The sequence below is a fragment of the Nonomuraea sp. GTA35 genome (genome assembly GCF_041950525.1).
Classification (GTDB): Bacteria; Actinomycetota; Actinomycetes; order Streptosporangiales; family Streptosporangiaceae; genus Nonomuraea.
Genome location: NZ_JBGNUV010000001.1, coordinates 1 through 55,347, shown reverse-complemented (window position 1 = coordinate 55,347; position 55,347 = coordinate 1). Strand labels below are relative to the sequence as shown.

Genomic DNA, 55,347 nt, shown 5'->3' with positions numbered 1-55,347 from the left:
TGGCCTGCGCGTACCTGCCCATGCGGGAGAGCACACGGGCCGCCGCCGCCGACCGGCTCGGGGAGCTGGCGTACAAGGTGAGCGGCTCCACCCCCGCCGACGACGCGCTGCGGGCGGCCCGCGAGCACGCCGTGGCGGCGGGCGCCTCGGAGGTGCTGCTGGCGGCCGAGCAGGGGGAGGCGGTGGACGTGCTCGTGTCGCTGGCGTCCCGGCACGGGGCCGATCTGCTCGTGGTGGGCAACCGGGGGCTCAACAGCCTGGCGGGGCGGCTGCTCGGATCGGTGCCGTCGGGGGTGACGCACCGGGCCTCGTGCGACGTCCTCGTCGTCCACACGACGGCCGGGGGCCGCTGAGCACACCCGCACCCCAGGACGGCGGCACTCCGGACTGCCGCGCGGGGCAGGCGTCGCGGCGCACACGCGGCGGGCGACGCCGCGGGCCGGTCGCGCAGCGCGCCGCCGAGTTCGCGGCTCGCGAACGCCCGCCGGCTCCGGAGCCCGGCGGCGGAGCGGACGGGGGCCGGTGCGGCGGTCGTCAGGCGCGCCCGCGCGGGGACGCGCGGGCCGGGCGAGCCCGTGCCGGGCGGGCCGTCCACCAGCCGTTACGCGGCGTTCGAGCCCGTACGCCGCCGCCGGCCCCGCCGCCGCGCGCCGCCGAGCCGCCCGCCTCCCCCACCAGCCCGCACGCCCCAAGGGCGGGCGCAGGGCCGCGTTCGGGGGGAGATCGGTGACGGCGATGCCTCCTTACCGCATAGGCTAAGCGGGACGATGGAGAGAGGAGGCGACACGTGATAGAGCTCGAAGGGCTCCCCGAGCTCGTCGACCCGGTGCTCATTGCCGCGTTCGAAGGGTGGAACGACGCGGGCGAGGCTTCCAGCGGTGTGATCGCCCACCTCGAGTCGGCGTGGAAGGCCGAGCCGCTCATCGCGCTCGACCCCGACGACTACTACGACTTCCAGGTCACCCGGCCCGTGGTCGAGATGAGCGACGGCCTGACCCAGTCGATCGTGTGGCCGACCACGCGGCTGCTGCGCGCCCGTCCTGCGGGCGTGGAGCGCGACGTCGTGCTGCTGCGCGGCATCGAGCCCAACATGCGCTGGCGCTCGTTCTGCGACGACATCATCTACATCTGCCGCGAGCTGGGCGTCGAGCTGGCCGTCATGCTCGGCGCGCTGCTCAACGACTCGCCCCACACCCGGCCCGTGCCGATCCTGGGCGGGGCGACCAACGCGGGCCTGGCCCGCTCGACGAACCTGGAGCTGAGCCGCTACGAGGGCCCGACGGGCATCGTGGGGGTGCTGCAGCACTCCTTCGGCAAGGCCGGGCTGGACGCGATCTCGCTGTGGGCGTCGGTGCCGCACTACGTGGCCCAGCCGCCCAACCCGAAGGCCACGCTCGCGCTGCTGCGCCGGCTGGAGGACGTGCTGGAGATCCCGATGCCGCTGGGCGACCTCGACGAGGAGGCCCGGGCCTGGGAGCGCGGCGTGGACGAGCTGGCCGCGCAGGACAGCGAGGTGGCCGAGTACGTCAAGGAGCTGGAGGAGCGCAAGGACGCGGCCGAGCTGCCCGAGGCCAGCGGCGATGCGATCGCGGCCGAGTTCGAGCGCTACCTGCGACGTAGAGATCGCGACACTGACAGCTAACCTTCAGGTATTAAGTTCCACATCTTTTCCCGCTTTCGGGTAATAATCGGGACCCGTATAAGTTTGCACCAAGTTGGGACCCTAGATTTAAGCGCCCCCTAAATCCCGGGACCGTCCGGGACCTCGGCTTCGCACGTGATGCCTGCTCAACTGACCGCGCACGTTAGGCATGCCATGGCGACACCTCACGCAGACCCGCACCACAGGAGCCAGGACACCAGGCAGCGGGTCCTCCAGATGGCCGTCTCGCTCAGGGAGGACCGCACCGGCGGCTCGGTGGACTACTTCCTCGCCCTGCTGCAGGATCGGCTCCCCTTCTGGCTGAGCATTCTTCACGATCTCTCCCACCGCATCGGAAAAGGGTCTGTATCGGACAACCTTCTACCGATTGCTCGTGCGGGGATTGACTACTACATAGATGTACAAAGCGCGGCGTTGCCCGCCTTCACCTCCCCGAACGTGACGGTCCGCTTCCGCCAGGCCATCCGCGACAACGGGCTCGGGCCGCGTACGGAGACGGCGCCGCTGGCCGCGTACCTGGCGGCCGAGCAGCGGCTGGGGCGGGTGCGGCCCGACGTGGACCCGGAGGCGAGCGCGCGGCTGCTGGTCGCGGGCTGCTTCCATCGGGCCTACATCGAGATGTTCGTCGGCGCGGACGCCGGGCCCGCGCGCGAGGTCAGCGCCCGCGAGATCGTACGGGAACTGCGGCTGGAGCCCGTCCCCCAGCCCGCGTGACGGCCGGGGCGGATCGCCGCCCGGCGAGCGCCCCACCCGTGCCCGTCCAGAGGCCGGGAGGCCCGGCGGGTGGCCGGGCCGGGGTCAGGCGCGGCGCAAGGGCTGCGGCTCCGCGGTGGTGCGGTGGCGGCGGTGCAGGGCCTGGTCGTAGCGGTGCCAGATGAGGGCCGCCACGTCCGGGTCCGCGCCCAGGGGCTCGCTGACCAGGCCGGCGCCGGCCGAGGCGAGGCGGTCGTGGAAGAAGCCGGGCGCCAGCACGTACGAGGCGATGGCCACGCGGGCGGCCGGGGTCGAGGCGAGCCGTTCCATGGCCTCCTCCAGCGACGGCGTGCCCGCCGAGGCGAAGGCGGCCGTGACCGGGCGCGCCAGGCGTACGGCGAGCCGGTGGGCGGCGGCGCGCACGTCGGCCAGCGCCGAGGGGTCGGAGGAGCCGGCCGCGCCGAGCAGGACGGCGTCCGTGGAGCGCAGGCCCGCCCGCGCCAGCTTGCGTGCCAGCGCCGAGGTCAGGAGCCGGTGCGGGCCGAGCCAGCCGGCCACCACCGCGTCCGGGCGGTGCTCGGCGATGACCTCGGGCAGGTCGATGTGCACGTGGTAGCCGCCCGCCAGCAGCAGCGGCACCACGACCACCGGGCCGCGGACCTCGGGCAGGACCTCCGCCAGGAGGGGCGAGCTGATCTCCAGGTAGCTCAGCTCCACGCGTTGCCCCGGGCGGGCCCTGCGGACCGCTTCCGCCAGCTCCGAGAGGGTCCGCTCCCCCTCGGCGCTGCGCGTTCCGTGTGCGGCCAGGACGAGTGCGGGCGTCACCGGCTTCCTCCGGCGCGCCTGCCGCGGCCGGAGAACGGGGTGGCGCAGGGCATGGTGCTCTCCTCGTGGTGGTGGTGGTGGTGATGACGACGGTGCTGGAGGAACCGCGCGGCCGTGGAGGTCAAAGGCCCGCCTCGTACAGGCAGGCGAGCCGGTAGCCGCGCTTGACCACCGTCTCGACGATGCCGCTGGGCCCGAGGGCGCGGCGCAGCCGGGTGATGGCCATCTCGACGGCGTGCTCGGCCGAGTCGCGCGCCACGCTGCCCGGCAGCACCGTACGCAGCTCGGCCCGCGACACCACGTGCCCCGGCTTGTCGGCCAGGCGCTTGAGCACCGCCATCGGGGCGGGCGGCAGGGGGCGCAGCTCGCCGTCCACGACCACGGCGTGGCCGCGGATCTCGAGCCGGTGGTCGCCGGCCGTGAGGCGGGTGACGCCGTGCTCCGGCAGGTGGCGGGCCAGGGCACGGGCCAGCGCGCCGAGGCGGGAGCGGTCCGGCTGGAGGGTGGGGACGCCGCGCGAGGTGAGCGGCTCGGCGGTGACGGGCCCGACGCAGGCCGCCACAACCGATCCGCTGAACGCGGCCAGCAGCGCCTCCTCCAGCCCCTCCGACCTGGCGGCGCCGAGCATGGCGTGCACGGCGGGCGCGCTGGTGAAGGCGACCGCGTCCACGGAGCCGGTGATGGTCTGGCTGATCAGGCGGCGCAGCGGCGAGATGTCGCGGTACGGCAGCCACCGGTAGACCGGGATCTCGATCACCTCGGCCCCGGCCTCGCGCAGCGCGGCCACGAAGTCGGTGAGCGGCTCGCCGTGCTGCTGCACCGCGATGCGCCGCCCGTGCAGGTCCTGGGCCAGGAGGTAATCCTTGACCTCGTTGCACGACTCGGTCGAGGGGGTCCAGTGGTCGTTGAGACCGGCGGCGCGCACCGCTCCCCTGGCCTTAGGGCCGCGGGTGAGCAGGCGGGCCTTGGACAGGTGCTCGCCCAGGTCGGCGGACAGGCCCCAGCCCTCGGCCGCGGCCATCCAGCCGCGGAAGCCGACGCCGGTGGTGACCACGACGTCGTCGAGCGGCCCTTCCAGGCTCTGCCGGGTGGCGGCGAGCAGGTCGGCGTCCTCGGCCAGCGGGACGAGCCGGATGGCGGGGGCGCTGACCACGCGCGCGCCGCGGCGCTCCAGGAGCGCCCCGAACTCCTCGCGCCGTCGCGTCGCGGTGACGCCGACGGTGAAGCCCGCCAGGGCGTCCGGCGCCGTCTCCGGGGAAGAGCCGCCCTCTTGGGGAAGCGCGCTCATGCCTGCACCTCCAGGTAGTCGATGATGCCTGGCCGGGCCCCGAGCACCCGGCCAGGCATCACAGGCGCGTGTGACGCAAGTGAGATCACCCTCCGATACTCGTTCCGGGTGGTTTCGCCGCTGGGTCTCTTCTGTTACCGCTGTGCTACAAGGCACGACCTTCGCGATTGGCGGGGCGCACTCCAGGGAAGCGTTCATCGTGACGATCGCGGCCTATCGGGGAGTTGCGGGTGACGGTCCGGCCTATTCGCATGTTCGATGATCCGGTGCTCCGCTCGGTCACGGCGCCGATCCAGGATTTCGATCGGGAGCTGAGACGGCTGGTCAAGTCGCTGACCGCGACCATGCGGGCGGCGTCGGGGCGGGCCGGGCTGGCGGCTCCGCAGATCGGGGAGCCGGTGCGGGTGGTGGTCTACTCCTACGACGGCAAGTCGGGCCACCTGGTCAACCCCCGGCTGGAGCTGTCGGAGCGCAAGGTCACCGCGGACGAGGCGTGCCTGTCGGCGCCCGGCGTGTGGTGGCCACTGGAACGCTCCTACATGGTCACGGCGCGTGGCCGCGACATGTTCGGCAAGCCGGTCACGGTGCGCGCGCTCGGGGTGCTGGCCAGGGTGCTGCAGCACGAGGTCGACCACCTCGACGGGGTGCTGTTCAGCGACCACCTCGAAGCGGCCGAGCGCGAACGGTTCCTCGCCGAGGCCCTGCCCACCGGCCGCTGAGCCGGCCGGGAGAGCGAGCCGCTGAGCCGGCGGGGGGGCACGCCGGGCGAGCAGCCGGGTAGGCTGCTCGGGGTCAGCGGCAGGTCTCGCGATAGGCCAGTTCGGGGATGTGCTGCCGCCACTCGGCCGGGGTCAGGCCGCCGTCCCGCCGGCAGATCGCGGCGATGGCGGCGCCGGGTTCGACGGTGATCTGCCGCAGGGCCCCGTCGCCGGACGAGACGAGCAGAGCGGTCCGGCTGAACGCCACGGCCGGCACGGAGACGGTGTAGTAGCTGATCGGGATGGCGATCCGCTGATCCGCCCGCCAGTCCCAGAGCTGGATGCCGAACTCGCCTTCACCGCCGACGGCGGCGAGCAGCTCGCCCCGCGGGGAGGGGACGAGCGCGGCGATCGCGGCCGTGTGCAAGGTTTGCGGCGGGGCCAGGGGCCTGCGCAGCCGCCTGTCCCAGAACGTCAGGCGCCCCTCCCGATCGCCGACCGCGGCCTTGTCCCCCACGAAGACGATCCGCCCCTTGGCACGGGCGTCGGACGGATGCCGGTGCAGCTCTCCCGTGACCGTGTCGACCAGGATGCGTCCCTTGGTGGATCCGTCCACGAGCAACCGGCGCCCGTCCGGTTCGAAGACCAGAGCCCGCGAGCCCGCGTCGGGGACGGTGCGGATCCAGCTCCTGGCGCGGGCGTCCCACAGCTCCAGGTCGCCGATGTACGGCCCGCCCGGCGCCGCCGCGTCGCCGGGTTCCGCGCTGAGGAGAGCGACCGCGAGGGTCCTGCCGTCGGGTGAGAAGGCCGCGGACAGCACTCCGACGGCTCCCTGCCCGCGCACGCGGAACTCGCCGGCGCCGCGGCCGCTCGCGGCGTCCCACAGGGTCACCACGGGGGAGGCGGGGTGGGTGAGCGCGAGCGTGCGCCCGTCGGGGCTGAACACCGGGAAGTAGGCCGTCTCCCCCGGGAGGTCGCCGACGGGCAGCGGGCCGCCCACGGGGGCGCGCGCGGCGACGTCCCACACGCGCACCTCCGGCCTGCCGTCGTGGTGACGCGACGTCACCAGGTAGCGGCCGTCCGGGCTGAACAGCCGCTCGCCGCCTCCCGGAGCGAGCACCTCGGGGCGGGTGTACGGGGAGATGTCCAGGACGTTCACCGTGCCGTACTGGCCGGGCACCCGGAGAAGCCGGGCATCCGGCGAGAACCGGGGCTCCGCTCCGGCGACGTCCGAGTGGACCGTGGAGCTCAGCAGCAGCGTCCCGTCCTCCACCCGCCACAGGATCACCCATCCGCCGCGCCGCGTCCCGGCCAGGAACCGGCCGTCGGAGCTGAACTCCAGCCGTTCCGCGGGCGGGAGCAGCGGGCCCGGCACCTCCTCACCCGAGGAGAGGTCCCACAGCCGGACACCGTCGGGCGTCGAGATGGCCAGGTGCTTCCCGTCCGGGCTGAACACGCCGTCCGTGGCGGTCTCCGGCAGCGAGGGCGCCCGCAGCGGCTCGCGCTCGCCGATGTCCCAGAGCCGCGCTGGGGGCCCGGGGCCCGCCCCGCTGCCGGAGGCCGGCCGGATGACCAGGGCCAGCCGGCCGTCCGGGCTGATGGCGCTGACGGGCAGGCCGAGCACGCTGGTCCGGTCCGCGATGCTCACGGCCTCGGGCGTCCCGTCGCGGACCCCGATGAGATGGCGGCCGTCCGGGCTGAACCTCGTGGGGTCGAGGCGGGGGAAGGCCACCCCGAGGTCCGTCAGGCCGCCGGCGCCGGCGGCCCACACCTGCGCGCTGGTCCCGTCGTGCACCGCCAGCGTGCGGCCGTCAGGGCTCCACACCACCTCCGAGACGTGCGGCCCGTTCCACCTCGCGCTCGCGACCTCCTTGTTCGCGGCCAGGTCGAGCACGCGCAGCGCGCCCGGCTCCAGCGCCGTGCCCGGGGTGTAGACGGCCAGCCTGGCGCCGTCCGCGCTGAGCCCGTGCACCAGGTCCGCCGGGCCGTACGGGGCGGTGACGACGTCCACCAGGGGCAGCGCCATCGAGTCGATCAGCTCGCTCCTGGCCTCGGGGACCGGGGCGATGCGCCAGGCCGCGGCGCTCAGCCGGCGGGCCAGCTTCGGGTCGCTCGTCCGCAGGGCGGCCGCGCGCCTGGCGGCCAGCCGGGCCGTCGCCTCCGCCAGCCGGTCGTCGGCCAGGCCGGCCTGACGGACGGCGGCTCCCGCCGCGGCCATGGCGACCACCAGCAGGACCGCCAGGACGGCGGCGACGGCGACCCGCGTCCGGGAGGTGCGCCGGGCCAGTGCCGCGCTCGCGCCGGCGAAGTCCCGTTCCAGGGGAGTCAGGTCGCCCGGCTCGGCGAGCAGCTTCTCCAGGGCGGCCAGGCGGGCGCCCCGGTAGAGGAGCCCGGCGTCGCGGCCGTGCGCCTCCCAGGCCCTGGCCGCGTCGGTGAGCTGCCGGTGCGCGCGCAGCCGGTCGCGCCCGTCGTCCACCCAGCCACGCAGCCGCGGCCACGACTCGATCAACGCCTCGTGCGCGAGCTCGACGGTGTCCTGGTGGAGGGTCAGCAGCCTGGCCCCGGCCAGCAGCTCGATGACCAGCGCGGTGTCCGCCTCCCCGTGCGGGTCCAGCTCGGCGCGGGCGGCGGGCCGGCGGGTCGCCTGGGCCTGCTCGCCCGGATGGATCAGCCTGAGCAGGATCCGCCGGGCGGTCGCCGCCTGCGCGGGCGACAGCCCGGCGTGGAGCTCCTCGGCGGTGTGGCTGATCGCGCCGTGGACCCTGCCCACGCTCTCGTAGGCGTCGAGGGTCAGCATCTTTCCCGTACGGCGGCGCCAGACCTCCCGCAGCGCGTGCGACATCAGCGGAAGCGCCCCCGGCTCGCCGGTGACGTCGGCGATGACGCGGGCCGTCAGCGCCCGCTCCACGGTCAGGCCCTCGGCCGTGGCCGGCCGGACGATCGCCTCCCTGAGCTCGTCCTGGTCCATCGGGCCGACGAGCAGGCCGCTCTCGCGCAGGGCCGCGGTGAGCGCGCGGTGCTCGGCGCATCGCCCGTAGAAGTCGGCGCGGACCGCGATGACCACGGCCGTCTCGTCCGGCGCCCGCCGCGCGTCGAGCAGCAGGTCGATGAACCGTTCCCGCTCGCGCTGGTCCTGGCAGAGCGTGAACACCTCCTCGAACTGGTCGACCACGATCAGGGCCCCGGCCGGGAGCCGGTCGGCGTGCCGCATCGGATGTTCTCCCGGGGTGAGCATCAGGCACTCCCGCGGGGCATCCGCGGCCATGGCGGGCACGAGCCCGGCGCGTAACAGGGACGACTTGCCGCTGCCTGAGGAGCCGAACACCGCGGCGAAGCGATGGCGCCGGAGCAGCTCGCGCAGCTCCCCGACGAGCCGGTCGCGGCCGAAGAAGCGCCCGGCGTCGTGGGTGCCGTAGGAGGCCAGGCCCGGGTACGGCCCGGCCGCGCCGTCGTCGTCCGCTCTCTCGCGGGCCAGCTCGCGAGCGGTATCCCGCCAGGCGCGCTCCCACGCGCCGGCGTCCCCGCCGCACGCCTCGACGAAGGCGAGGACGACGGGCAGTGACGCCAGCCGCTCCCCCGCAGCCGCCTGCGACAGCGTGGTGACCGAGTAGCCGGCGCGCCCGGCCATGGCCCGGTAGGTGAGGCCGCCCGCTTCCTGGCGCAGCTTGCGCAGCTCGAAGGCGAAGCGCTGCACCGGCCCCGCCGCCGGGTCCACCGGGCTCTCACGACGGCCCGCCACCGCTACGGGGCTCCCGGAGCCGAGCTGAGCATTGTTTGCCTGCCTGAAGAGGGGTGCCGAACAATCATGCCGCCACGATCCTGGTGCCGGCGGGGTCTCGTCGGCAAGTGACCGGTCCCGCGATCCCCCGGTCGATCAGGAAGGACATCCATGCCCACGAACGCCCCGCAGACCGCCTTCGCGTCCTGACCGTGACGAGAGACGAGGGCGAGGAGGGCAGGCGGGCACGATGGCTCATGGAGCGGGTGCATCTCGGGGAGTGGGAGCACGCGGCAGCGGCCCTGGGCGCCGAGCGCGAGGCCATCGCCGCCTACCGGCGGCTGGCCGCCTCCTCCCCTGGCCGCTACCTGCCTGAGCTGGCCGACGCCCTGATCAACCTCGGCGTCACCCTCTCGGAGCTCGGCCGGCCCGGCGAGGCGCTGGACGCCGAGCGGGAGGCGGTCTCCGTCTACCGGCGGCTGGCCGCGGCCTCCCCCGGCCGCTACCTGGCCGACCTCGCCGAGGTGCTCGTCGACCTCGGCACGACCCTGACGGGGCGCGGCCTTGCTGTCGAGGCGCTGCCGCTGGCGGTGGAGGCGGTCACCATCCGCCGCGAGCTCGCCGCGGCCTCACCCGAGCGGCATCGCGCCGGCCTCGCCCAGGCCCAGGACTGCCTCTCCGCCGTCCTGGCGGCGATCGGCCGCCCTGCCGGTAGCCGTCCAGCCGGCGGACGTCAGGGCGACGGGCATCCGGGCCCCTAGTGTCGCGCGGCGGCCTCGGCTCGCAGGCCGAGCTCGCGCCGCTGGCCGGGATCGGTGCCGCCCCAGACGCCGTACGCCTGCCTGGTGCTCAGCGCGTACTCCAGGCACGGCTCGCGCACGGGGCAGCCGTCACATACGTGTTTGGCCCGCTCGACCTGCGACTGGCTCGGACCTTCCATGGAGATCGGGAAGAACAATTCCGGGTCCAGGTCGAGGCAGGCGGCCCTGCGGGTCCAGTCGAGCATCATCATCATGCTCTTCGCGCCTACCCATCGCCCCGGGCCTCATACCTCGCTGAGCAGCGCATCCCAGTCGGCGAGGAACCTGTCGAGCCCGTATCGCGCCAGCGCGGCGGCTCTGGCGGCCTTGCCGGCCTGGCTCGCGCTTTCCGGATCCTGGGCGAAGGCGTGCAGCGCGTCGGCCAGCACGTTCACCTTCGTGGACAGCACGCCGGCCTCCGGCGGCACCGCCTCGATCGCCTCGGTGGCCGCGAGCGCGACCACGGGCATGCCGATCGTCATGGCCTCGATGAGGGCCAGGCCCAGCGAGGTCCACCGGTAGGGGTGCAGGTAGACGCGCCTGCGGGCCAGCTCTGCGTGCATGACGTGCTGCGGCAGGTCCTCGTGGGTGCCGTACGGCAGCTCGCGCACCTTCATCCCGAACACGTCGAGCGGCACCCGCTCGGCGAAGCGGGGCAGCAGGTCGGTCCCGGCGACCCTGGTGCGGCGCACGGGCTCGTTGACCACGACGCCGGCCCTGGGCAGCTCGCCCGTGTAGAGGTGGCCGGGGTCGGGGATGCCGTGCTCGACGACGCGGGTGGGGGCGCGGCCGTTGTCCCAGTACAGCTCGTTGAAGTGGGTGACGTGCACGAGCGTGATGTCGCTCTGGCCGGCGAGCGGGTGGCGGGTGCGGGGCACGTCGCCCGCGGGCGTGTTGTGCTCGACGTACAGGCCGGGCACGTCGCGGCCGAGCCACTCGCGGGCCAGGTCGAGCTCGTGCGGGCGCTGGTAGACGACGACGTCCACGGGCTCGTCGCGCAGCCGGTCCCAGGGCACCTCGCGGGCGCGTTCCGGCCAGTCGAAGGTGGCCGCCCGCCCCCGGCCATCGGGACCACGGCCGGGAACGAGCGGCAGCAGGTACTCGTGGGACCCTCGGATGAACGCGCTGGTCCACGAGCCGTGCACGTGCCAGATGAGGATCCTCACCAGCGGCTCCAGCCCATGGCGCGGGCCCAGGGCGCCGCCGCGGCCGGCACGGGGCTCTCGGCGTCGCTCAGCACGCGGTCCACGACGTCGATCAGGTCGTCGGCGACCTCGGCGGCCTGCCGGATCTCCTCCCGCAGCGTCTCCTGGGTCGGGACGAGGATGCCCCTGGCGCCGGCGGCCCTGGCGGCCTCCATGTCGCGGCCGATGTCGCCCACGACCACGCAGTCGCGGGGGCTGACGTCGAGCACGGCGGCGGCTCTGATCACGAGCCCGGGCGCGGGTTTGCGGCAGGTGCAGCCGTCGGCGTCGTCGTGCACGCAGATCGCCCACGCGTCGAACGGGCCGAGCAGCTCCTCCACCTTGGCGTTCACCTGGTCCATCTCGTCAGGGGACAGCAGGCCCTTGGCGACGCCCGACTGGTTGGTGACCACGGCCACCGGGACGTCGGCGCGTCTGAGCCTGCCCAGCGCCTCGATCGCGCCCGGCATGGGCTCCACGAGGTCCGGATCGCCGTTGTATGGCACGTCCCTGATCAAGGTCCCGTCCCGGTCGAAGAGCACGGCGCCGGGACGTCGCTTTTCGAACACCTTTCACCTCCGTCGCGTGTCCGGCAGCTACCCGGCGCCTGTCCCGGCAAACAACTACTTAAAGTGACCAAGCCCAGGAGCCAGCGCCTGTTTTCGCATCTCGCGGCGTCGCTCCATGTTTGAGAACCGCTTCTCTCGGTAGCGGTTCTCGACATCCTTAGGGGGAGGAAGCATGAAGTTTCTCGGCATCAACGCGATCTTCCACGACCCGGCCGCCGCGCTGGTGGTCGACGGGAAGATCGTGGCAGCGGCGGAGGAAGAGCGCTTCAGCCGCCGCAAGCACGGCAAGAGGCCGCTGGCGTTCTCCGCGTGGGAGCTGCCCGAGCAGGCCGCCGCGTGGTGCCTGCACGAGGCGGGGCTGTCCCCCGAGGACATCGACGCGGTGGCCTACTCCTACGACCCGTCGCTGGTGGTGCAGAAGCCGGAGGGCGACTGGGAGGACCTGCGGACCAGGTACGCGGTGCGCGCCCCGGCCTTCCTCGCCACGGCCCTGCCCGGCCTGGACCCCGGTCAGGTGAGCTACGTGCCGCACCACGTGGCGCACGCCGCCTCGGCGGGCCTGGCCGCGCCGTGGCGCGACTGCGCGGTGCTGGTGGCCGACGGGCGCGGCGAGAACGTCTCCCACCTGGCGGGCCGCTACCGGGGCGGCGAGCTGGAGGTGCTGGCGGCCCAGGAGCTGCCGCACTCCCTCGGCCTCATGTACGAGGACGTCACCGAGCACCTGGGCTTCCTGCGCTCCAGCGACGAGTACAAGGTGATGGCGATGGCCTCCTACGGCCGGCCCCGCCACCTGGAGGCGCTGCGCGAGGTGATCTACACGACCGGCGACGGCGGGTTCCGCGTCGAGCCGGTCGACTGGAGCGTCTACGCCAAGGCGCTGAAGAAGGGCGCCCCGTGGACCTCCGACCACGCCGACCTGGCCGCCAGCGTGCAGGCCCGGCTGGAGGAGGTGCTGCTGGAGCTGGTGCGCTGGCTGCACGAGCGGACCGGCGAGCGGCGGCTGGCGCTGGCCGGCGGCGTCGCGCTGAACTGCGTGGCCAACACGAAACTGCTGGACGAGGGCCCGTTCGACGAGATCTGGGTCCAGCCCGCGGCGGGCGACTCGGGCACCGCGCTCGGCGGGGCGCTGCACCTGGCGCAGTCGTACGGCGAGCCGGCCGCGCCCATGCCGGACGCGGCGCTCGGGCGCGGCTTCACCGACGAGGAGCTCGGGGCGTGGCTGGACGTGGCCCGCGTGCCGTACACCCGCCCCGCCGACCTGGCCGCCGCCGTGGCCGCCGAGCTGGCGGCCGACCGGATCGTGGCCTGGTTCCAGGGACGGGCCGAGTACGGGCCGCGGGCGCTGGGGCAGCGGTCGCTGCTGGCGCATCCGGGGCACGCCCGCAACACCGAGCGGCTGAACGACGTCAAGGGGCGCGAGCAGTTCCGGCCCATCGCGCCGATGGTGCTGGAGTCGCGGGCCCGGGAGATCTTCGGGCGGGGGCCGGTGCCGTCGCCGTACATGCTGTTCGTCCACGACGTGCACCCGGACTGGGCGGGGCGGATCCCCGCGGTCGTGCACGTGGACGGGACGGCCAGGATCCAGACGATCTCGCCGCGGGAGCAGCCGCTGATGGCGCGGGTGCTGAGCGAGTTCGAGGCGCGTACGGGGCTGCCGGTGGTGGTCAACACGAGCCTCAACACCGCCGGGCGGCCCATGGTGGACGATCCGCGTGACGCGCTGGAGTGCTTCGGGTCCTCGCCGGTGGACGTGCTGGTGCTGGGGCCGTACGTGGTGCGGCGGGGGGAGGTGTTCGCCTCGTGATCACCGTGGTGATCCCCACCATCGGGCGGCCCATCCTGCGCGACACGCTCGCGGCCGTGGGGCCGGGCGTGCCGGTGATCGTGGTGGACGACAGGGCCGGCGCCGCGCGGAAGGGCGGCGCCCGGGGCAAGGAGCCGCCCGCCGTGTCTGAGCCGCTGCCGCCTGAGCCGCCGCTTCCCGGGCCGCTGCTTCCCGGGCCGCTGCCGGGGAACGTGCGGGTCGTCCGCTCGGGCGGCCGCGGGCCCGCGGCGGCGCGCAACGCCGGGTGGCGGGCCGCGGACACGCCGTGGGTCGTCTTCCTCGACGACGACGTGATCCCCGCGCCGGGATGGGCCGAGGCGGTCTGGAAGGACCTGGTGGACCTGCCCGACGACGTGGCCGGCAGCCAGGGGCGCATCGTGGTGCCGCTGCCCGCGGGGCGCCGGCCCACCGACGGCGAGCGGCACACCGCCGGGCTCACCGACGCGCTGTGGGTGACGGCCGACATGGCCTACCGGAGGGCGGTCCTGGAGGCCGTGGGCGGGTTCGAGGAGCGGTTCCCGCGGGCGTACCGGGAGGACGCCGATCTGGCGCTGCGGGTGACGCGGGCCGGGCACCGGCTGGTCAGGGGCGAGCGCGTGACGGAGCATCCGGTCCGGGCCGACGGGTTCTGGGCGAGCGTGCGCTTCCAGCGGGGCAACGCGGACGACGCGCTCATGCGCCGCCTGCACGGGCCCTCGTGGCGCGCCGACATCGGCGGCGGTCCGGGACGGCTGCGCCTGCACGCGCTGACGACCGCCACGGGCCTCGCGGCGGTGCTCCTCGGCGCCGCGGCAGCCGCGACCCGCACCCGCCCGGGCACCCGGGTGGCGGCGTGGGGGGCGGCGGCGGCGTGGGCGGCGCTGACCGCGGACTTCGCGTGGCGGCGGATCGCGCCGGGCCCGCGTACCCCGCGGGAGGTGCTGCGGATGGCCGTCACGAGCGTGCTGATCCCGCCGGTCGCCTGCGCGCACCGGCTTCGGGGGGAATGGAGGGTGCGGCGATGAGCAAGGGCCGGCAGGAACGTTCCAGCAAGGACCGGATCGCAGGAGACAGAGGGCGCGTGCTCGTGGCGCGGCTGGACGACGCCGGTGACGTGCTGCTGGCCGGGCCTGCCGTGCGCGCGGTACGTACGAGGGCCCGCGAGGTGGTCTTCCTGGCCGGCCCGAACGGCAGGGCGGCGGCCGAGCTGCTGCCCGGCGTGGACCGCGTGATCGTGTGGCGTGCCCCGTGGATCGACCACACCCCGCCGCCCGTCACCGGGGCGGGGGTCGAGGAGCTGGTCGAGCAGGCCGCCGGGATCGACGAGGCGGTGCTGCTGACGTCGTTCCACCAGTCGGCGCTGCCGCTGGCGTTGTTGCTGCGGCTGGCCGGGGTGAAGCGGATCACCGCGATCAGCAACGACTATCCGGGCTCCCTGCTCGACGTGCGGCACGTGGTGGACGAGAGCGTCGACGTGCCGGAGGCGGAGCGCATGCTGGCCGTGGCGGAGGCGGCCGGGTTCGGGCTGCCGGAGGGCGATGAGGGGAAACTCGCTGTTCAGCGACCGTTGCCGGATATTGGGAAATTTACGGGGCACTGTGTAGGCGTCGGCGGCGTTGCCGACAAAGGCGCGTATGTCGTGGTGCACCCAGGGACATCGGCCCCCGCCCGTACGTGGCCTGCCGAAAGGCACCGGCAGACAGTGCGGGAGCTGGCCGACGACGGGCACCAGGTCGTCGTGACCGGCACAGAACGGGACCTCACCGCCTACGTGGCCAGCGATGTCGCGGTCGACCTGGGCGGCGTGACCACATTCGCAGAACTGGCTGCCGTGATCGAGCGGGCCGGTGTGCTCGTGGCGGGCAACACCGGCCCCGCGCACCTCGCCGCGGCTGTCGGAACGCCGGTCGTGAGCCTGTTCGCCCCTGTTGTCCCTGCGGTGCGGTGGGCCCCGTACGGCGTGCCCGCGGTGCTGCTGGGCGATCAGCAGGCGCCCTGCCGTGGCAGCAGGGCGCGCGTCTGCCCGGTGCCCGGGCACCCGTGCCTGTCCCAGGTGACAAGTGAGCAGGTGGTCAAGGCAGTGAGGGAGCTGACGCAGTGAAGGTCGATCTCATCTCGGAGCACGCGGACCCGCTGGCGGCAGTCGGCGGCGTCGACTCCGGCGGCCAGAACGTCCACGTCGCCGCGCTGGCAGTGGCCCTGGCAGAGCGGGGGCACACGGTCGTCGTCCACACCCGTCGCTCCTGCGAGTCGCAACCGGAGTCGGTGAGCCTGGCGCCCGGCGTCACGGTGGAGTACGTGCCCGCGGGCCCCGCGGCTCCCGTTCCCAAGGACGAGCTGCCGCCGTTCATGCCGGAGTTCACCGAGTGGCTGGCCGCGCGCTGGGCCGCCCGCCCGCCGGACGTCGCCCACGCCCACTTCTGGATGAGCGGGCAGGCGGCCTTGCGGGCGGCGGCGTCCGCCGGCGTGCCGGTGGTGCAGACGTTCCACGCCCTGGGCACGGTCAAGCGGCGCTGGCAGGGCGCGGCCGACACCAGCCCCGCGCACCGCCTCGAGACCGAGCGCGAGATCGGCCTGCGGGCCGACATGGTGCTGGCCACCTGCAGCGACGAGGTGAACGAGCTGTGCGCGATGGGGGTTCCCGAGCACCGCATCGCGGTCGTGCCGTGCGGGGTGGACCTGTCGGCGTTCTGCCCGGAGGGGCCGGTGGCCCCGCGCACGGACGGCCCGCTCGTGCTCAGCATCGGCCGGATGGTGCCGCGCAAGGGTGTGGACACCGTGATCGCGGCGCTGCGCCAGGTCCCCGGGGCGAACCTGGTGATCGCCGGCGGCAGCGAGGACGACGAGGAGGTGCTCAGGCTGCGCGAGCTGGCCGAGGGGTACGGGCTGGAGGAGCGCGTGCACGTCATCGGCTCCGTGCCGCGGCAGCACGTGCCGGCGCTGATGCGCTCGGCCGACGTCGTGGTGACGGTGCCCTGGTACGAGCCGTTCGGCATGGTGCCCGTGGAGGCCATGGCGTGCGGCGTGCCGGTCGTCGCCTCGGCGGTCGGCGGCCACCTGGACACGGTGGCGGGCTGCGGCGTGCTCGTGCCGCCGCGCCGCCCGCGCGCCCTGGCCAGGGCGCTCAAGGACGTGCTCGGCGATCCCGAGCGCCGCGCCACGCTCGGCACGGCCGGCGCCCGACGGGCCAGGGAGCGGTACGGCTGGCCCCGCGTGGCCGAGCTGACCGAGGCCGTGTACGCACAGGTCATCGACGGGAAGGTCTGCCGGCTGGCGGCCCTGGGGGGTTGATCGTGGACGCTCATCTGGAGAAGCTCTGGAACACCCTGGAGAAGGTCGATGACCACGCGGTCACCGTCCGGGCCTGGGGAGGCAAGCTGGCCGGCGTGCTGGCCGCCGGGGGCAGGCTGCTGGCCTGCGGCAACGGCGGATCGGCGGCCGAGGCTCAGCATCTGACGGCGGAGCTGGTCGGCCGGTTCAGGGACGACCGGCAGCCGTACGCGGCGATCCCGCTGCACGCCGACGGCTCGTCGCTGACGGCGATCGCCAACGACTTCGGCGCCGAGCAGGTCTACGCCCGCCAGGTGCGCGCGCACGGCCGTACCGGGGACGTGCTGCTGTGCCTGTCCACCAGCGGCGGCAGCCCGAACGTGCTGGCCGCGGCCAGGGCGGCGCAGGAGGCCGGGCTCGTGGCGTGGGCCATGACCGGCCCCGCCCCGAACCCGCTCGCCGGCCTGTGCGACGAGGCGGTCACCATCCCCGGCGAGACCGCCACCGTGCAAGAGGTGCACCTGGCGCTGATCCACCTGCTGTGCGACGCCGTAGAGGAGGCGCTGTGACGGAGAGGCCGCTGGTCGTCATCGGGGACACGCTGCTCGACGTGGACGTCGAGGGCGAGGCCGAGCGGCTCTGCCCGGACGCGCCCGTTCCGGTGGTGGACGTCTCCACCGAGCAGGCCCGCCCCGGCGGGGCCGGGCTGGCGGCGCTGCTGGCCGCCCGCGACGGCGCGGACGTCGTGCTGATCACGGCGGTCGGCGACGACCCCGACGGGCACCGCCTGTGCGGGCTGCTGTCGCCGGAGCTCGACCTGGTACGGCTCCCGCTGCGCGGCGGCACCGTGCGCAAGACCAGGGTCAGGGCGCGCGGCCAGACGCTGGTCAGGCTGGACACCGGCGACGGCACGGCCAGGTACTCCCCCACCGCGGAGGCGATCGAGACGATCGGCCGGGCCGGCGCGGTGCTGGTCTCCGACTACGGCAGGGGCGTGGCCAGGATGGCCCGCGAGCTGCTGCGCGAGGTGGACGTGCCGGTGGTGTGGGACCCCCATCCCCGCGGCGAGCAGCCGATGCCCGGCTGCGCGTTGCTGACGCCCAGCGAGGCGGAGGCGCGGATGCTCTGCCCGTCCGGCTACCACGGCCCCGACCAGGCGGCCCGCCGGCTGGTTCGGGCGCTGCGGGCTCGGGCGGTGGCCGTCACGACCGGCGAGCGCGGGGCCGCGCTCGCCATCGCGGGCGGCCCGCTGACCACGGTGCCGCCGCCGGTGCGGGCGGGCGGCCAGGACGCGTGCGGCGCGGGCGACCGGCTCGCCGGGGCCGCCGCGCTGGCGCTGCGCGACGGCGCGGGCGCGGAGGAGGCGGTCACGGTCGGCGTGGGCGAGGCCTCCCGCTTCGTCGAGCGCGGCGGGGCCGCCACCGTGAAGGTGCAGGAGCAGCGGCTCGGCGACCGGCCGCGCACGGCGCTGGAGGTGGCCAGGCTCACCCGGGCGCACGGCGGCCGGCTGATCGCCACGGGCGGCTGCTTCGACCTGCTGCACGCGGGCCACGTGAGCCTGCTGCGGCGGGCCAGGGCGCTGGGCGACGCGCTGGTCGTCTGCGTCAACTCCGACGACTCGGTACGCCGGCTGAAGGGCCCGTCCAGGCCCATCGTGGACGTCCGGGACCGGGTCGAGGTGCTGCGGGCGCTGGGCTGCGTGGACGCGGTGCTGGTGTTCGACGAGGACACCCCGGCCGCCGCCATCGAGCAGCTGCGCCCGGACGTGTGGGTGAAGGGCGGCGACTACGAGGGGGAAGTGCTGCCCGAGTCCGAGGTCCTCGGCAGGCTCGGCGCGGAGATCGTCGTGCTGAGCACCCTGCCGGGGCGTTCGACAACCAATCTGATCAGGGAGATCCAGTGAATGTATTGATCACCGGGGGCGCGTCCGGGCTCGGCCTGGCCACCGCCGAGGCCGTGGAGAAGGAGGGCTGGAAGGCCCTCGTCGTGGACGTGCGCGCGCCCGACCAGCGCTTCGAGCACGTGACGGCGGACCTGGCCGATCGGGCGCAGGCCGAGCGCGCGGTGCGCGAGCTGGCCGAGCGGGCCGGCGGCCTGGACGCCGTCGTGACGGCCGCGGGCATCGACGCGTGCGGGCGGCTGGAGGACGTGCCCGCCGACGACTGGGAGCGGGTCATCAAGGTGAACCTGCTGGGTACGGCCTCGGTCGTGCGGGCGGCGCTGCCGTACCTGAAGCACACCCGGGGCAAGGTCGTCACCTGCGCCTCGACGCTGGGGCTGCGTCCGCTGAGCGACGCGTCGGCGTACTCGGCCTCGAAGTTCGGCGTCGTCGGCTTCACCCGGGGCCTGGCGATCGAGACGCGTGGGGAGATCGGGGTGACGCTGCTGATCCCCGGAGGCATGCGGACGAGCTTCTTCGACGGCCGTCCCGAGCAGTACAAGCCGGGCCCCGAGGCGGGGCTGAACGATCCGGCCGACGTGGCCCAGGCCGTGGTGTTCGCGCTGCGGCAGCCGGCCGGATGCGAGGTGAGAGAGCTCGTCGTGTGCCCGTCCACGGAGACGTCATGGCCCTAGAACTCCTCGCGCTGCGCGGGCTCGGCCTGGGCGACCTGCTCACGGCCGTGCCCGCCCTGCGGTCGCTGCGCCAGGCCTTTCCCGCGCACCGCATCACGCTGGCCGCGCCGCGGTACCTGGACGCCCTGCTGCCGCTGATCGGCGCGGTGGACGACCAGGTGGACGTGTCGGGGCCGGGCCCCGTTCCGATGGACGCGCTGCCGTTCGAGCGCCCGGACGTCGCGGTCAACCTGCACGGGCGGGGACCGCAGAGCATCGAGGCGCTGCGGCGCACGGAGCCGGGGCGGCTGATCAGCTTCGGCACCGGGCCTCCGTGGCAGGAGGGGGTGCACGAGGTGCGGCGGTGGTGCGACCTGCTGGAGTGGCACGGCATCCCCGCCGACCCCGGTGACCTGACGCTGGGCATCTCCGACCGCACGGGGCCGGCGATCGTGCATCCGGGCGCCGCCTATCCCGCGCGGCGCTGGCCGCCGGAGCGGTTCGCCGAGGTGGCGGCGGCGCTGGACGACGTGATCGTCACGGGCAACGCGGAGGAGGTGCCGATCGCCGCCCGGGTCGCCGAGCTGGCGGGGCTGCCTCCGGAGCGGATGCTGGCCGGGCGTACCTGCCTGGCCGACCTGGTCGACCTGGTCAGCAGGGCGAAGCTGGTGGTCTGCGGCGACACCGGCGTGGCTCACCTGGCGACGGCGTTCTGCGTGCCGTCGGTGGTGCTGTTCGGCCCGGTCTCGCCCAGGCTGTGGGGCCCGCCGCCCGGCTGGCGCCACGTGGCGCTGTGGGCCGGGCAGAACGGTGATCCGCATGGTCAGCGGCCCGATCCGGGGCTGCTGAAGATCGAGGTTTCCGAAGTCGTCGACGCTGCCATGGAGGTCATCTCATGAGGGCTCTGGTCACCGGAGGTGCCGGGTTCCTCGGCTCCTACCTGTGCGAGCGACTGCTGGACGAGGGTGCGGAGGTGGTCTGCATGGACAGCTTCCTCACCGGGGGGCCGCGCAACGTGGAGCATCTGCTCGAACGGCCCGAGTTCCGGCTCATCGAGTGCGATCTGACCGGGTACGTGCATGTGCCCGACCGGCTGGATCTCGTGCTGCACTTCGCCTCGGCCGCCTCGCCGGCCGACTACCTGCGCTATCCGATCGAGACGCTGCGCGTGGGCAGTGTCGGCACGCTGCACGCGCTGGGGCTGGCCAGGGAGAAGGGGGCCAGGTTCGTGCTGGCCTCGACCAGCGAGGTGTACGGGGATCCGCTGGAGCACCCGCAGAAGGAGACGTACTGGGGCAACGTCAACCCGGTCGGGCCGCGCAGCGTGTACGACGAGGCCAAGCGCTTCGCCGAGTCGCTGACCACCGCGTACCGGCAGTCGCGCGCCACCGACACGGCGATCGTGCGCATCTTCAACACCTACGGCCCGCGCATGCGCCCGTTCGACGGGCGGGCGATCCCGACGTTCATCCGGCAGGCCCTGACCGGCGAGCCGATCACGATCACCGGCGACGGCTCGCAGACGCGCTCCATCTGCTACGTCGACGACACCGTCTCGGGCATCCTGGCCATGGCCCGCAGCGACTTCGCCGGGCCCGTGAACATCGGCAACCCCGACGAGCTGACCATGCTGGAGCTGGCCACGCTCATCAAGGACCTGACGGGGACGTCGTCGGAGATCCGGTTCATCGACCGGCCCGCCGACGACCCGAAGGTCCGGCGTCCCGACACCTCGCTGGCCGCCGAGCGGCTGGGCTGGCGGGCGACGGTGCCCGCCGAGGAGGGGCTGCGCCGCACGATCGAGTGGTTCTCGGCCGAGCTCGCCGCGATCGAGCAGCTCGAACGCCTGCAGGTCTGACAGCCCCGGCCCTCGCCCCAGCACGGGCGGGAGGCCGTCGCGGCCCAGCCTCGCCCCCGCCGGCGTACCGGCGGGGGTTCCTGCTGCCTAGCGCTCGTGGCCCGCGCGCAGCCACTCCAGGTATTCGGCGACCGCCCGCTCGGTGTCGTAGGCGGGCTCGAACCCGGTGTCCTCGCGCAGCCGCGTGATGTCGAGAGGGTTGTCGACCGGGCCGGGAGCGCGCCCTTCCGGGATGCCCACGCGCGCGCCGGGGACGAGCTTCCTGATCGCCGCGATCACGTCGCCGTTGGTGGTGATCCGCCCCGAGGCCACGTTGTACGTGCGGTGCCGCAGCCGCCCGGCCGTCTGCAGCAGCGCCAGCGCCCGCGCGCAGTCCTTGACGTAGCACGCGTCGAGGCCGTTGCCCGTGCGGGTCTCCCCCATCACCGCGGACAGGTCGGGCTCGGTGCCGCGGGCGGCGGCGTGCACGAGCTGCGGTACCGGGAAGAACGGGTCCGGGTTGTGCCCGAGCGGCCCCCAGATGCCTCCGATGCGGTAGTTGACCGCCTCGACGTCGTCGAGGGCCTCGTTCAGGTGGTCGGCCAGCAACTCGCCGATCTTCTTGAAGCGGGGGATCGCGTGCGGGGCGCTCATCGTCAGCGGCAGGTCCTCGCCCAGCGGCCCGTCGGCGGTGATCCCGGCGTACACGCCGATCGTGCTGGCCAGGCCGAGCCGGCGTACCTGCCAGGCGCGGGCGGCGCGGAACATGGCGAGCAGGCTCCGCACCGCCCGCTCGGTGTGCTCGATCGGCTCGTACGCGCCGGGCGGCCAGGGCATGGAGCCGGCGAGGTGCAGGATGCCGGTGATCTTGTGCCGGTCGCCGATCTCGAGCAGCGCCCGCTCGTCGGCGACGTCGGCCCGCTCGACGAAGAGCCGCTCACCGGCCTCGGCCGCGAAGGCGGCGGGCACCTCGGCGGGGCGGCGCTGGACGAGCACGCAGGACTCCCCCAGGTCCAGCAGGGCGCGGGTGGTGTGCGTGCCGATGAAGCCCAGCCCGCCGGTGATCAGAATCATGTATGACATTCTCCCTGATAATCAGCACTACTGATTATCAGAATATCCCACTCTCCCTCGAAGGCGGTAGTACGGTTGCGGATCCCTGCCTGGGCGCAACGAAAAAGCGGCCGCCCTGCTCGGGCGACCGCTTGTGGAGCTCCGGGTCAGCGGAGGGCGACTCCCAGGAGGGCGTCGGCCAGGTCGCGGACGAGGCCGGGGGCCGACTCGTCCCGGCCGCCGCCCGCGAGGGCCTGCTCGGCCCAGGCGTCCACGGCGGCCAGCGCGCCGGGCGAGTCGAGGTCGTCGGCCAGCCGCTCGCGCACCTTCGCCAGCAGCTCGCCGGCGGGCGGCCCCGCTGTGAGAGCGGCGGCCGAGCGCCACAGCGCCAGCCGCCGTTCCGCCTGCGCCATCATGTCGGGCACGTACTCCCAGTCGGCCCGGTAGTGGTGGGCCAGCAGCACGAGCCTGATCGCCATGGGGTCGTGCTCCTGGCGCAGCCTGGAGACGAAGACCAGGTTGCCCTTGGACTTCGACATCTTCTCGCCGTCGAGCGCCACCATGCCGGCGTGCGTGTAGAACTTCGCGAACGGCCACTCGCCGGTCGCGGCGTGCCCCTCGGAGGCGCCGCACTCGTGGTGCGGGAAGATCAGGTCGGAGCCGCCGCCGGCCACGTCGTAGCCGGCGCCCAGGTTGTCGAGGGCGATCGCGGTGCACTCGATGTGCCAGCCGGGACGGCCCCGGCCCAGCGGCGAGTCCCAGGCCGGCTCGCCGGGCCGCTCGGCCCGCCACAGCAGCCAGTCGAGCGGGTCGCGCTTGCCCTCCCGGCCGGGGTCGCCGCCGCGCTCGGCGAACAGGGCGAGCATCTCCTGCTCGGTGTAACCCGACACCTGGCCGAACTTGGGCGCGTCGGCCACGCTGAAGTAGACGTCGCCGTCGAGGACGTAGGTGACGCCCTTGGCGGCCAGCTTGGCGATCAGGTCCGCCACCTGGCCGACGACCTCGGTGACGCCGACGTACTCGCGGGGCGGCATGATCCGCAGCGCCTCCATGTCGCCGCGGAACAGCTCGATCTCCCGCTCGGCCAGCTCCTGCCAGTCGATGCCGGTCTGGACGGCCCGCTCCAGCAGCGGGTCGTCCACGTCGGTGGCGTTCTGCGTGTAGTGCACCTCGTGGCCGGCGTCGCGCCACACCCTGCCGACGAGGTCGAAGGCGTGGTAGGTGTTGGCGTGGCCGAGGTGGGTGGCGTCGTAGGGGGTGATGCCGCAGACGTACATCCTGGCGGTGGGGCCGGGGTCGGTCTGCCGCACCTGCTTGGCCGAGGTGTCGTAGAGACTGAGCGGAATGCTCTCACCTGGGAGTTTGGGAACGTTCTGGGCAGACCACGATCTCATGTCTTTGAGCCTATCCGTCCCGATCGGCGGTCAGGTCGGTGAAGTCGTAGGTCACGCCTTCCCGCGCGATCTCGACCTCCATCACCGACAGGGAGGCGAAGATCCGGCCGTCCGGCAGCTCGTGCCTGACGATGAGCGCCCCGGGGTCGGTGGACGGCTCGGCCTTGATCAGTTCGCCCCATCGCTCGGAGTCCCTGAAGCGGGGCAGGTACGCCACGACCCGCTCGCTGCCGGGGTCCAGGCCCGTGTTGACGACCATGCTGGTGCCCTGGGGCAGCTCCGACACGGCCGCGCGCTCGCCGTCCCAGCTCAGCAGCCGCACCCGCGCCAGGTCGGCCAGCACGAGGTGGAAGGGGTCGTAGTCGCGCAGCCCGGCCTCGGCGGGGAGCTCCCCCGTGTACGCCGCCCGCAGCGCCAGGTCGCCCCGCGAGACCTTGGTCCTCTCGTCGGCGGCCCGGCCGCGGCCGTTGAGCAGCGCCGCCGCGCGGCGGTCCGCCGGGTTGACGGCCAGCCAGGTGCCGCCGGCCTTGAGGTCACGCCCTCCGATCACGCCCGGGTAGTCGGGCCAGTGCTCTCCCGGCCCCTCCCAGGGCCGGTCGGCGAGCTCGTCCCGGACGCCCATGAGGCTCAGCCGCCGCCCGGTTCTCACGATCAGCGTGCACATGGGCAAAGGGTATTAAACGGGCCCCCGGTCTTTCATATGGGGGGCCAGGGTATGGCCGGCCAGCCCTCTGACGGGTACGGATGCACGCCGGTGTCGAGCAGCCGCCTGACCCGCTGCCAGGTGGCCTCGACCTCCGCCAGCGTCAGCAGCTCGCGCAGCCTGCGCCCGAGCGAGCCCGACTCGATGTCGCGCTCGAGCTTGGCCAGCACCGCCACCGCCTCGCGGGCCAGCGGCTTGCCGCGCCACTGCCACAGGACCGTGCGGAGTTTGTCCTCCACGGAGAAGCAGACGCCGTGGTCGACGCCGTACACGTGGCCCGTGGGCAGCGGCAGCAGGTGGCCGCCCTTGCGGTCGGCGTTGTTGACCACCGCGTCGAACACCGCCATCCGCCGCACGACCGGGTTGCGGCTCTTGACCAGCCGCATGAGATCGATCTCGCGCTCGGTGTCGATCCAGAGCTGGCACATGCCGGGGCCGAAGGGCCCGTCGCGGTAGACGGTGGGCGGGACGATGCGCCAGCCGGTGGCCTGGGAGACCTCGAACGCGGCCACCTCGCGGGCTGCGAGGGTGCCGTCGGGGAAGTCCCACAGGGGGCGCTCGCCGCGTACGGGCTTGTAGACGCACGCCGCCGACCTGTCGCCGAGCTTGACCGAGCAGTAGAGCGTCATGTTGGTCGCCTCGACGAGGCGGCCGGCGACCTCCAGCGTGCCGTCGCGCAGCAGCGCGAGCGCGTCCTCGTCATGCAGGGACGGCGGTGGGGAGGGAGGCTTGATGGCCGGTTCGCTCTCGGGAGCGGTCATGAAGCCGCCTCACCCCCGCGATAGCCGTTGAGACGGACGCAGACGTGACCGGCGGCGTCGAGCGGCTGCCCGCACAGGGGGCACGGCGGTCGGCCCGCCGCGACGATCTGGAGGGCCCGCTGGGTGAAGGCTCGCGCGGCGCCGGCGCTGATGCGCACGCGCAGCACCGCGGGGTCGGGCGTGTCGAGATCGTCCTCGTCGATGACCTCCTGCGCCTCTATCACCACCTGCGCCTTCTCGGCATCCCAGGTCAGCGCCATGGTGCCGACGCGGAAGTCCTCCGCGACCGGCGTGTCGAGAGGAGCGTCGTCGGCCAGGTCGGCCGGGGCCAGTGCGGGCACCTGGGCGGTGCCCCCGCTGAGCCGCAGCACCTCGTCGAGCAGCTCGTCGAGCCTGCCCGCGAGCGCGGCCACCTGCAACTTCTCCAGCGCCACCGTGGTCAGTCTGCCCTCGGCCCTGGCCTGCAGAAAAAAGACCCGCGCGCCCGGCTGCCCCAAGGCACCGGCGACGAACCTCTCTGGTGGGTCGTAGTCGAAGACCGGCATAGCCTGACCTTACGTGGTTCCTGGTCCGCCGCCGACGGCGGCATCGCTCCCGGTGATGTTTTCTCCCCCGTCTTTCTCCTCCGAATCCTCAGGAAGCCGCAATTCCCCCATATCGTTGACCCTGAGAACAAAGGGACGCAAGGGGGCATAGCGAATGACGGTGAGGGCCGCCGGATCGGCTGTTATCCGCTGAAACTGATCGAGATGAAGCCCCAGAGCGTCCGCGACGATCGCCTTGATCACGTCGCCGTGGCTGCAAACCAGGTAGACAGCCTTACTCCCGAGGGTTCGATTCCACTCCCGGACCGCCGCGACGGCCCTGTGCTGCATCCCGGCCAGCGACTCCCCTTCCGGAAAGGTCACCGCGCTCGGGTGCGCCTGCACGACCTGCCACAACGGCTCCTTGGCGAGCTCGGCCAGCGGCCGCCCGGTCCACTCCCCGTAGCCGCACTCGATGAACCGGTCGTCGATCCGCACGTCCATCTCCCGGCCCTGCGCGACCGCTTCCGCCGTTTCCCGGCAGCGCTCCAGCGGACTGGAGACAATGGCGTCGAGCCTGACGCCCGCGACGCGCCCGGCGAGCGCGGCGGCCTGTGCCCTTCCCGCCTCGCTCAGATGCACCCCCGGGGTGCGGCCGGCCAGCACCGGCCCGGTGAGGTCCGTCAGCCCGTGCCGGGCCAGAAGCAGCGTGGTCATCCAGCAAGTGTCGCAGGCGTCGATCACAACGTTTCATCGGCCTGGACGGTAACCTGGCGGGATCATGGAGCAGCGCTATGTCGGCCACAGCGGCCTGTCGGTGTCCCGTTTGGGGCTCGGCACGATGACCTGGGGTCGTGACACCGACGCGGACGAGGCCGCCGCCCAGCTCCGCACGTTCATGGACGCGGGTGGCACCCTGGTCGACACGGCCGACGTCTACACCGGCGGCGACGCCGAGCGGCTCCTGGGGCGGATGCTGCGCGACTCGGTGCCGCGCGCGGAGCTGGTGATCTCCACCAAGGCCGTGGTGACGCCGACCGGCCGCCGCCCGCGCGACGCCTCCAGGCGCCACCTGATCGCCGCGGTGGACGACTCGCTCAACCGGCTCGGGCTCGACTACGTCGACCTGTGGCAGCTGCACACCTACGACGCCGAGGTGCCTCTGGAGGAGACCCTGGCCGCGCTCGACGCCATCGTCTCCTCCGGGCGCGCCGTCTACGCGGGCGTCTGCGACTACACCGGCTGGCAGCTCGCCGCCGCCGCCGTCACCCAGAAGACGGTCCCTGGCCGCATCCCGATCACCTCGGCCCAGGCCGAGTACTCCCTGCTGGCCCGCGAGCCGGAGCGCGAGCTGCTGCCCGCCGCCGCGCACCTGGGGGTGGGCGTGCTGGCCTGGTCGCCGCTGGGGCGGGGGGTGCTCACGGGCAAGTACCGCACCGGCATCCCGGCCGACTCGCGCGCCGCCACCCCGCACTTCGCCGACTTCGTCCGGCCCTACCTGGACGAGCGCAGCAGGCGGGTCGTGGAGTCGGTCATGACGGCCGCCGACGGGCTCGGCGTGTCGCCCCTGGCCGTGGCCCTGTCGTGGGTGCGGGACCAGCCCTGCGTGGCCTCCGCCATCGTCGGGGCACGTACCCACGCGCAGTTGAAGGGTGTCCTCCCCGCGGAGGACGTCGTGCTGCCGATAGAGATCCGCGAGGCCCTCGATGACGTGTCATCGCTCGACTGACCGGCCGCGCGACCGCCGCGACCTGGAACGAGAGACCTTCTCGCGTATCACTACTCGATACCGAATCGCAACTTTACCCGGCAAACGCCTGCGTCTGACGTCCGATGTCCATAAAGATTTCCCCCGGAAGCGACGCAGGAGGGGACGGATGGGGAGCAGGACCGCGATCTCGGCTGGAGTTCTCGCGGTGGCGCTGGTGGCCGTCCCGATGGGGGCACCTGCCGCCTCGGCCGCCGTCCAGGACTGCACGCGCGACGGGGGCCTGCTCTCGGGGGTGACCAACACGCTGTGCGACGTGGTGGAGGCCGTCACCGGCACCGTCGACACGCTGACCGGCGGCGCCACCGACCCGGTGACCGACGGCGTGGACAAGGCCACCGACGAGGTGCTCGGCCGGGTCGGTGAGGCGGTGCCCACCACCAAGGCCACCCCCTCCACGACCTCCTCCGTCAAACCGTCCACCACCTCGCCCACCACGCCGAGGCCGAGCAGGACCGGGCTGGTGCCGGAGACGCTCGGCGACGTGTGCCTGCCGGTGCTCGCCTGCGAGGACCAGGCCGTCGCCGACCAGCCGGCCCCCCGGGCCACGCCCTCGGCCACGCCGACGGAGGTCCGCACGGGGCGCGGCTGGGAGAGCACCGCCTCGGCCGCCCCCGCCCGGCCCCGCGCCACTCCCCCGGACAGGCGGCCGCAGACGGTCGGCACGGGCGCGCCGGTCGAGGAGAAGAAGACCGCCCACGCGGAGGAGCCGCGGGTGGACCTGCTGTGGCCGAACCCGTTCGCGCACGAGCTCGCGGTGCCCATGCAGGACCAGCGGGTGGTGCGGCCCACCCCGCCCGCCTCCGACGTGCTGGGGACGATGCTGACGATCGCGCTGCTGGGGTCGGCGGTGCTGGCCACCCGGATCGTGCAGCAGCGGCGGCAGCGTACGGAGCCCACGGAGTCGATCCCGTTCGAGCCGGCGCGGGCCGGCAACGGCCGGCACCGCCTGGCGTAACAGGACGTATTGCGGCGAACACGATGAGGTCTATCGTGGTGATGGAGCGCGCCGATGGACCCGGTGGTGGAGTGATGGGACCACCGCTGTGGCGGGGTGGCGCACTCGGGTGAGGAGCCGCCATGTCCGCCCTGGACCGCCCTTCGTCGCAGCACCACGGACGGCGTGACGCGGAGCCAGGAGGAAGCGACGGCTTCCTGCGGCTGGCGAAGGCGGCGGCCGAGCGGGCCGCGCGAGCCGGGGAGCGGGCCCGGCGGGCGGGCATCCGGCTGCAGCGCCTGCGAGCGGGCCTGCCGCGGGCCGACCTCGACTCCCTCGGCCCCGTTCCCGTGCCGTTGCGGGCGGCGCTCGATCAGTCCATGGCCTACCAGGTCCTGGCCACCGTCCACGAACGGGCCGCCCGCCATTTCGAGTCGTGCGCGGATCGCGGCTCCGGGGACGTCGCCCACCACCGCGAACGTGCCGCCTGGCACAGCGGCGCCGCCGAGCGGGCCCGCAAGGCCAGAGCCGCCTGGGCAGCCTCGTGCCGCGTGACCGGGCCTGCCGAGCCCTCGTCCTGATTTCCTGTCCCGCTGGGGGGAAGCCGCGCCGGAGGGCCGGTGAAAGCCGCCCCATCCATACCGAGACAGTGGGACGATCAGGGGTCGTGGCGGAACGCAGGGAAGTTCCGGATTTCCGACGCACCTGGGCGGTCATCGCCCTGAGCGGAAGCCTTGACGATGCCACCGTGGATCAGGTCGAGCAGGAGATCCGGCAACTGGGCGGCCGGGGCGCGCGGCTGATCATCGACGTGAGCGAGCTGCACTTCCTCGACGACTTCGGGGTGGACATGCTGGTGCTGCTCGCCCACCACATGCACCAGCGGGGCGGGCTGATGGCGCTGGCCGACGGCCGCGGCCATGTCCGCCGGGTGCTGGGAGAGGCGGGGCTGGAGGGCCTGCTGCCGCTGTTCGGCACCGTGGCCGAGGCGATACGCGGCCTGGAGGACGAGACCTCCGGCTGATCCGCCCAGGACGGGTGCCCCGGCTTGTCAGAACGGGTGCCCTGGCCTGTCCCCGCCGTGCTCGCGGCGCAGCGCCCGCCGCCCCTGCCCCACCATGGCCAGCGCCCGCGGCAGGCCGGCGTGCCGTCGGCTGTGCCGTGAAGGATGGAGCGTGGGAAGAATCAGCCGCCGATCGCGTGGGCGCCGCCGTCCACGTGGACGATGTCGCCGGTGGTGGCCGGGAACCAGTCCGACATCAGGGCCACGCAGGCCCGAGCCGTGGGCAGCGTGTCGGCCAGGTCCCAGCCCAGCGGGGCCCTCTCCGGCCAGCTGTCCTCGAACTCCTTGAAGCCCGGGATCGACTTGGCCGCCATCGTGCGCAGCGGCCCCGCCGCCACCAGGTTGACGCGGATGTTGTGCTTGCCCAGGTCGCGGGCCAGGTAGCGGTTGCAGGACTCCAGGCCGGCCTTGGCGACGCCCATCCAGTCGTAGACCGGCCACGCCTTGGAGGCGTCGAAGTCGAGGCCGACCACCGCGCCGCCCTCCTTCATGAGCGGCAGGCAGGCCACGGCCAGGGACTTGTACGAGAACGTCGACACCTGCAGCGCCGTGGCGACGTCCTCCCAGGAGGTGTTGAGGAAGTTGCCGCCCATGGCGCTCTGCGGGGCGAAGCCGATCGAGTGGACGACGCCGTCGAGGCCGTCGACGTGCTCGCCCACGCGGGCGGCGAGGGTGTCGAGGTGCTCGTTGTTCTGGACGTCGAGCTCCAGGACCGGCGCCGGCGTGGGCAGGCGCCTGGCGATGCGCTCCACCAGGCTGAGCCGGCCGAACCCGGTCAGCACGACCGTGGCGCCCTCCTCCTGGGCGAGCTTGGCCACCGCGAACGCGATGGAGGCGTCCGTCAGGACACCCGTCACGAGGATCCGCTTGCCTTCGAGAATGCCCATGTCAGTGCCCCATTCCGAGTCCGCCGTCGACGGGGATCACGGCCCCGGTGATGTAGGAGGCGTCGTCGCTCGACAGGAAGCGCACGACGCGCGCGATCTCCTCGGGGGCCGCCTGCCGCCCGAGGGGGATGTTGGTCACGATGGCCTCGTGGTCGAGCTCGGCGGTCATGTCGGTGGCGACGAAGCCGGGCGAGACGACGTTGACCGTGATGTTGCGCGAGCCGTACTCGCGGGCCAGGGAGCGGGCGAAGCCCACCAGGCCGGCCTTGGAGGCGGCGTAGTTGGCCTGGCCTGCCTGGCCGGACAGGCCGACGACGGAGGAGATGAGGATGATCCGGCCGCGCTTGAGCCGCATCATGGGCCTGATGGCCCGCTTGGCGACGCGGTAGGCGCCGGTGAGGTTGGCGTCGATGACGTCGGTGAAGGTCTCCTCCTTCATCATCGCCAGCAGGGTGTCCTTGGTGATGCCGGCGTTGGAGACCAGGACCTCGACCGGGCCGTGCTCGGCCTCGACCTTGTCGAAGGCGGCCTCGACGTCGGCGGTGCTGGTGACGTCGCAGCGCACGCCGAACAGGCCCTCGGGCGGCTCCCCCGATCGGTAGGTGACCGCGACGGCGTCGCCTGCCGCGGCGAGTTCACGGGCGATCGCGAGGCCTATGCCGCGATTGCCCCCGGTGACGAGTACAGAGCGTGCCATGAGACCTGACGCTATCTCGTACCGGCGAGTTTCGGCTTGTCCGGGTGGTACAAGATCACAGGGTTAGGATCGTGGACATGCGCCAGATCGACCCCGACTTCCTGGAGCTGCCGATGCGGCAGCTGGCGGACGCCGCCCTGCAACGCGCTCGCGAGCTCGGCGCGCAGCACGCCGACTTCCGGCTCGAACGCGTCAGAGCGGAGACGCTGAGCCTCTACGACACCCGGCTCGAAGGCGCCATGGACGCCGACGATCTGGGCTACGCCGTCCGGGTCGTCAAGGACGGCACCTGGGGGTTCGCCGCCGGCATCCACCTGACGCCCGAGGCCGCCGCCGTGGTGGCCGAGCAGGCGGTGCGGGTGGCGGAGGTGAGCGCCCCGATCAACCGGGAGCCCATCGAGCTGGCGGCCGAGCCGGTGCACGCCGACGCCGTGTGGGTGTCGGATTACGACGTGGACCCGTTCGAGGTGCCCGCGGCCGACAAGGTGAACCTGCTGGCGGAGTGGTCGGCCGGGCTGCTGAAGGGCGCCGACCACGTGTCGGCGCGGCTGCTGCAGGTCAAGGAGCAGAAGTTCTACGCCGACACGGCCGGCACGGTGACCACGCAGCAGCGGGTGCGGGTGCATCCGCAGCTCAACGCGATGAAGGCGGCCGGGAGCGGCTTCGACGACATGTCGACGATCGCGCCGCCGGTCGGGCGCGGGTACGAGTACCTGACCGGCACGGGCTGGGACTGGCAGGGCGAGCTGGCCAGGCTGCCGGAGCTGCTGGCGGAGAAGCTGGCCGCGCCGTCGGTCGAGGCGGGCGACTACGACCTGGTGATCGACCCGTCCAACCTGTGGCTGACGATCCACGAGTCGATCGGCCACGCCACCGAGCTGGACCGGGCGCTGGGCTACGAGGCGGCGTACGCGGGCACCAGCTTCGCCACGTTCGACCAGCTCGGCGAGCTGGTCTACGGCTCGCCGGTGATGAACGTGACGGGCGACCGCACCGTCACCCACGGCCTGGCCACGATCGGGTACGACGACGAGGGCGTGCAGGGGCAGAGCTTCGACATCGTCAGGGACGGCGTCCTGGTGGGCTACCAGCTCGACCGGCGGATGGCGCTGATGAAGGGGCTCGGGCGGTCCAACGGGTGCGCGTTCGCCGACTCGCCGGGCCACATGCCGATCCAGCGCATGGCGAACGTGTCGCTGGCGGCGGCGCCCGGCGGGCCCTCGACGGAGGAGCTGATCGCGGGCGTGGAGCGCGGCATCTACATCGTCGGCGACAAGAGCTGGTCGATCGACATGCAGCGCTACAACTTCCAGTTCACCGGGCAGCGGGCCTACCGCATCTCGCACGGGAAGCTGGACGGGCAGGTCAGGGACTTCGCCTACCAGGCGACGACGACGGACTTCTGGCAGTCGATGGAGGCGGTCGGCGGGCCGCAGACGTACGTGCTGGGCGGCGCGTTCAACTGCGGCAAGGGGCAGCCGGGGCAGGTCGCGCCGGTCAGCCACGGTTGCCCGTCGGCGCTGTTCAGGGGCGTGCGGATCCTCAACACCGTGCAGGAGGGCGGGAAGTGACTACTCCTCAGGAGATGGTGGAGAGGGCTCTGGAGCTCTCCCGCAACGACGGCTGCGTGGTGCTCGTGGACGAGGGCTCCACGGCGAACCTGCGGTTCGCGGGCAACACGCTGACCACGAACGGCGTCGCCCGCTCCGCCCGGCTGACCGTGATCTCGGTCGCGGGGCAGGGCGTGGGGGTGGTGTCGCGGGCGGCCGTACGCGACGACCAGCTCGCCGACGTGGTGGCGGCGGCCGACGCGGCGGCCCGCGACGCGCGGCCCGCCGAGGACGCCCGCGCGCTCGTCGAGGCGGGCCCCGCCTCGCCGCACTGGGGCGAGGAGGTGCGGCCGACCGACATCGGGGTGTTCGAGGGGTTCGCGCCGGCGCTGGGCGAGGCGTTCGCGGCGGCGGAGGCGGGCGGCAGGAGGCTGTACGGGTTCGCGGAGCACTCGCTGACCTCGACGTTCCTCGGCACGTCCACGGGCGTGCGGCTGCGGCACGACCAGCCGACCGGGCGGCTGGAGCTGAACGCCAAGTCGGGCGACCTGAAGCGTTCCGCGTGGACGGGCGTGTCCACGCAGGACTTCACGGACGTGGACGTGGCGGCGCTCGGCGCCTCGCTGGCGCAGCGGCTGGAGTGGGCCAAGACGCGGGTCGACCTGCCGGCGGGCCGGTACGAGACGCTGCTGCCGCCGAGCGCGGTGGCCGACCTGATGATCTACATGTTCTGGTCGTCGGGTGCGCGGGACGCGCTGGACGGGCGCTCGGTGTTCGCCAAGCCCGGCGGGGGCACCCGCGTGGGCGAGCAGCTCGCCACGCTGCCCGTCTCGCTGTCGAGCGATCCGGGGGCGGCGGGCATCGCCTGCTCGCCGTTCGTGACGGCGCACTCCTCCAGCCGGGAGAGCTCCGTGTTCGACAACGGGCTGCCGCTGGAGCGGACCGACTGGATCAAGGACGGGCGGCTGGAGGCGCTCATGCAGACCCGCTACTCGGCCGAGCTGAGCGGACTGCCGGTGACGCCCGGCATCGACAACCTCATCATGTCCGGGCCGGCGGGCGGGCCGGAGCCCTCGCTGGAGGAGATGATCGCCTCCACGCGGCGGGGGCTGCTGGTGACCTGCCTGTGGTACATCCGCGAGGTGGACCCGCAGACGCTGCTGCTGACCGGGCTGACCCGCGACGGGGTCTACCTGGTCGAGCACGGTGAGGTCGTGGGTGAGGTGAACAACTTCCGGTTCAACGAGAGCCCGGTCGACCTGCTGGGGCGGCTGGCGGAGGTGGGCGGGAGCGGGCAGACGCTGCCGCGCGAGTGGAACGACTACTTCCAGCGGACGATCATGCCGGCGGTCCGGGTGCCGGACTTCAACATGTCCACGGTGAGCCAGGCGAGCTGACCCGCCGAATTCCCGGCCTTCGACGGGCCCGGCCGCCACGCGGCCGGGCCCGTCGGGTGTGCGGGGTTCGCCGCCCGGTCCTGCGGCCCGCCGGTCATGTGACGGCGGCCCTCCCGGTCACTGGTGGGCCGCGTGCCGGGGCTCGGGCCTGGCGCGGGGCAGGCGGCCGTGTGCCGGCTCCGGCCTGGCGCGGGTCAGCGGGGGCCCAGGAGGGCGGCCAGGGCGTGGCTGAGGGACTCTCCGAGCGTCTTGGCGCAGGCCGCGTACCCTTCCGGCGGGCCGCCGTACGGGTCGTACACCTCCAGCGGCCGCCGCTCGGCGCGGCGCTCGGCCGCCGACCGCACAATCGCCCTGGCCCGATCCACCGTGTCGGAGCGGTAGCGACGCTGGCCCGCCCCCGCCGCCAGCTGGGCGAACTCGGGCAGCGTGAACGTCTTGGCCGCCGCCCTCGGGTCGAGGCGGACGGCGACGGCGCGGTGCGCGTCCTCCATGGTGAGCAGCAGGTCGGACGAGCCGATCAGGTCGTGGTCCAGCAGCCTGGCCCGGTGGGCCCTGCCGTTCAGGCCCAGCCGGTCGAGGGCGGTGATCGCGTGCGGGGCCATGGGGTGGCCGACCAACGCCCGTACGCCCGCGCTTCCCGTGACCACGGGCAGCGGCGCGGAGTCGAGCATCGCCTGGGCGATCACCTCGGCCATGGCTGAGCGGCAGATGTTGGCCGTGCAGACCAGCAGGATGCGGAACTCGCCTCGTCCGGATGCCGCCTGGCTCGCGGCGGGAGGAATGGCCATCGTCTGCGCTCCCCGTGGGTCAGGGCCAATCTAGCCGCTCGGGGCCCGCCGGGTGCGGCGGTTCGTACGGCGGCCCTCACGGTGTGCGGGGAGGCGCTGGGCGTGCGGCGGTTCGTACGGCGGGCCCTCAGGGCGTGCAGGGAGGCGCGGGGCGGGCGGCGGCCCTCAGGGCGTGCTGAAGGGCGCGGGGCGGGCGGCGGCTCTCAAGGCGTGCTGGAAGGCGCGGGGCGGGCGGCGGGCGCGGCGCCCGGCGAGGCCGTCACCGCCGCGCCCGGCGGCTTCAGGAGTCCTCGAGGCGGAAGCCCACCTTCATGCCGACCTGGTAGTGCGCGATCTCCCCCGCGTCGATGTGCCCGCGGATCTCCGTCACCTCGAACCAGTCGAGGTGACGCAGCGTCTGCGAGGCCCTCCTGATGCCGTTGCGGATGGCATGGTCGACGCTCTCGCCTGAGGTGCCGACGATCTCGGTGACCCGGTACGTACGATCCGTCATCTCCACATCCTCCTTACTCGAAGGCCATGATCGCATGACCCCCGCGCCCGCGCCGGGCTGCCGTCGCCACCGCGTCCCCCTGGGACTACCGTGGAAGGTATGAAGGGGTGGCGCAGAAAACCAGCCGTCCACCAGGTCACCGACGCCCAGCCGTCGCTGACCGCGGACATCCGTAAGCGTGAGATCAGCTACCTCATCAAGATGGGGATCCGCACGATCTGCCTGATCCTGGCGGTCGTGGTGCCGGTGCCGTGGCCGTACCGGCTGCTGTTCATCGCCGCTGCGGTCTTTTTGCCATACATAGCGGTAATCGGGGCCAATGAGAGGTCCAACGGTGCCCCTCCGCCTACCTTTCAGTCCCCTGAGGCTAACCAAAGCGAGATACCGCTGCATCGACGCGAGATCGGGTCGTGACTAAGTCTTGACGCATCCCATGGGTTGTAGGTGTACGCTTTAGCCAAGCGCTCCGGTCCCCCGTCGGAGTGCTGGTGCCGGCGTTCCGGGCCCCCGTCGGAACGCCGATGAAGCGACGCCGGGTGGTTTGCCCCCGTAACCACCCGGCGTCGCCCTTTTCCCGGCCAGGTTTCGATCAGTGCGCGCCGGTCCCGCAGTTGGATAGGGCGGCTTTCCCGAAATCGTTTACACTCGCCCCCGCCTCGTTATTCACAGGAAATCTTCAGGTAGGGGCGAGCTTGACTTCAAGAGTTCGTTCGAGTGTCAGCCGTCTGTCAGCGTCTCAGTGGTCGCTTCACCCCAGTTCTTCGCCAGTGTGGTCAGGCGCGCCACGGCGTCCTCGGGCGCGGTGCCTGACCCCTGGGCCAGGCCGAGCAGGTACGCCGTCAGCGGCGCCGCCGGCCTGGCGACGCCGTGGGCGACCTCCTTGGTCAGGTCGAGTATCTGGTCGCGGTCCACGGTGGCCGGGTCGATCCCCAGTTCCTTGCAGGCCAGCGCGGTCCATTCGTTGAGCACGTGCATGTGAGCCTCCTCCTGGTCGTCCATTGTGTCGCAGCCGGATCACGGACGTCAGGGCGCGGGCGCGTCGTCCCGGCCCGGCCTCCCGGGACGGGCGGGACGCTGCCGGTGTGTTCGTCAGCCGCCGATGGCGGACATGGGGCGGGACGGCTGCAGGAACGCCGGGTCGTCGATGCCGTGGCCCGCCCGCTTGCGGGACACCGCCACCATCCACCGCTCGGCCAGCTCCTCGTCGGAGGCGCCGTCCCGCATCGGGGTCTTCAGGTCGGACTCCTCGGTGGCGAACAGGCAGTTGCGGATCTGGCCGTCGGCGGTCAGCCTGACCCGGTCGCACGCTCCGCAGAACGGCCGCGTCACCGAGCCGATCACCCCGACCCTGTCGGGGCCGCCGTCCACGAGAAAGCGCTCGGCGGGGGCGCTGCCGCGCTCCTCCACGTCATCGGGGGTCAGGTCGAAGGAGACCGACAGGAGCTTCAGGATCTCGTCGGCGGTGACCATGTCCTCGCGGCTCCAGCCGTGCTGGGCGTCGAGCGGCATCTGCTCGATGAAGCGCAGCTCGTACCCCTGGTCGAGGCACCAGCGCAGCAGCGGGACGGCCTCGTGGTCGTTGACGCCGCGCATCAGCACGGCGTTCACCTTGACGGGGCGCAGGCCCGCGGCGTCGGCGGCGGCCAGCCCGGCGATCACGTCGGCGTGCCTGTCGCGGTGCGCGAGCCGCTTGAACGTGGCGGCGTCGAGGGTGTCCAGGGAGACGTTCACCCGGTCCAGCCCGGCGGCGGCGAGCGGCTCGGCGAGGCGGGCCAGGCCGATGCCGTTCGTGGTCAGGGAGACCTGGGGCCTGGGGTCGAGCGTGGTGGTGCGGCCGACGATGTCCACCAGCTCGCGCCGCAGCAGCGGCTCGCCGCCGGTGTAGCGCACCTCGGTGATGCCGAGCCGCTCGACGCCTATCGTCACCAGGCGGACGATCTCGTCGGCCGTCAGGAGCTTGGCGCTCGGCAGCCAGTCGAGACCCTCGGGCGGCATGCAGTACGTGCAGCGCAGGTTGCACTTGTCCGTGAGGGACACCCGCAGATCCGTCGCCACCCGTCCGAACGAGTCTCGCAACATGGGGCGTCACCTCCTGTTCGCTCACCAGGGGGCCAGACTACGACGGGTGTCGGCCCACCCCCAAAATCGCGCCTTCACCGCACGACAACACATTGTCCCCTAGATCGATTCCGGGCCCATGTCCGGAGGGGGGTGGAGCAGGGGCTTCGCGATGGGCGTGCCGCCGGGGTCACGAGGTGGCGTACCAGGCGTCGCGGGCCTGCATGAGCTCGGACAGGTGCTTGCGGGACCACTCGCAGCCGGCGTTCATCGGCTCGATGAGGCTGCGGCCGAGGTCCGTGAGCTCGTACTCGACGCGCGGCGGGATCTCGTCGTACGGGGTGCGGGTGAGCAGGCCGTCGCGCTCCATGGCGCGCAGCGACTCGGTGAGCACCTTCGGGGTGATGCCGCGCAGCGGGGTCTGGATCTCGGTGAAGCGGCGCGGCCCCCGCTCCAGGCAGCGGATGATCTTCGCGGTCCATTTGTCGCCGATGCGGATCGGCGCGGCGACCGGCGGGCAGCCGGTGAACATGTCCGGATCGAGTGGCTCGGCCATCCCGTCATCGTAGGTAACTATCGTTGCGGAAAGCGACATCTTGCCCTCTACCGTCTGCGCAGGGGCGGCCGGAAGGACCGGCCGCCTGTGAGCGGCGTGATGGAGGCAGCGGTGAGCAGGATCGTGGTGTTCGGGGCCGGCGGGCGGGCCGGGGTGCGGGTGGTCGCGGAGGCGGCCGGGCGCGGGCACGAGGTGACGGCCGTGGTGCGGGACCCAGCACGGCACCGGGAGCTGGGCGGTGCGCGGGTGAAGGTGGTCGCGGGAGACGTCACCGACGGCGGCAGCGTGGCCGCGGTGGCCGCGGGGCACGACGTGGCGCTGCAGGTGGCGGCGCGGCTGGACATGGCGTCGGAGGAGTTCTACACCGCCGCCACGCGGGCGCTGGTGGACGGGCTGGGGCGGGCCGGGGTGTCGCGGCTGGTGGCGCTGGGCATCGGGAGCCTGCTGGAGGTCTCGCCCGGCGTGCGGCTCATCGACACGCCCGGTTTCCCGGCCGACGCGCGGGCGTTCTCGCTGGGGCACGCGGCCGAGCTGGAGCTGCTGGAGGCGTCGGCGCTCGACTGGGTGGTGATCGCGCCGCCGCCCGTCTTCCTGGACGCGGAGGCGGAAAGGACGGGGCGCTACCGGTTCGGGGACGGGCGGGTGCCGGAGGCCGGGGAGGGGGATCCGGTGTTCTCGTACGCGGATCTGGCGGTGGCGCTCGTGGACGAGGCCGAGGCCCCCCGGCATCGGCGGGCCCAGGTCGCCGTCTCCTACTGATCCCGGCGGTCGCGCTCCGACATGGCGAACGCCCGGCCGGTGCGGCCGGGCGTTCGAGGTGTCAACGCGTCAGTGACGGCCGACGACCTTCACCCAGTCCTTGCCCTCCGAGGGGGCCAGGTGCCTGCTGCCCTCGAAGACGGCGCGCCACGTGCCCGACTCGCGGGCGGGAACCCGCAGGCCGAAGTAGCCCCTGCCGCTGGTGCGGACGGTGTCCACGTGCTCCCAGCGGCCGCTGCCGTCCGCCTGGAAGAGGATCACGACCCGCTTGTGCGCCAGGCGGTGCCAGCGCTCCTGCTTCTTGCAGTGGTCGGCGTGGTGCACCGAGACGAAGCCGCTGATGTAGTCCTCGTCGCACTGCACGGAGAGCTTGCCCTCGATGTCGAGGGGCTTGCCCCGCCAGGCGGGCTCGGGGTTCACGTCGAGCTTGAGGCTGGTGTAGCCGCCGGCGACATCCGGGTCGAGGCCCGGGTCGTCCGCGAGCGCGGGCGAGGCGGCGGTGGCCACCACGGTCGCGCCCAGGGCCGCAGCCGCCAGGCCGGCGGCTAGACGTCGCATCTTCAAAACAGAAATCCTTCCCCGTCCGAAAGAACGCACCCAACCGGACGCGTCAAATGCCAATGACGCGTAAGGGTAAGGAAAAGTTGCGACAAAGTTGATCACATTTCGGCAACGGCGGGCGGCTGAAGAGTTCGGCGCGATGGCCTTATGGGGCTTATTGCGTTATTTGTCGGATTTTTGAGAGGTCTGGCGCGTAATGTCCGGTTCCGGAGAAGCGGACGCGCCAGTAACCGTCCGTACGTCCAGGGACCGTGCCGACGAACGCGCCGGCCGCGTCCGTCACCACCTGGCCCACCGCCTGCCAGGCCGAGGACGGGTCAGGGCGCCAGAGGACCTCCAGGCGCTGCTGGGCGAACGGGCCGTAGTCGGTGAGGCCGCGCGGGTCCACACGGGTCAGCGAGCCGCGCAGCCGTACGCCGTCCGCGCGGGCCGGCTTCTCCGCCCGCACGTCGGTCAGCCTGGTCTCGCGCTTGAGCTCGAACGACGCGTACTGGGTGATCGTCCGCCCGTTCGCGCCCCTGGCGGTGGCGGTGATCGTCCAGGTGCCCGCCGGGTAGAAGCGGTTCAGCTTCTTGTCCGGCAGGAAGCGCCAGGTCTGCCAGTCGTCCGTCATCCGCGCCGCTCCCCCGGCGACGTCACCCAGGGGGGCTCTCTGCGCCAGGCGCCACACCAGGCGAGGAGGCGGCACCGGGCCGTTCGCCCCGGCGACGCCGTCCTTGGGAGCGGCGGGCCCGGCCGCCGGAGCGGGCTGCGGGCCGGGCAGGGCCGGGTAGCGGTTCTTCAGGGGTTCCGTGCCGGGCGGCAGGGCCTGCTCCGCGTCGTCGTGAGGCGCCGTGCCGGGCGGCAGGGCCTGCTCCGCGTCGCCCTGATGCGCCGTGCCGGCGGCGGGGCTGGACGCGGGGGCCGCGACGACGGCGGGTGACGCCGCCGACGCCTGTGCCGACCCCTGTGCCGGGGTGAGCGCCGTGGACGAGGCCCCGGATGGGGCCGGGGCCTGGCCGGGCTGTACGGCCGGACCTTGCGCGGGCGGCAGGGCGGGCGCCTTGCCCGGCTGCTGGGCGGGCGCCAGGGCGGGCGGCTTGGCGGGCGCGTGCGCGGGCGGCCGGGCGGGTGCCTGAGCCGGCGGCTGGGCGGGGGCATGGCCGGGTTGCTGGCCGGATTGCTGGCCGGGCTGCTGGCCGGGCTGCTGGCCGGGTGGACGAGCAGGTGGGTAGGCGGGTGAGCCCGCCGGTGGGGCCACCGCGATGGGGCGGGGCTCGGGAGCGTGGGCGGGCGGAGCGCCGGGCTCGACCTTGACGGTGACACCGTCCTTGCCGCGTACCACCCCCTTGGCGATCACATCGATCACCAGACGGACGGACCCCTGCGCCCCGACCACGGGAGCCGCTGGACGTACGGTGATGGCACGGATGGCGGGCTCGATCGCGGCGGAGGCAGCAGGTGCGGGCACCGTGAGCGACCCCGCCGCGAGCGAGACGAGAAGAACACTTCTGGTCATGATCGAGACGGTAGGAACCGACCGGTAATGGACGGGACCACAACACACGCCACGAATGGCAAAAGCCTCAGCCCGGCTGGCCGTAGAGCCCTTCGATGATGTCGGCGTACTTGCTGTGGATGATGCGCCGCTTGAGCTTCAGGCTCGGGGTGAGCTCCTCGGTCTCGGCCGTCCACTCCACGCCGAGCAGCGCCCACTTCTTCACCTGCTGCACCCTGGCCAGCTTGGCGTTGGCGGCCTGCACGGCCGCCTCCACCTCCGCCAGCACGTCGGGATGCTCGGCCAGCTCCGCCAGCGAGCCGAACGTGATGCCGCGCGCCTGCGCCCAGCCCGGCGCCACCTCGGCGTCCAGCGTCAGCACGGCCACCGGGTGCGGCCGGTTGTCGCCGTAGGCGAGGGCCTGGCCGATGAGGTTGTGCTGCTTGAGGTGGTTCTCGATCTCGGCGGGGGAGATGTTCTCGCCGCCGGCGGTGATGATCAGCTCCTTCTTGCGGTCCACGACCCGGTAGAAGCCGTCGTCGTCGACCGTGCCGATGTCGCCGGTGTGCAGCCAGCCGTCGGCGTCGACGAGCTCGGCGGTGGCCTCGGGGCGGTTGAGGTAGCCGGCGGTGTTGAGCGGGCTGCGGGTGAGGATCTCCCCGTCGTCGGCGATGCGGATCTCGACGCCGGGCTCGGCCCTGCCCACGCTGCCCAGGCGGTAGCAGGCGGGGCTGTTGCCGGTGAAGGCGCCGGTCGTCTCCGTCATGCCGTACACGTCGATGACCTTGAGCCCGAGGCCGGCGTAGAAGTGCTGCACCTCGTCGGGCAGCGGCGCGGCGCCGGTGGCGGTCCATTCCGCGCGGTCGAAGCCGATCATGCCGCGGATGACGGACAGGAGCGCGGCGTCGGCCTTGTCGTAGGCGGCCTGGATCTCGGGGGTGACCGTGCGGCCGTACTGGCCGGCCTCGACGTACGCGGCGCCGGCCGCCATGGCCTCGCGTACGGCGGCCTGCTGCTCCTCGGGCTGGGTGGCGAGCACGGCGAGCAGGCGGGCCATCATCTTCTCCCACACCCGCGGCACGCCGAAGAACATCATCGGCCTGACCTGGCCGAGCGTGGCGCCCAGGTTGGCCAGGTCGGTGCAGAAGTGCACGTGGGAGACCTTGACCAGGGGCAGGTAGAGGCTGAGGATGCGCTCGGCGATGTGCGCGTAGGTGAGGTAGGAGATCTGGGTGCCGCGCATGGGCAGCGAGGTGAGGCGGTCGGTGGCGGCGACCTCGTAGAAGATGTTCGTGTGGGTGAGCGGCACGCCCTTGGGGGTGCCGGTGGTGCCTGAGGTGTACAGGACGGTGGCGACGTCGCCGGGGGTGACGGCCCGCCAGCGCGCCTCGACCTGGCCGGGGTCGGCGGCCAGGCGCTCGCGGCCGAGGGCGAGGAAGTCGGCCCAGCTCATGAACCGGTCTCCGGCCGGCGCCCCCTCCAGCACAATGATCTTGCGCAGGCCGTCCAGCCGGTCGAGCACCGGCTCCCAGCGGCCCAGGTCGGCGGGGCCGCCGAGCACCGCGTACCGGGCGCCCACGTTGTCGGCCACGAAGGCGATCTGGTCGGGCGCGAACGTCGAGTAGACCGTGCAGCCGACGCCGCCCGCGTGCACCGCGCCGAGATCGGCCAGGACGTGCTCGCTGCGGTTGATCATCATGAGGGCCACGGACTCGCCGGGCTCGAGCCCGAGCGCGACGAACGCGGCGGCGATCTCCAGGACCCGCTCGCGGGCCTGCCCGTAGCTGAGCGTGCGCCAGCCCTCCCCGTCGGGGTCGGAGTAGGCGGGTGCGTCGTGGTGCTGTTCGGCCGCCAGCCGGAGCTGCTCACACACGGTACGGCCGGCGATCTGCCGCTCGATCTCGGCCCGGACTTCGAGGACTTCGCCCATGGCACGCGCCTCCAGTCAGTAATCACTTGCATGATTGGCCTGCATCGCACCACACCCCCGGGGCAGCGGCAAGAGCCTGTGCGGAAACACCCCTGCCGGTCACGTAAAGTGATCGCGAGGATGCGAAGAGTATGGGGGCGTGGATGAGCGGCAGGACGTTCTTCGGGCATCCGTGGGGCCTGGCGACGCTGTTCGGCACCGAGATGTGGGAGCGCTTCTCCTGGTACGGCCTGCGGGCGATCCTGGCCACGTTCATGGCGGCCTCGCCGGCGCACGCCGGGCTCGGGCTGTCGCAGGAGACGTCCCAGGCGGTGGTGGGGGTCTACGGGGCGCTCATCTACCTGGTGGCGCTGCCGGGCGGGTGGATCGCGGACCGCATCCTGGGGGCGCGCAGGTCGGTGTTCTGGGGCGGGTTCGTCATCATGCTGGGGCACATCAGCATGGCGATCCCCGTGACGTCGGCGTTCTTCGTCTGGCTGGGGCTGCTGCTGATCATCGTCGGCACCGGCCTGCTCAAGCCGAACATCTCGGTCATGGTCGGCCGGCTCTACCCCGAGGGGGACGACGGGCGCAGGGACGCCGGGTTCTCGCTGTTCTACCTGGGCATCAACCTCGGCGCCTTCTTTGCGCCCCTGGTGGTGGGGTGGCTGGCCGGGGGCGACCGGTGGCATTTGGGGTTCGGCGCGGCGGCGGTGGGCATGGCGCTGGGCCTGACCCAGTACGTCCTGGGCGGCAGGAGCCTGCGCGGCGTCGGCGAGCGGCCCGGCATGCGGCTGACCCCGCGCGAGCGCCGCCACTTCGGCCGCCTCGTGGCCCTGGGGGTGGTGCTGACGCTGGTCGCGCTGGGCGCGTGGGCGGCGACCGGCACGCTCACCATCGACCGGTTCACGGTCGCGCTCACGGTGGTCATCCTGATCGTGCCGGTCGTGTACTTCGGTTACATCATGTTCGGCAGCCACGACCTGACCGAGGACGAGCGGATCAGGATGAAGGCCTACATCTGGCTGTTCGTGGCGGCCGCCATCTTCTGGATGATCTACGACCTGGCGCCGAGCAAGCTGCTGTTCTTCGCCCAGGACCACACCGACCTGTCGCTGTTCGGCATCAGGATCAACCAGGCCACGACGCAGTCGTTCAACCCGCTGTTCATCATGATCTTCGTGCCGGTGTTCGCGGCGCTGTGGGTGAAGCTGGGCACGCGGGTGAGCACGCCGCAGAAGTTCGGCTTCGCGCTGGTCATGGTGGGGCTGAGCTTCGTGGTGATGGCCGTGGCCGCGGGGCTGGCCGGCGCGGGGCGGGTGTCGGTGTGGTGGCTGGTGCTGGTCTACCTGATCCAGGTGTTCGGGGAGCTGTCGCTGAGCCCGGTCGGGCTGTCGGTGACGACGAAGCTGGCGCCGGAGGCGTTCAAGGGGCAGATGCTGGGGATCTGGTTCATCGCGGTGTCGGTGGGCGACGCGGTCGGCGGGCAGACGGGGCGGCTCAGCCGGGTGATGTCCGAGCCGATGTACTACCTGGTGCTGGCGGCGATGGCGATCGTGGCCGGGCTGGCGCTGTTCATGTTCACGCGGCGCCTGCGGGTGATGATGGCCGAGCACCATGAGCCCGCCGCCATGCGGTAGACATTCCGAACGTGTCTGAACTTCTCGACCTTGTCGGCATCTTCGTCTTCGCACTGTCGGGCGCGCTCATGGGGGTGCGCAAGCGGCTCGACGTGGTCGGGATGGCGGTGCTGGCCGAGATCACCGCGCTCGGCGGGGGCGTGGTGCGCGACCTCATCCTGAACGTGCGGCCGATCGCCTTCCAGAGCCTCGGGTACGTGCTGGTGCCGGTGGCGGCGACGGTGATCGTCTTCTTCTGGCATCCGCACGTGGCCCGGGTGATGCCCGCGATCCTGGTGCTGGACGCGGCGGGGCTCGGGCTGTTCTGCGCGGTCGGCACGGAGAAGGCCATGGAGTACGGGCTCAGCCCGCTGCACGCGGCGCTGCTGGGGGTCACGACGGCCGTCGGCGGGGGCATGCTGCGCGACGTGCTGGCCGGGGAGATCCCCACGCTGCTGTACGACCGGCAGCTCTACGCGCTGCCCGCGCTGCTGGGGTCGGCGGTGATGGCGGGGCTGTCGTACCACGGGCTGCACGGCTGGCCGGCCACCCTGGCGGCGGCGCTGCTGGCGTTCGGGCTGCGGATCGCGGCGATGCGCTTCAAGTGGCGCGCGCCCCTGGCCAAGGGCGTCGGCGAATGACCCCGGGGCGGCAGGTGACCCGGGGCGATCTTCACCTCACACCATCGCGATGAGCTGGTCCGAGGGGCGCGGGGCGCCGGTGGGGCCGTGGTCGCGGGCGGCGCGCAGGCGGGTGACGGCGTCCGCGAGCAGGCAGGGCGGCTGGGTGTAGGGCAGGCGGAGGTACCCCTCGAGGGTGCCTTCCAGGCCGAACCAGGGGCCGGGCGCCAGGCGCACGCCGTGGGAGAGCGCGGCCTCCGCGAGCGGGGTGGAGCCGGCGCCGTCCAGGCGGACCCAGAGGGCGCCGCCGCCGCGCGGCGGCTCGAACGACCACTCGGGCAGGTGGGCGCGCAGCTCCGCGGCCAGGGTGTCGCGTGAGGCGCGCAGCGTGCGGCGGCGCTCGGCGCGGGTCTCCTCCAGCCGGTCGAACAGCCTCGCCACGACGAGCTGCTCCAGCACCGGGCTGGCGATGTCCACCGACGAGCGGAACACGGTGAGCCGGCGGGCCAGGGCGGCCGTGGCGCGGATCCAGCCGATGCGCAGCCCGCCCCACCACAGCTTGGAGGCGGAGCCGATGCTGATGACGCGGTTGTCGGTGTCGAAGGCCGCCATGGGCGAGGTGCGGGGCACCTCCTCCAGCGCCAGCTCCGACCAGGTCTCGTCCACCAGCAGCAGCGTGCCGGCGCGGCGGGCGGCGCCGGCGACGGCGGCGCGGACGGGGTCCTCCATGAGGGCGCCCGTCGGGTTCTGGAAGTCGGGCATGAGGTAGGCCAGGCGCGCGCCCGACTGGCGCATGGCGCCGGCGACGAGATCGGGCTGCCAGCCCTCGTGGGAGACGCCGACCGGGACGATGCGGGCGCCGCGCTGCCGGGCGGCGTCGATGGCGTGCGGGTACGTCGGCGACTCCACGATCACCGCGTCGCCGGGGCCGGCCAGCAGGCCCATGACCAGGTGGATGGCGTGCTGGGCGCCGGTGGTGACGACGATCTGCTCCGGCCTGGTGGCCACTCCCCTGGCGGTGTAGCGGGCGGCGATCCGCTCCCTGAGCGACGGCAGGCCCATGGGGTCGTAGCCGTTGCCCATGCCGTACCTGGGCAGGTCCTCCACCGCCGCGGTCATGGCAGCGAGCAGGCCCGCCGGGGCGGGCGGGGCGGCGGTGTGGAGCTGGATGAGGCCGTCGCGGTCGGTGCCGAGCCACGGGTTGTCGGGCCAGACGGACGGGTCGGGCAGGGCGGTCCAGCTGCCCGAGCCCTGCCGGCTCTCCAGGTAGCCGCCCTCGCGCAGCAGGTCGTAGGCGGCGGTCACGGTGGTGCGGCTGACCTTGAGCGTCTCGGCGAGGTGGCGCTCGGCGGGCATGCGCACGCGTACCGGGATCTGGCCGTCCATGACCAGCGTGCGGACGCCGTCGGCGAGGGCGCGGTAGTACGGGCGCGCCGCCGGGTCGACGTCGAGGAGCCGGGCCACCTGCATGGCTGACATGTGCCGCATAAGGCCAATTTTCGCGATTGGCCCTGTTTTGGCAAATCGGATGATGCCAATCTGGGGCCATCATGAGCGAATCAACCGTCCCGCTGCCGAGTTCACTGCCCGCCCGCCTCGGCCGCCTCTACGGCGGGCTGGCCCTGTACGGGCTCGGCATCGCCCTGCAGGTGAAGTCCGGGCTCGGCAACGGCCCGTGGAACGTCTTCCACGAAGGGGCCGCCCTGCGTACCGGCCTGTCCATCGGGACCGTCATCCTCGCGGTGGGCGCGCTGGTCATGCTGCTGTGGATCCCGATGAAGCAGAAGCCCGGCCTCGGCACGATCAGCAACGTGCTGCTCGTCGGCCCGTTCGCGGACGCCGCGATCTTCCTGCTGCCCACGCCCGAGCACCTGGCGTTCCAGGCTTTCTACCTCGTCATGGGCGTCGTCGTCATCGCCCTGTCCACCCTGTTCTACATCGGCGCGGGCCTGGGCCCCGGCCCCCGCGACGGCATCATGACGGGATTGGTGCGGCTGGGCATGTCGGTACGGCTGTCCCGCCTGTCCATCGAGGTCGCCGTGCTGATCGCGGGCTGGCTGCTCGGCGGCACCGTGGGCCTGGGGACCGTGGTGTTCGCGCTGGCCATCGGGCCGTTGACGCAGGCGTTCACCCGCTGGTTCCCTCTGACGTGATCCCGCGGCCCGGGGCGGACATGACGCGACATGATCGACCCGGCCGCGGGATCACCCTTTCTCCGAGTAGCGTCTAGGCATGCGGATCGAGGATTACGCGCTGATCGGAGACATGCAGTCCGCCGCGCTCGTGGGGCGGGACGGCTCGATCGACTGGCTCTGCCTGCCCAGGTTCGACTCGCCGTCGTGTTTCGCGGCCCTGCTCGGCAGCGAGCGCAACGGGCACTGGTGGCTCGGGCCCACCGGCAGGAAACCCGCCACCCGGCGGCGCTACCGCCCCGACACGCTCATCCTGGAGAGCGAGTGGGACACCCCCACGGGCACCGTCCGCGTGATCGACTTCATGCCGCCGCGTGACCGCAACCCCGACGTCGTACGCATCGTCGAGGGCGTGTCCGGCTCCGTCCAGGTCTCCACGCAGCTCCGCGTCCGCTTCGACTACGGCCGCATCGTGCCGTGGGTGCGCCACACCAACGGCCACATGCAGGCCATCGGCGGGCCCGACTCGGTGTGGCTGCACTCCCCCGTGCCGCTCAAGGGCGGCGACTACGCCCACCGAGCCACGTTCACCGTGAACGAGGGCGACCGGCTGCCGTTCGTGTTCACCTGGCATCCCTCGCACGAGCCGATGCCGCCGCAGATCGACTGCCACACCCAGCTCGACGAGACCGAGGCGTTCTGGGCCGACTGGGTCGGCAGGTGCACCTACTCGGGCCCGTACCGCGAGGCCGTGGTCCGGTCCCTGATCACGCTCAAGGGCCTGACGTACGCGCCGACGGGCGGCATCGTGGCCGCGCCCACCACGTCCCTGCCGGAGGACCTGGGCGGCGTGCGCAACTGGGACTACCGCTTCTGCTGGCTGCGCGACGCCACGCTGACGCTCGACGCGCTGATCAACTCCGGCTACCTGGAGGAGGCCGCCGACTGGCGGGGCTGGCTGCTGCGCGCGATCGCCGGCCGCCCGCAGGACCTCCAGATCATGTACGGCGTCGCGGGCGAGCGCCGCCTGCCCGAGCTGCGCCTCGACTGGCTCGACGGCTACGAGGACTCCCGTCCGGTGCGCATCGGCAACGAGGCGGTCAAGCAGCTCCAGCTCGATGTCTACGGCGAGGTGATGAACTGCCTGTACGTCTCGCGCACCCGCGGCCTGTCGGCCGACGACCGGGCGTGGGCCATCCAGCGGCAGCTCCTCGACTACGTGGAGGAGCACTGGGACGAGCCGGACGAGGGCCTGTGGGAGGTACGCGGGCCGCGCCGGCACTTCGTGCACTCCAAGGTGATGTGCTGGGCGGCGCTCGACCGGGCCGTCAAGTACGTCGAGCGCTTCGGCCGTACCGGGCCGGTGGACAAGTGGCGGACGCTGCGCGACGCCATCCACGCGGAGATCTGCGACCAGGGCTACGACGCGCAGCGCAACACCTTCACCCAGTCGTACGGCTCGTCGGAGCTGGACGCGGCGCTGCTGATGATCCCCATGGTCGGATTCCTGCCGGTCGACGACCCCCGGGTGGCCGGCACGGTGGCGGCGATCGAGAAGGAGCTCATGTCCGACGGGTTCGTGCTGCGCTACCCGATCGCCGAGGACAACGACGTGGACGGGCTGCAGGGCGGGGAGGGCGCGTTCCTGGCGTGCAGCTTCTGGCTGGTGGAGGTCATGGCGTTGCAGGGGCGCAAGGACGAGGCCAAGGACCTGTTCGAGCGGCTGCTGTCGCTGCGCAACGACGTCGGGCTGCTGGCGGAGGAGTACGACCCCCGCTACGGGCGGCTGGTCGGCAACTTCCCGCAGGCCTTCAGCCACGTGCCCCTGGTGCACGCGGCCCGCGCCCTGTCCTAGGGGGTCGCAGGGCGGGGCCGCAGGGCTCGCAAGGGTCGCGGGGCGGGGTCGTGATCAGGTCGGCATGTGCCGCTCCCTTGGCGTTCATGTCCGATTCATCCCGTTCCGCCACGCTCCGGCCGTAGCCGGCGCACCCTTTCCGGCGGGACGGAGAAACACCCCATGGGCCACGGGCACCATCACCATGACCACGATCACGACCACGATCACGACCACGCGCACGAGCAGCTCGGAGACACCGAGGCCGCCGTGGCGCGGGACCTCGCGGTTCCCGACGGCGAGCTGTCGCCGGGGCAGCTCTCGCGCCGGCGCATGTTCCGGCGGGCCGGGCTGCTCGGCGCCGGCCTGACCGCCGCCGGCGTGCTGGGCGGCGAGGGGCAGGCCGCCGCCTCCGCCACCGCCGCCACCAGGGACGAGGGGCGCGGGCGGGAGCCCAGGGACGGCTACCAGTGGCTGGCCGGCGACCACCACATCCACACGCAGCACAGCTCCGACGGCATCTACCGGGTCATCGACCACGTGCGCCACGCCAACGCGTTCGGGCTGGGCTGGATGGTCATCACCGACCACGGCGGCGCCACGCACGCCAAGATCGGCGTCGAGAAGGTCAACCCGGACATCGTGGCGGCTCGCGAGGCGGTCAAGGACACGCTGGTCTTCCAGGGCCTGGAGTGGAACATCCCGGCCGCCGAGCACGGCACCGTGTTCGTCGCCCCCGGCCGGAACGAGGTCGCCACGCTCAAGGAGTTCGAGAGCTCCTTCGACGGGTCGGTGAAGGGCGCGAGCTCCAACACGCCGCAGAACGAGGCGCTGGCCATCGCCGGGCTGAACTTCCTGGCCGAGGCGGTCAGGAAGCGGCGCGTGCCGGACGCGCTGTTCCTCGCCAACCACCCCTCGAGGAAGGGCATCGACTCGCCGCACGAGATCCGCGGCTGGCGCGACGCGCAGCCGTCGATCGCGATCGGGATGGAGGGCGCGCCCGGCCACCAGGCCGCCGGCATCGCCAAGCCGAACGGCCCCGGCGGCGGGCGCGGCTACTACGACGGCAACCCCGGCGCCGACTCCTTCCCCGGTTACCCGGCCGAGAGCTACAAGACCTTCGGCGGGTTCGACTGGATGACCTCGACCGTGGGCGGCCTGTGGGACAGCCTGCTGGCCGAGGGCAAGCCGTGGTGGATCACCGCCAACTCCGACGCGCACTGGGTGCACGGCGACACCAGCGACCGCGGTCCGAACAGCGACTTCAACGCCAACGGCCGCTACGAGGACCCCGTCTACAAGGGCGTGGCCAACTTCGGCTCCGGCGACTTCTGGCCCGGCTTCTACAGCAGGACGCACGTCGGCGCCGAGGACTTCTCCTACCGCGCGGTCATGGACGCCCTGCGCGCCGGGCGGATCTGGGTGGACCACGGCGGGCTGATCAGCGGCCTGGTGGTGCGGGCCCGCACGGCCGGCGCGGGCCAGCGGGGCGTGACGCTCGGCGGCACCCTGCACGTACGGCAGGGCGCCCGCGTCGAGCTGTCCATCGAGGTCACCCTGGCCGGGCGGCCGAACTGGGCGCAGTTCGTGCCCACGCTGGCCCGGGTGGACGTCATCCAGGGCGACGTCACCGGCCCCGTCTCCGACAGGGACGCCTTCACCACGCCGAACACGAAGGTCGTGCAGTCGTACGAGGTGAACAGGAACAGCGGCACCGTCACCTTCACCTACCAGCTCGGCGCCGTCGACCGCCCCGTGTACGTGCGGCTGCGCGGCACCGACGGCAAGCGCGGCGCGCCCGGCCTGCTGGGCGCGGCCGTGGACCCGAACGGCCCGCAGATCGACGTGTACGGCGACGCCGACCCGTGGAACGACCTGTGGTTCTACAGCAACCCGATCTGGGTGCTGCCGCGCCGATGATCCTCGGATTCGACGCGGGCAGCCGCACGTTGCCCGAGGCCGAGCACCTGCTCCACGCCGTGGCGCGGGCGCTCGGCCTGCCGGGCGACGCGATCGGGTGCACCCACTTCGTCCCGGCGGGGCAGGCGGGGGACGAGCCGCACGTCGCCTGCTCGCTGGTCGTCCCCGGGCCGATGACGCCCGCGGACCTGTCCGCGGCGCTGGGTGAGCCGCCGGTCGTCGCGTCGTGGGCGCTGGGCGACAGGCGTGCCGGGCCGCTGGCGGCGGGGGCGGCGCTGGCGGCGGCCGAGCACGAGGCCAGGCGGAGCGGCCGGGTCGTCACCTTCCCCGGCCGTGACCTGCTCACCGGCACCCTCAGCGCGGGCGAGCTGCGCGCCGGCTCGGCCATCGACCTGGTGCTGCTGCTCGCCTCGCCGGAGCCGCCGCCCGACGACGTGCCGGTCGTCACGAACGACCACGTCAGGCCCGTCTGGCGGGACGGCCTCATGACCCTGCTCACCATGCCGGCCGCCGGTGGCCGGATCGCCCCCGCCGAGGTGCCGAACCCCACGCCCTGCTGCGCCGACCACACCTGACCTGCCGGAGGGACGGCGCCTGACCTGCCGAGGGGGACGGCGCCTGACGTGCGGAGGGGGACGGCGTCTGAACCGCTCGTCCTACGGGCCGGTCAGGCGGCGCTCCCCCGCCGTGGTGATCACGTACACCTGCCAGTTGTAGTACGCGTAGTAGGCGCGCGGGTCGCGCTTGATCTGGCGGGCGTGCAGCAGGATGGCGTTCACGTACGCCTGGGACGGGTTGTAGGCGTGCAGGGCCCGCCGGTAGTCGCGGGGCGCGCCGCTGGCCTTGAGGTAGTTGGCCGCGCCCATGACCGCGTCGCGCGGGTCGCGCACGTCGCCGCCCATCCCGTACGCCTTCCAGGTGGCGGGCATGAACTGCATGGGACCCTGGGCGCCGACGTGGCTGTCGGCCCGCACCCGGCCGAACTTCGTCTCCGCGAACATCACCGCCGCCAGCACCTCCCACTCCACCCCGAATCTGCGCTCGGCCTTCTTGAAGTGGCCGAGCAGCTCGCCGGCGGGGCGGGGCTGCTGCGTCTTGAAGACGGCGTCCGGCTTGATGGGGTGGGCCAGGGCGAGCAGCTCGCCGATGGCCGCCGTGTTGTCCCTGGCCTGCGCGGCCAGGGCGGCGGGCAGGCGGGCGAAGGCCTTGGCGGCGAGCTCGGGGTGGCGGGCGGCGTGGCGGTAGATGCGCTGCTGGTGCAGGGCCAGCAGCTCGACGTCCTCGGGCGGCCGGCCGGGCGCCGGCGCGCCGCCCTCCGTCCAGGCGTCGATGGACTCGTCGAGCGCCTCGGTGGTCTCCCGCAGCGCCGCGGCCAGCTTCGCGGCGCTGCCGGGAATCTTCTCGTCGGGGGCCGGGAGCCTCTTCTCCTCCGGCGGCGGCGTCGTGGCCGCCGGAGTGGACGGCGCAGGCGTGGACGGCGCGGGTGGTGGGCTGGACGGGCGGCTCGCCGGGGCCGTTCCGCACGCCGCCGCGCAGACGAGCACGGCCGCGCCCCAGGCGAGCCGTCGTGGCCGGGTGTGCTTCGGGCGTGCCTCCATGGGAGGCCAACCTACCCGGTGCGCCGATCACGTGTACGGGGTGAGGAACTCCTTCGGGCGCAGCGCCCTGGCGACGATCCGCACGTCGCCGATCCAGCCGTAGAAGCCCTGCCCGTACTTCAGCGCGAACTGCGTGCCGCCGATCGCGAACGGCCTGCCCAGCGTCGAGATGCCCTTGGACGGCTGGCTCGGGTTGCGGGCGATCCTGGAGCCGTCCACGTACACGATCGTCCGCCGCGCGTCGTTGACCACGGCCACGTGCATCCAGCGGCCCACCGGCAGGGCGTGGCTCCACGAGGTGGGGTCGGCGTCGCGGTCGGTGGGGTAGACGACGTACTGCAGAAACCGCTCGGGCGACAGGTTGAGGCTGCACGTCGGCTCGTCGGGCGACCAGCCGCTGCTCTTGCCCGCGTCGCCGCTGCGGCCCTCCCAGCTCAGGATGCCCATCCAGGCGTGGTCGCCCTCGAACGGCTCCGGCAGCTTGATGAACGCCTCGATCGTGTACCCGGACTCGAACGTCATGCTGTTGATCGGCGCGTTCGCGCCCGACCTGAGCACCGCGCCCCGGTCGGGGGACTTGCCGCCGTCGAAGCGGAGGCTGGCGTGCGCGGGCTGGCCCTCGTGGTGCTCGGCCGACCACTTCAGCGTCTCGGGCGTGCTGGCGTGCAGCAGCTCCATGGTCAGGTCGTTGCCGCCGCCGGTCAGGTCGCGGGCGACCGTGCCGGCGGGGACGACCGCCCCGTCCGTGCCCGCCGCCGCCAGGCCCTCGGCGTCGAACCTCCAGTACGCCACCGTGCCGCGCGGCATCACGGCCCTGGCGGGGCGCGCGGGCGGCGGGGTGCGCGGCGCGAACCCGGCGAAACGCTCGTCGAAGTCGATCTCGATGCTGAAGCGGTCCACCGGGCCGGTCAGCTCCAGGTGCTCGGCCTCCAGCGGGGTGCGGTCCTCGGGGTCGCGCGCCAGCAGCCACGGCGACAGCGTCTCCACGTCGATGACGTTGCGGACGAGGTCGAAGGCGTAGAGGCGGACCATGCCGGCGCCGCCGTAGTAGCGGTCCTGGTAGTTGGCCAGGTGCACGTGCACGTCGTGGCCGGCGTCGTTCCTGAGCACGGTGCGGCCGGAGGGCCAGTAGTGGCCGTTCAGGGTGAGGAAGATCTGGTCGTTGCGCTTGATGAAGGCGTCCCAGAGCCGCTGCCCGTGCTGGGACAGGGCGGCCACGCCGGCGTCGTCCGCCCAGGCCAGGTCGTGGGTGGTGAGGATGGCGGGCAGCGTCCTGTTCGCGTCGATGACGCCCTGCGCCCACCGCAGGCCCTTGTCGGAGACGCGCCAGTCGAGCGCGAGCACCAGCCACTGCCGGCCGCCCGCGTCGAGCACGTGGTAGCTGTTGTAGCCGTCGGGCGAGGCGCCGCGGAAGGTGGACATGCGGGCGTAGCGGGACGGGCCGAACGCCTTCAGGTACGCGCTGTCGCCGCGCTGGTCGTCGGCGCCGGTCACGTCGTGGTTGCCGGCCAGGACGCTGTAGGGCAGCCTGCCGTCCAGGGACCTGAACGTGTCGGAGGCCAGCGCGAGCTCCTCCTGCGTGCCGTGCTCGGTGACGTCCCCCAGATGGGTCATGAACGCGATGTTCCTGCTCTCGCGCTCGTCCCCGGTGAGGAAGCGGAACGTCTGGCGCACGGGGGCGGGGTCGGAGCGGTCCTCGTCGAAGAGGTACTGCGTGTCCGGCAGCACGCCGATCGTGAAGCGGGGGCTCTCGCGGTCGAACCTGCCCCCGTGGGTGGAGGCGTGGGCGGAGGCGTGGGCCGGGGACGTGGCCGTGCCGGTGAGGGCGCCGGCTGCCGGGGCGGCGATGGCCGCCGTGAGCAGCGCGCGGCGGCCGAGGGTGGGGTGAGACATGACCAGCACCTTGATCTTCGCATGTGGCGCGGTGGTGCCCCGGGCGGTAACAGGCGCCTTCCACCAGGGGAAATCTCACCCTTGATCTCTTCAGTGGCGGGCGTGGCCTCCTTCCATGTTCGAGTCGTCCTCGCGGCGGTGGCGGGGATGTTCGTCAACGCCGGGGCGTCATCCGGTCGCGGAGCGCGTCCACGTGGTTCATGGCCGGGGTGGCGGTCACGCCGTGCAGCATCACCGAGGCCAGGACCGTGAAGCCGGTGACCGCCCACAGCTCCTGCGCCGGCACGCCGAAGTCGGCCTCCCCCAGCGCGTACGCCAGGTAGAACAGCGACCCGATCCCCCGGATGCCGAAGAACGAGATCGCCAGCCGTTCCCTCGGCCCCGCCCGGCCGCGCCACTGCACCAGCCAGCCGGTCAGCGGCCGGATGACGAGCAGCAGCAGGAGGCCGACGGCGGCGCCGCGCCAGGTGAGCGCCGCCAGGCCGCCGGTGGCGACGAAGCCGCCGAGCAGGAGCAGCAGCCAGGCCGTGAGCAGCCGCTCGATCTGCTCCACGAAGCCGTGCAGCACGTTGTTGTAGCCGTGACCGTGCTCGGCGCTCCTGATGGCGCACGCGGTGACGAACACCGCGACGAACCCGTAGCCGTGGGCCAGCTCCGTCACCCCGTACGCGAGGAACGTGCAGGCCAGCGCGACGAAGCCGTCACGGCGCTCCGACAGGCGCAGGCCGTCGGACCTGGCGCGGAAGAACAGCCGGCCGAGCAGGCGGCCGATCAGCAGCCCCAGGACGGCGCCCGCCGCGGTCCGGTAGAGCACGTCCACCAGCGCCCACTCCCCCCACGCCACCGAGCCGGCGGCCACGGCGATGGCGGCGTACACGATCGGGAAGGCCAGCCCGTCGTTGAGGCCCGCCTCCGAGGTCAGGGCGAAGCGGACCTCGTCGTCGGCGTTCTGGGCGTCCACGGGCTCGCCCACGTGCACGTCCGAGGCGAGCACCGGGTCGGTGGGCGCGAGCACGGCCCCGAGCAGCAGCGCGGCGGCGATCGGCCAGCCCGGCAGGGCGAGGGCCGCGGCGGCCACGCCGGCCACGGTCAGCGGCATGCCCAGGGCGAGCAGCCGCCAGGTGGTGGACCAGCCGCGCGGCCCGGTGCGGCGGTTGATCGCCAGGCCCGCGCCCATGAGGGAGATGACGACGCACAGCTCGGTGATGTGCTCCAGCGCCGCGCGGTGGGCGATCGGGTCGGGGTCGGGCAGGCCGATGGGCAGGGTGAACAGGAGCACGCCTGCCAGCAGGTAGACCAGGGGCAGGGACAGGGCGCGGCGGGCGAGGAACTCGGGGAGGATCGCGGCGAGCAGCGCGGCGGCGCCGCCGAGGGCCAGGACGAGGTCGAGGGTGGACATCGCCGGACCCACTGCCCGGAAGATCGTGAAATATCCGCTTTTGGGGGTCGGCGATCAGGGCGAGGCCCCGCCGGCGGAGCCGTGCCCGGCGGGCC

Annotated in this window: 54 protein-coding genes (1 of these 54 only partly in view); 28 read left to right on the top strand and 26 right to left on the bottom strand. The window is 73.0% G+C overall.

All coding sequences use genetic code 11. The features are described from left to right. From ACBJ32_RS00270 to ACBJ32_RS00260, 3 genes are all read left to right on the top strand, one after another. Positions 1-353, top strand: partial view of a universal stress protein gene (locus ACBJ32_RS00270; RefSeq protein WP_375124825.1) — the 3' portion only. The gene continues 106 nt to the left of window position 1, outside the view; the window shows 353 of its 459 coding nt (coding positions 107-459); its start codon lies off the left edge, out of view; its stop codon occupies positions 351-353. A 434-nt stretch (positions 354-787) separates the two neighbouring features. Further along, positions 788-1,642 (top strand): PAC2 family protein, encoded by an 855-nt coding sequence (locus ACBJ32_RS00265; RefSeq protein ID WP_357879138.1) that lies wholly within the window; start codon positions 788-790, stop codon positions 1,640-1,642. 435 nt (positions 1,643-2,077) lie between these two features. Next, positions 2,078-2,377, top strand: coding sequence for a TetR/AcrR family transcriptional regulator C-terminal domain-containing protein (locus ACBJ32_RS00260; RefSeq protein WP_357879141.1), 300 nt, complete (start codon positions 2,078-2,080; stop codon positions 2,375-2,377). An 84-nt stretch (positions 2,378-2,461) separates the two neighbouring features. Here the strand turns inward: ACBJ32_RS00260 and ACBJ32_RS00255 are convergent, their stop codons facing one another. Further along, entirely contained in the window at positions 2,462-3,181 is a 720-nt protein-coding gene (locus ACBJ32_RS00255) for a CbiX/SirB N-terminal domain-containing protein (RefSeq protein ID WP_357879145.1), read from the bottom strand. A gap of 121 nt (positions 3,182-3,302) precedes the next feature. Next, positions 3,303-4,469: a uroporphyrinogen-III synthase gene (locus ACBJ32_RS00250; RefSeq protein WP_375124824.1), complete on the bottom strand. Its 1,167-nt coding sequence runs from the start codon at positions 4,467-4,469 to the stop codon at positions 3,303-3,305. Positions 4,470-4,699: 230 nt separating this feature from the next. On the opposite strand from ACBJ32_RS00250, the gene def reads away from it, so the two are divergent. After that, complete coding sequence (def, locus tag ACBJ32_RS00245) at positions 4,700-5,188, top strand: peptide deformylase (protein WP_375124823.1); 489 nt, start codon at positions 4,700-4,702, stop codon at positions 5,186-5,188. A gap of 73 nt (positions 5,189-5,261) precedes the next feature. Here def and ACBJ32_RS00240 read toward each other — a convergent pair whose 3' ends face one another. Then, the gene (locus ACBJ32_RS00240; RefSeq protein ID WP_375124822.1) at positions 5,262-8,906 is read right to left on the bottom strand and encodes a hypothetical protein; all 3,645 of its coding nucleotides are present in this window, start codon (positions 8,904-8,906) and stop codon (positions 5,262-5,264) included. 191 nt (positions 8,907-9,097) lie between these two features. On the opposite strand from ACBJ32_RS00240, the gene ACBJ32_RS00235 reads away from it, so the two are divergent. Next, complete coding sequence (locus tag ACBJ32_RS00235) at positions 9,098-9,646, top strand: tetratricopeptide repeat protein (protein ID WP_375124821.1); 549 nt, start codon at positions 9,098-9,100, stop codon at positions 9,644-9,646. Here the strand turns inward: ACBJ32_RS00235 and ACBJ32_RS00230 are convergent. Genes ACBJ32_RS00230 through ACBJ32_RS00220 form a run of 3 tightly spaced genes read right to left on the bottom strand, consistent with a single transcriptional unit; the run spans position 9,643 to position 11,438 of the window. Next, the gene (locus ACBJ32_RS00230) at positions 9,643-9,897 is read right to left on the bottom strand and encodes a WhiB family transcriptional regulator (RefSeq protein ID WP_375125949.1); all 255 of its coding nucleotides are present in this window, start codon (positions 9,895-9,897) and stop codon (positions 9,643-9,645) included. The two genes, ACBJ32_RS00235 and ACBJ32_RS00230, sit on opposite strands and share 4 nt — an antisense overlap. A 33-nt stretch (positions 9,898-9,930) precedes the next feature. After that, on the bottom strand, positions 9,931-10,851 hold the full coding sequence (locus ACBJ32_RS00225) for a glycosyltransferase (RefSeq protein ID WP_375124820.1): 921 nt from the start codon (positions 10,849-10,851) through the stop codon (positions 9,931-9,933). Further along, positions 10,848-11,438 (bottom strand): HAD-IIIA family hydrolase, encoded by a 591-nt coding sequence (locus tag ACBJ32_RS00220; protein ID WP_357879163.1) that lies wholly within the window; start codon positions 11,436-11,438, stop codon positions 10,848-10,850. The genes ACBJ32_RS00225 and ACBJ32_RS00220 overlap by 4 nt, the downstream gene beginning before the upstream one ends. Before the next feature lie 172 nt (positions 11,439-11,610). Here ACBJ32_RS00220 and ACBJ32_RS00215 point away from each other — a divergent pair, with 172 nt between their 5' ends. From ACBJ32_RS00215 to ACBJ32_RS00175, 9 genes are read left to right on the top strand one after another with little or no spacing between them, the layout of a single operon-like run. Then, positions 11,611-13,242, top strand: coding sequence for a carbamoyltransferase (locus tag ACBJ32_RS00215; RefSeq protein WP_375124819.1), 1,632 nt, complete (start codon positions 11,611-11,613; stop codon positions 13,240-13,242). Continuing rightward, positions 13,239-14,267, top strand: coding sequence for a glycosyltransferase family 2 protein (locus ACBJ32_RS00210; RefSeq protein WP_375124818.1), 1,029 nt, complete (start codon positions 13,239-13,241; stop codon positions 14,265-14,267). Before ACBJ32_RS00215 ends, ACBJ32_RS00210 begins: the two co-directional genes overlap by 4 nt. After that, positions 14,264-15,343, top strand: coding sequence for a glycosyltransferase family 9 protein (locus tag ACBJ32_RS00205; RefSeq protein WP_375124817.1), 1,080 nt, complete (start codon positions 14,264-14,266; stop codon positions 15,341-15,343). The genes ACBJ32_RS00210 and ACBJ32_RS00205 overlap by 4 nt, the downstream gene beginning before the upstream one ends. Further along, complete coding sequence (locus ACBJ32_RS00200) at positions 15,340-16,533, top strand: glycosyltransferase (protein ID WP_375124816.1); 1,194 nt, start codon at positions 15,340-15,342, stop codon at positions 16,531-16,533. Before ACBJ32_RS00205 ends, ACBJ32_RS00200 begins: the two co-directional genes overlap by 4 nt. A gap of 2 nt (positions 16,534-16,535) precedes the next feature. Beyond that, positions 16,536-17,081 carry an SIS domain-containing protein gene (locus ACBJ32_RS00195; protein ID WP_375124815.1) on the top strand — a complete coding sequence of 182 codons (546 nt, stop codon included), beginning with the start codon at positions 16,536-16,538 and terminating at the stop codon, positions 17,079-17,081. Next, a complete protein-coding gene (locus tag ACBJ32_RS00190; protein ID WP_375124814.1) occupies positions 17,078-18,415 on the top strand; it encodes a PfkB family carbohydrate kinase in 1,338 nt (445 codons plus the stop codon). The genes ACBJ32_RS00195 and ACBJ32_RS00190 overlap by 4 nt, the downstream gene beginning before the upstream one ends. After that, entirely contained in the window at positions 18,412-19,086 is a 675-nt protein-coding gene (locus ACBJ32_RS00185; RefSeq protein WP_375124813.1) for an SDR family oxidoreductase, read from the top strand. Before ACBJ32_RS00190 ends, ACBJ32_RS00185 begins: the two co-directional genes overlap by 4 nt. Continuing rightward, entirely contained in the window at positions 19,077-19,964 is an 888-nt protein-coding gene (locus ACBJ32_RS00180; protein ID WP_375124812.1) for a glycosyltransferase family 9 protein, read from the top strand. The genes ACBJ32_RS00185 and ACBJ32_RS00180 overlap by 10 nt, the downstream gene beginning before the upstream one ends. Next, entirely contained in the window at positions 19,961-20,923 is a 963-nt protein-coding gene (locus ACBJ32_RS00175) for a UDP-glucuronic acid decarboxylase family protein (protein WP_375124811.1), read from the top strand. The genes ACBJ32_RS00180 and ACBJ32_RS00175 overlap by 4 nt, the downstream gene beginning before the upstream one ends. 87 nt (positions 20,924-21,010) lie before the next feature. On the opposite strand, the gene ACBJ32_RS00170 is transcribed toward ACBJ32_RS00175, so the two are convergent. The 6 genes from ACBJ32_RS00170 to ACBJ32_RS00145 all read right to left on the bottom strand — a co-directional run bounded on the left by ACBJ32_RS00170 (position 21,011) and on the right by ACBJ32_RS00145 (position 26,054). Continuing rightward, the gene (locus ACBJ32_RS00170) at positions 21,011-21,976 is read right to left on the bottom strand and encodes an NAD-dependent epimerase/dehydratase family protein (protein ID WP_375124810.1); all 966 of its coding nucleotides are present in this window, start codon (positions 21,974-21,976) and stop codon (positions 21,011-21,013) included. A gap of 146 nt (positions 21,977-22,122) precedes the next feature. Next, entirely contained in the window at positions 22,123-23,349 is a 1,227-nt protein-coding gene (gene mshC / locus ACBJ32_RS00165; protein ID WP_375124809.1) for a cysteine--1-D-myo-inosityl 2-amino-2-deoxy-alpha-D-glucopyranoside ligase, read from the bottom strand. 10 nt (positions 23,350-23,359) lie between these two features. Further along, positions 23,360-24,013, bottom strand: a complete 654-nt coding sequence (locus tag ACBJ32_RS00160) for an NRDE family protein (protein WP_375124808.1) — start codon at positions 24,011-24,013, stop codon at positions 23,360-23,362. A 32-nt stretch (positions 24,014-24,045) separates the two neighbouring features. Next, entirely contained in the window at positions 24,046-24,813 is a 768-nt protein-coding gene (locus ACBJ32_RS00155) for an SCO1664 family protein (RefSeq protein ID WP_253742053.1), read from the bottom strand. Beyond that, complete coding sequence (locus ACBJ32_RS00150; protein WP_375124807.1) at positions 24,810-25,358, bottom strand: DUF3090 domain-containing protein; 549 nt, start codon at positions 25,356-25,358, stop codon at positions 24,810-24,812. The genes ACBJ32_RS00155 and ACBJ32_RS00150 overlap by 4 nt, the downstream gene beginning before the upstream one ends. A gap of 9 nt (positions 25,359-25,367) precedes the next feature. Continuing rightward, on the bottom strand, positions 25,368-26,054 hold the full coding sequence (locus tag ACBJ32_RS00145; RefSeq protein WP_375124806.1) for an MSMEG_4193 family putative phosphomutase: 687 nt from the start codon (positions 26,052-26,054) through the stop codon (positions 25,368-25,370). Positions 26,055-26,118: 64 nt separating this feature from the next. On the opposite strand from ACBJ32_RS00145, the gene ACBJ32_RS00140 reads away from it, so the two are divergent. The 4 genes from ACBJ32_RS00140 (at position 26,119) to ACBJ32_RS00125 (ending at position 29,066) form a co-directional block, all read left to right on the top strand. Continuing rightward, a complete protein-coding gene (locus ACBJ32_RS00140; protein ID WP_357879207.1) occupies positions 26,119-27,066 on the top strand; it encodes an aldo/keto reductase in 948 nt (315 codons plus the stop codon). A 148-nt stretch (positions 27,067-27,214) separates the two neighbouring features. Then, on the top strand, positions 27,215-28,063 hold the full coding sequence (locus ACBJ32_RS00135; RefSeq protein ID WP_357879209.1) for a hypothetical protein: 849 nt from the start codon (positions 27,215-27,217) through the stop codon (positions 28,061-28,063). A gap of 122 nt (positions 28,064-28,185) precedes the next feature. Next, positions 28,186-28,623, top strand: a complete 438-nt coding sequence (locus ACBJ32_RS00130; RefSeq protein ID WP_375124805.1) for a hypothetical protein — start codon at positions 28,186-28,188, stop codon at positions 28,621-28,623. Further along, positions 28,587-29,066: an STAS domain-containing protein gene (locus ACBJ32_RS00125; RefSeq protein WP_375124804.1), complete on the top strand. Its 480-nt coding sequence runs from the start codon at positions 28,587-28,589 to the stop codon at positions 29,064-29,066. The genes ACBJ32_RS00130 and ACBJ32_RS00125 overlap by 37 nt, the downstream gene beginning before the upstream one ends. 161 nt (positions 29,067-29,227) lie before the next feature. On the opposite strand, the gene fabI is transcribed toward ACBJ32_RS00125, so the two are convergent. Next, complete coding sequence (gene fabI / locus ACBJ32_RS00120; RefSeq protein WP_375124803.1) at positions 29,228-29,992, bottom strand: enoyl-ACP reductase FabI; 765 nt, start codon at positions 29,990-29,992, stop codon at positions 29,228-29,230. 1 nt (position 29,993) lies between these two features. After that, on the bottom strand, positions 29,994-30,689 hold the full coding sequence (locus tag ACBJ32_RS00115; protein WP_357879222.1) for a beta-ketoacyl-ACP reductase: 696 nt from the start codon (positions 30,687-30,689) through the stop codon (positions 29,994-29,996). 77 nt (positions 30,690-30,766) lie between these two features. Here ACBJ32_RS00115 and ACBJ32_RS00110 point away from each other — a divergent pair, with 77 nt between their 5' ends. Together ACBJ32_RS00110 and ACBJ32_RS00105 are read left to right on the top strand one after the other, a co-directional pair. Beyond that, positions 30,767-32,260, top strand: coding sequence for a TldD/PmbA family protein (locus ACBJ32_RS00110; protein ID WP_375124802.1), 1,494 nt, complete (start codon positions 30,767-30,769; stop codon positions 32,258-32,260). Positions 32,261-32,274: 14 nt separating this feature from the next. Beyond that, positions 32,275-33,636: a metallopeptidase TldD-related protein gene (locus tag ACBJ32_RS00105; protein ID WP_375125948.1), complete on the top strand. Its 1,362-nt coding sequence runs from the start codon at positions 32,275-32,277 to the stop codon at positions 33,634-33,636. Positions 33,637-33,830: 194 nt separating this feature from the next. On the opposite strand, the gene ACBJ32_RS00100 is transcribed toward ACBJ32_RS00105, so the two are convergent. Both ACBJ32_RS00100 and ACBJ32_RS00095 read right to left on the bottom strand, forming a co-directional pair. Next, positions 33,831-34,424 (bottom strand): hypothetical protein, encoded by a 594-nt coding sequence (locus tag ACBJ32_RS00100; protein ID WP_357879228.1) that lies wholly within the window; start codon positions 34,422-34,424, stop codon positions 33,831-33,833. 280 nt (positions 34,425-34,704) lie between these two features. Further along, positions 34,705-34,917: a dodecin gene (locus ACBJ32_RS00095; protein ID WP_225266795.1), complete on the bottom strand. Its 213-nt coding sequence runs from the start codon at positions 34,915-34,917 to the stop codon at positions 34,705-34,707. A 99-nt stretch (positions 34,918-35,016) separates the two neighbouring features. Between ACBJ32_RS00095 and ACBJ32_RS00090 the strand changes: the two genes are divergently transcribed. Next, complete coding sequence (locus tag ACBJ32_RS00090; RefSeq protein ID WP_253742040.1) at positions 35,017-35,331, top strand: DUF3099 domain-containing protein; 315 nt, start codon at positions 35,017-35,019, stop codon at positions 35,329-35,331. A 303-nt stretch (positions 35,332-35,634) separates the two neighbouring features. Here the strand turns inward: ACBJ32_RS00090 and ACBJ32_RS00085 are convergent, their stop codons facing one another. The 3 genes from ACBJ32_RS00085 to ACBJ32_RS00075 form a co-directional block, all read right to left on the bottom strand. Then, positions 35,635-35,892, bottom strand: a complete 258-nt coding sequence (locus tag ACBJ32_RS00085) for a DUF6457 domain-containing protein (protein ID WP_375124801.1) — start codon at positions 35,890-35,892, stop codon at positions 35,635-35,637. A 114-nt stretch (positions 35,893-36,006) separates the two neighbouring features. Next, positions 36,007-36,996, bottom strand: a complete 990-nt coding sequence (moaA, locus tag ACBJ32_RS00080; protein ID WP_375124800.1) for a GTP 3',8-cyclase MoaA — start codon at positions 36,994-36,996, stop codon at positions 36,007-36,009. Between the two features lie 169 nt (positions 36,997-37,165). Then, complete coding sequence (locus ACBJ32_RS00075; protein WP_375124799.1) at positions 37,166-37,531, bottom strand: winged helix-turn-helix transcriptional regulator; 366 nt, start codon at positions 37,529-37,531, stop codon at positions 37,166-37,168. Positions 37,532-37,642: 111 nt separating this feature from the next. Between ACBJ32_RS00075 and ACBJ32_RS00070 the strand changes: the two genes are divergently transcribed. Further along, on the top strand, positions 37,643-38,290 hold the full coding sequence (locus ACBJ32_RS00070) for an NAD(P)-dependent oxidoreductase (protein WP_375124798.1): 648 nt from the start codon (positions 37,643-37,645) through the stop codon (positions 38,288-38,290). Positions 38,291-38,359: 69 nt separating this feature from the next. Here ACBJ32_RS00070 and ACBJ32_RS00065 read toward each other — a convergent pair whose 3' ends face one another. The 3 genes from ACBJ32_RS00065 to ACBJ32_RS00055 form a co-directional block, all read right to left on the bottom strand. Further along, on the bottom strand, positions 38,360-38,848 hold the full coding sequence (locus ACBJ32_RS00065) for a hypothetical protein (protein WP_357879244.1): 489 nt from the start codon (positions 38,846-38,848) through the stop codon (positions 38,360-38,362). Between the two features lie 157 nt (positions 38,849-39,005). Next, on the bottom strand, positions 39,006-40,349 hold the full coding sequence (locus tag ACBJ32_RS00060; protein WP_375124797.1) for a hypothetical protein: 1,344 nt from the start codon (positions 40,347-40,349) through the stop codon (positions 39,006-39,008). 67 nt (positions 40,350-40,416) lie between these two features. After that, complete coding sequence (locus tag ACBJ32_RS00055) at positions 40,417-42,258, bottom strand: AMP-dependent synthetase/ligase (RefSeq protein ID WP_375124796.1); 1,842 nt, start codon at positions 42,256-42,258, stop codon at positions 40,417-40,419. A 143-nt stretch (positions 42,259-42,401) separates the two neighbouring features. Here ACBJ32_RS00055 and ACBJ32_RS00050 point away from each other — a divergent pair, with 143 nt between their 5' ends. Continuing rightward, on the top strand, positions 42,402-43,877 hold the full coding sequence (locus ACBJ32_RS00050; protein WP_375124795.1) for a peptide MFS transporter: 1,476 nt from the start codon (positions 42,402-42,404) through the stop codon (positions 43,875-43,877). Between the two features lie 11 nt (positions 43,878-43,888). Beyond that, entirely contained in the window at positions 43,889-44,497 is a 609-nt protein-coding gene (locus ACBJ32_RS00045) for a trimeric intracellular cation channel family protein (RefSeq protein WP_357879255.1), read from the top strand. Between the two features lie 36 nt (positions 44,498-44,533). Here the strand turns inward: ACBJ32_RS00045 and ACBJ32_RS00040 are convergent, their stop codons facing one another. Continuing rightward, on the bottom strand, positions 44,534-45,964 hold the full coding sequence (locus ACBJ32_RS00040; RefSeq protein ID WP_375124794.1) for a PLP-dependent aminotransferase family protein: 1,431 nt from the start codon (positions 45,962-45,964) through the stop codon (positions 44,534-44,536). Positions 45,965-46,026: 62 nt separating this feature from the next. Between ACBJ32_RS00040 and ACBJ32_RS00035 the strand changes: the two genes are divergently transcribed. The 4 genes from ACBJ32_RS00035 to ACBJ32_RS00020 all read left to right on the top strand — a co-directional run bounded on the left by ACBJ32_RS00035 (position 46,027) and on the right by ACBJ32_RS00020 (position 50,937). Next, positions 46,027-46,629 (top strand): hypothetical protein, encoded by a 603-nt coding sequence (locus ACBJ32_RS00035; RefSeq protein ID WP_357879261.1) that lies wholly within the window; start codon positions 46,027-46,029, stop codon positions 46,627-46,629. A 79-nt stretch (positions 46,630-46,708) separates the two neighbouring features. Next, complete coding sequence (locus ACBJ32_RS00030) at positions 46,709-48,463, top strand: glycoside hydrolase family 15 protein (RefSeq protein ID WP_375124793.1); 1,755 nt, start codon at positions 46,709-46,711, stop codon at positions 48,461-48,463. 162 nt (positions 48,464-48,625) lie between these two features. Then, the gene (locus ACBJ32_RS00025) at positions 48,626-50,362 is read left to right on the top strand and encodes a histidinol-phosphatase (protein ID WP_375124792.1); all 1,737 of its coding nucleotides are present in this window, start codon (positions 48,626-48,628) and stop codon (positions 50,360-50,362) included. Next, positions 50,359-50,937, top strand: coding sequence for a hypothetical protein (locus ACBJ32_RS00020; protein ID WP_375124791.1), 579 nt, complete (start codon positions 50,359-50,361; stop codon positions 50,935-50,937). Before ACBJ32_RS00025 ends, ACBJ32_RS00020 begins: the two co-directional genes overlap by 4 nt. Positions 50,938-51,018: 81 nt before the next feature. On the opposite strand, the gene ACBJ32_RS00015 is transcribed toward ACBJ32_RS00020, so the two are convergent. From ACBJ32_RS00015 to ACBJ32_RS00005, 3 genes are all read right to left on the bottom strand, one after another. Continuing rightward, positions 51,019-51,960 carry a transglycosylase SLT domain-containing protein gene (locus tag ACBJ32_RS00015; protein WP_375124790.1) on the bottom strand — a complete coding sequence of 314 codons (942 nt, stop codon included), beginning with the start codon at positions 51,958-51,960 and terminating at the stop codon, positions 51,019-51,021. A 27-nt stretch (positions 51,961-51,987) separates the two neighbouring features. Next, positions 51,988-53,853 carry a LamG-like jellyroll fold domain-containing protein gene (locus ACBJ32_RS00010; RefSeq protein ID WP_375124789.1) on the bottom strand — a complete coding sequence of 622 codons (1,866 nt, stop codon included), beginning with the start codon at positions 53,851-53,853 and terminating at the stop codon, positions 51,988-51,990. 154 nt (positions 53,854-54,007) lie between these two features. Continuing rightward, positions 54,008-55,252: a cation:proton antiporter gene (locus ACBJ32_RS00005; protein ID WP_375124788.1), complete on the bottom strand. Its 1,245-nt coding sequence runs from the start codon at positions 55,250-55,252 to the stop codon at positions 54,008-54,010. Positions 55,253-55,347: the final 95 nt, after the last annotated feature.

Coding starts and splice junctions, on each gene's coding strand:
- ACBJ32_RS00250 (WP_375124824.1), bottom strand. CDS start 4,469: ATGAGCGCGCTTCCCCAAGAGGGCGGCTCTTCCCCGGAGACGGCGCCG.
- ACBJ32_RS00230 (WP_375125949.1), bottom strand. CDS start 9,897: ATGATGATGCTCGACTGGACCCGCAGGGCCGCCTGCCTCGACCTGGAC.
- ACBJ32_RS00215 (WP_375124819.1), top strand. CDS start 11,611: ATGAAGTTTCTCGGCATCAACGCGATCTTCCACGACCCGGCCGCCGCG.
- ACBJ32_RS00205 (WP_375124817.1), top strand. CDS start 14,264: ATGAGCAAGGGCCGGCAGGAACGTTCCAGCAAGGACCGGATCGCAGGA.
- ACBJ32_RS00180 (WP_375124812.1), top strand. CDS start 19,077: ATGGCCCTAGAACTCCTCGCGCTGCGCGGGCTCGGCCTGGGCGACCTG.
- ACBJ32_RS00175 (WP_375124811.1), top strand. CDS start 19,961: ATGAGGGCTCTGGTCACCGGAGGTGCCGGGTTCCTCGGCTCCTACCTG.
- ACBJ32_RS00170 (WP_375124810.1), bottom strand. CDS start 21,976: ATGATTCTGATCACCGGCGGGCTGGGCTTCATCGGCACGCACACCACC.
- mshC (WP_375124809.1), bottom strand. CDS start 23,349: ATGAGATCGTGGTCTGCCCAGAACGTTCCCAAACTCCCAGGTGAGAGC.
- ACBJ32_RS00160 (WP_375124808.1), bottom strand. CDS start 24,013: ATGTGCACGCTGATCGTGAGAACCGGGCGGCGGCTGAGCCTCATGGGC.
- ACBJ32_RS00155 (WP_253742053.1), bottom strand. CDS start 24,813: ATGACCGCTCCCGAGAGCGAACCGGCCATCAAGCCTCCCTCCCCACCG.
- ACBJ32_RS00150 (WP_375124807.1), bottom strand. CDS start 25,358: ATGCCGGTCTTCGACTACGACCCACCAGAGAGGTTCGTCGCCGGTGCC.
- ACBJ32_RS00145 (WP_375124806.1), bottom strand. CDS start 26,054: ATGACCACGCTGCTTCTGGCCCGGCACGGGCTGACGGACCTCACCGGG.
- ACBJ32_RS00140 (WP_357879207.1), top strand. CDS start 26,119: ATGGAGCAGCGCTATGTCGGCCACAGCGGCCTGTCGGTGTCCCGTTTG.
- ACBJ32_RS00135 (WP_357879209.1), top strand. CDS start 27,215: ATGGGGAGCAGGACCGCGATCTCGGCTGGAGTTCTCGCGGTGGCGCTG.
- ACBJ32_RS00130 (WP_375124805.1), top strand. CDS start 28,186: ATGTCCGCCCTGGACCGCCCTTCGTCGCAGCACCACGGACGGCGTGAC.
- fabI (WP_375124803.1), bottom strand. CDS start 29,992: ATGGGCATTCTCGAAGGCAAGCGGATCCTCGTGACGGGTGTCCTGACG.
- ACBJ32_RS00115 (WP_357879222.1), bottom strand. CDS start 30,689: ATGGCACGCTCTGTACTCGTCACCGGGGGCAATCGCGGCATAGGCCTC.
- ACBJ32_RS00110 (WP_375124802.1), top strand. CDS start 30,767: ATGCGCCAGATCGACCCCGACTTCCTGGAGCTGCCGATGCGGCAGCTG.
- ACBJ32_RS00105 (WP_375125948.1), top strand. CDS start 32,275: ATGGTGGAGAGGGCTCTGGAGCTCTCCCGCAACGACGGCTGCGTGGTG.
- ACBJ32_RS00100 (WP_357879228.1), bottom strand. CDS start 34,424: ATGGCCATTCCTCCCGCCGCGAGCCAGGCGGCATCCGGACGAGGCGAG.
- ACBJ32_RS00095 (WP_225266795.1), bottom strand. CDS start 34,917: ATGACGGATCGTACGTACCGGGTCACCGAGATCGTCGGCACCTCAGGC.
- ACBJ32_RS00090 (WP_253742040.1), top strand. CDS start 35,017: ATGAAGGGGTGGCGCAGAAAACCAGCCGTCCACCAGGTCACCGACGCC.
- ACBJ32_RS00085 (WP_375124801.1), bottom strand. CDS start 35,892: ATGCACGTGCTCAACGAATGGACCGCGCTGGCCTGCAAGGAACTGGGG.
- moaA (WP_375124800.1), bottom strand. CDS start 36,996: ATGTTGCGAGACTCGTTCGGACGGGTGGCGACGGATCTGCGGGTGTCC.
- ACBJ32_RS00075 (WP_375124799.1), bottom strand. CDS start 37,531: ATGGCCGAGCCACTCGATCCGGACATGTTCACCGGCTGCCCGCCGGTC.
- ACBJ32_RS00065 (WP_357879244.1), bottom strand. CDS start 38,848: ATGCGACGTCTAGCCGCCGGCCTGGCGGCTGCGGCCCTGGGCGCGACC.
- ACBJ32_RS00060 (WP_375124797.1), bottom strand. CDS start 40,349: ATGACCAGAAGTGTTCTTCTCGTCTCGCTCGCGGCGGGGTCGCTCACG.
- ACBJ32_RS00055 (WP_375124796.1), bottom strand. CDS start 42,258: ATGGGCGAAGTCCTCGAAGTCCGGGCCGAGATCGAGCGGCAGATCGCC.
- ACBJ32_RS00050 (WP_375124795.1), top strand. CDS start 42,402: ATGAGCGGCAGGACGTTCTTCGGGCATCCGTGGGGCCTGGCGACGCTG.
- ACBJ32_RS00040 (WP_375124794.1), bottom strand. CDS start 45,964: ATGCGGCACATGTCAGCCATGCAGGTGGCCCGGCTCCTCGACGTCGAC.
- ACBJ32_RS00035 (WP_357879261.1), top strand. CDS start 46,027: ATGAGCGAATCAACCGTCCCGCTGCCGAGTTCACTGCCCGCCCGCCTC.
- ACBJ32_RS00030 (WP_375124793.1), top strand. CDS start 46,709: ATGCGGATCGAGGATTACGCGCTGATCGGAGACATGCAGTCCGCCGCG.
- ACBJ32_RS00025 (WP_375124792.1), top strand. CDS start 48,626: ATGGGCCACGGGCACCATCACCATGACCACGATCACGACCACGATCAC.
- ACBJ32_RS00020 (WP_375124791.1), top strand. CDS start 50,359: ATGATCCTCGGATTCGACGCGGGCAGCCGCACGTTGCCCGAGGCCGAG.
- ACBJ32_RS00015 (WP_375124790.1), bottom strand. CDS start 51,960: ATGGAGGCACGCCCGAAGCACACCCGGCCACGACGGCTCGCCTGGGGC.
- ACBJ32_RS00010 (WP_375124789.1), bottom strand. CDS start 53,853: ATGTCTCACCCCACCCTCGGCCGCCGCGCGCTGCTCACGGCGGCCATC.
- ACBJ32_RS00005 (WP_375124788.1), bottom strand. CDS start 55,252: ATGTCCACCCTCGACCTCGTCCTGGCCCTCGGCGGCGCCGCCGCGCTG.